The organism is Roseovarius sp., assembly GCF_030373445.1.
In the GTDB taxonomy this organism is placed as follows: Bacteria; Pseudomonadota; Alphaproteobacteria; order Rhodobacterales; family Rhodobacteraceae; genus Roseovarius.
The window spans coordinates 1-57671 of the sequence record NZ_JAUCYU010000017.1 but is presented as its reverse complement, the minus strand read 5'-3'; the positions used below and the strand labels follow the sequence as shown (position 1 = coordinate 57671).

Here is a 57671-nt window from a genome sequence, read left to right as displayed (position 1 = left end):
GTTCACGCTCAAGTGGTATGCCGAGCTGGCGGGGCAGGAGGCGCTTCTGCGCTCACTGCTGAACAGCGTGATCGTGGGCGGGGTGAGCGCGGTGCTGGCCACCTCGCTGGGCCTCTTCGCGGCGCGGGCTTACGTGCGGTATCGCTTTACCGGGCGCGAGATGTCGGAGGCACTGGTGATGTTGCCGCTGGTGGTGCCGGGCATCATCGTGGCGTCTTCCTTCCTCGTGCTGTTCCTGTCCGTGGGGCTGAAGCCGTCGCTGACCGCGGTGATCCTCGGGCATACGTTCCTGACCGTGCCCTTCGCCGTGGCGATCATGAAGTCGGCCTTCGACGAGTTCGACCCCTCGCTGGAAGAGGCGGCCTATGACCTGGGCGAGACGGTGATCGGCACCTTCCGCCGGGTGACCCTGCCCATCGTGGCACCGGGGATCGTGTCGAGCCTGCTGGTGACCTTCACGGTCTCGTTCGACGAGTTCATCCTCGCCTTCTTCCTGGCCGGGGATCAGCCCACGCTGCCGGTCTACATCTGGAGCCAGATCCGCTTCCCGGCGAAGCTGCCCAACACGCTGGCCCTGGGGTCGTGCCTGCTGGCGTTCTCCGTCTTGCTGCTCATCACCGCCGAATATTTCCGCCGCCGGTCGGCCAAGCGGACATGAGGGGAGATCAAACATGACCGACCAACCGATCATCGAGCTTTCCGGCGTCGAAAAGACCTTCGGAACCTTCAAGGCGGTGACCGACCTCGACCTCAGCCTGAAGCAGGGGGAGTTCTTTTCGCTGCTGGGGCCGTCGGGTTGCGGCAAGACCACCGCCTTGCGGATGATCGCGGGGTTCCAGGAGCCGACGGCGGGCACCGTGCGGATCGACGGGCAGGACATGGCGGATATCCCGGCCAACAAGCGCCCGACCAACATGGTGTTCCAGAGCTACGCCATCTTCCCGCACCTCAACGTGGGCGACAACGTGGGGTTCGGGCTGGTCAAGCAGGGCCTGTCACGCGCCGACCGCAAGGCACGGATCGCCGATGCGCTGGAGATGGTCGAGCTGGGCGGGCTGCAGGGCCGCAAGGCCGACCAGCTGTCGGGCGGACAGCGGCAGCGGGTGGCGCTGGCGCGGGCGCTGGTGATGCGGCCGAAGGTGCTGCTGCTGGACGAGCCGCTGTCGGCCCTCGACAAGAACCTGCGCGAGGCGATGCAGCTCGAGCTGCGGCGCCTGCAGCAATCCATCGGCATCACCTTCGTGATGGTCACGCACGACCAGTACGAGGCGATGACCATGTCAGACCGGATCGGGGTGATGTTCAACGGCCGGCTGGAGCAGGTGGATGCGCCCGCGACGCTGTATGCCAGGCCCGCCAATCGCGAGGTTGCGGCCTTTATCGGGGGGATGAATTTCCTGCCGGCGAAGAGTGCGGATCAATCCGGCGAATTGATCAGCGCCGATGTGCCGGGCTTTGGTAACCTCACCATCCAGCGCAACCCCAACGTCACGGGCCGGGGGCGCGACCTGATGCTGGGCATCCGGCCCGAGCAGCTCGAGATCGCGCGTGAGACGCCGGCGGGTTATGACGCCACGCTCAAGGCAGAGGTCGAGAATGTCGCCTTCTACGGCGAGAGCGTTCATTACCACGTTCGCGCGCCGGGCGTGGAGCGCACGCTCGCGGTCGCCGTACCCAACCATTTCCACACCGTCGATTTCGCCCGCGGCGACGCGGTTTTCATCGGTGTGCAAAATGCCTCGGTCATCGACCTTGGCAGCGACACCAACCCAGAAGCAAAATGATCCAGGGAGAATTTGACATGACATACAAGGCTCTTACCCTAACTGCCGCCGCCTGCCTTGTGGCAGGTATCGCCAACGCCGAAGGCTCGGACCTGACGGTATTCGACTGGTCGGGCTACGAAGACCCCGGCTTTTTCGGCGCCTATGTCGAAAAGCACGGCAGCGCGCCGACCTATTCCTATTTCGGCAGCCAGGAAGAGGCGTTCACCAAGCTGCAATCGGGGTTCGAGGCCGATCTCGCCCACCCCTGCACCGACGCCACGCGCAAATGGGCGGCGGCTGGCCTGATCCAGCCGATCGACACCTCGAAGCTCGACAACTGGGAGGCGATGCTGCCGACGATCAAGGAGGTCGACGGGATCACCTTTGACGGTGAGACATGGATGGTGCCGTTCGAATGGGGCAATACCGGCCTGATCTACCGCACCGACGAGGTGTCGGAGGACGAGATTTCGCTTCAGGCGCTGACCAAGCCGGAGTTCCAGGGCAAGGTGGCGATCCCCGATGCGGCCTCCTCGGCCTACGCGATGGCGGCGCTGGGCGCCGGAGTGGCCGACAACTACACCAACATGAGCGACGAGGAGTTCAAGAAGGCCTCGGATTACCTTCGCGCCGTGCATCCCAACGTGCGGTTCTATTGGTCCGACGCCGGCCAGCTTGACCAGGCGCTGGCTTCGGGCGAGGTTCTGGCAGGCTGGGCGTGGAACCAGACCGAGCTGAACCTGATCTGGAACGAGGTGCCGGCCCAGATGATGCGCGGCGAAGGCAAGGGCATCGCCACGTGGGTCTGCGGATACGTGCACCTGTCGAATGCCGACGCGCCGGAGGAGCAGGTGTATGACATGCTCAACGCGCTGACCCAGCCGGACAGCGGCAAGTACATCATCGAGAGCTGGGGCTATCCGCACTCCAACTCGGAAGCTTTCGAGATCTCGGACCAGGAGCTGATCAAGACCTACGGCTTTGATGATCCGAAGGCGCTGTTCGACAACAGCCTGTTCTTCGACGCGGTGGAGCCCGAGCTCGAGGCAAAGATGCTCCAGGAATTCGAGCGTATCAAATCGGGCTTCTGATCCTGTAGAAAGACGGGGGCGGCATGGCCGCCCCTCACGATACCCCTGGCAAGGAATGACGGCGCCCATGACCCCCCGCGCGACCCCTTATGACATTCTGTTCGAGCCGGTCCGCATCGGGCCGGTCACCGCGCGCAACCGGTTCTACCAGGTGCCGCATTGCAACGGCATGGGCTACCAAAGGCCCCGGGCCGAAGCGGCGATGCGTGGCATGAAGGCCGAGGGTGGCTGGGCCGTGGTGTGCAACCAGGAAACGGAGATCCATCCGACGTCCGACCTGTCGCCCTTTGCCGAGGGGCGGCTTTGGGATGACCGTGACATTCCAGGCCTGCGGCTGATGACAGATGCGATCCACGCGCACGGCTCGCTGGCCGGGATCGAACTGGCCCATAACGGCAGCCACGCGCCCAACCTGCTGAGCCGTGCCCCGGCGCTTGCGCCGAGCGATACGGTCATCGACGCGGGCTTCGCCCCACAGGCGCGGGCGATGGACAAGGAAGACATCCGGAACCTGCGCCGCTGGCACCGCGACGCGGCGCGCCGGGCGATGAAGGCGGGATTCGACATCATTTATGTCTATGCCGGCCATCACATGACGATCCCGCATCACTTCCTGTTGCCGCAGCATAATGACCGGATGGATGAATACGGCGGCAGTCTCGAGAACCGGGTGCGCCTGACGCGGGAACTGCTCGAGGACACGCTGGAACTGGCGGAGGGCAAGTGCGGCGTGGCCTTCCGGTTTGCCATCGACGAAATGCAGGGCCCCGACGGGATGCAGGCCGAGGAAGAGGGGCGTGGCGTGGTCGAACTGCTGGCCGAACTGCCGGACCTGTGGGACGTCAACGTCGCCGACTGGCCAAACGACTCGCAGACGACGCGGTTCCAGCCGGAAGATGGCTATCAGACGAAATATCTCGAGGCCGTGAAGCAGATCACCAGCAAGCCGGTGGTGGGCGTCGGTCGCTTCACATCGCCCGACATGATGGCGTCGCTGGTGCGCAAGGGCGTGCTCGACATGATCGGCGCGGCGCGCCCGTCGATCTCCGATCCATTCCTGCCGAAGAAGATCGAAGAGGGGCGGATCGACCAGATCAGGGAATGCATCGGCTGCAATATCTGTGTCTCTGCGGATTCGCAGGGCGTGCCGATCCGCTGCACGCAGAACCCGACGATGGGCGAGGAGTGGCGCCGCGGCTGGCACCCCGAGACAATCGGCGCGAAAGGCAGGGAAGAGGCGGCGCTGGTGGTGGGGGCGGGCCCGGCCGGGCTGGAATGCGCCATGCAGCTTGCCCGGCGCGGCTATCACGTGACGCTGGCCGAGGCCGGGAAGGAGCTGGGCGGCCGGGTGCGGCGCGAGGCCGGGCTGAACGGGCTGGCCGCATGGGGGCGGGTGATGGATTACCGCCTGGGTGACCTGCAACAGCGTGGCAATGTCGATATCTTCACCGACAGCCCGCTGGGCCGCGAAGAGGTGCTAGAGCTGGGTGTGCCGAACGTGTTCCTTGCCACCGGTGCCCGCTGGCGGCGGGACGGGCAGGGGCGCACGGCACGGTTCGGGATAGCCATCGCCGACAACGCCATGGTGATGACGCCGGATGACGTGATGGACGGTATCAGGCCCGGGCCGGGTCCGCTGGTGATCTACGACGATGACCATGGCTACCTCGCCGGGGTGCTGGCCACGCACTTGGCGGACCAGGGGCACGAGGTGACGTTCGTCACCACTGCCAACATGGTCTCGCCCTTCACCGGGCTGACGCTGGAGCAGGGCCGCGTGCAGAAAAGCCTGCTGGAGCGGGGAGTGACGATCCTGACGGCGCAGGCGCTGAACGGTGTCGAGGCATCCGCCTGCCGGCTGGCCTGTGTCTATACCGGACGGGAAACCGAAATCGCATGCGGCACGGCTCTGCTGGTGACGCGCCGGGATCGCGTGACCGGCCTTTACGACGAACTGCGTGGCCATTCCAACCTGTACCATGTCGAACTGATTGGAGACGCCGCCGCGCCGGGGCTGATCGCCGATGCCGTCTATTCCGGCCACCGCGCGGCCCGCAACTTTGAACGCCTGCCCGAAGAGGTCGAGCAGGAATATTTCCGTCGTGAAATCACAGCCATAGAAGGATGAGGTCAGCACCATGTTGCAGAATACCGATGAAATCGCCCGCCTGATCCACTCACACCGGGAAGGCTTTGCGCTGCCGCGCGAATTCTATACCTCGCGAGAGATATACGAACGCGACATCGACGCCTATTGGAACCGAAGCTGGCTCTGGGTCGGCCATGTCAGCCAGATCCCCGAGCCGGGCGACTATTTCCTGTTCGACTACGGCCCGGAATCGATCATCGTGGTCCGCGACCGCGACGGAGAGGTGCACGCCCATCTCAACGTCTGCCGACATCGCGGTTCGCGCGTCTGCGTCGAGCCGGAGGGCAAGGCGCGGCTTTTCGTGTGTCCCTACCACGCGTGGACGTTCGAGCTTTCCGGCAAACTTCGCTCCGGCCGGGCGATGGGGCAGGATTTCGACCCGGGCGACTACGGGCTGTTCCCCGCCCATGTCATCGTTTTCCAGGGCCTTATCCTTGTCTGTACGGCCGACGACCCGCCCCCGATCCAGGAAGGGCTGGAAAGGCTGGCGCCACTGAGCGCGCCGTTCGGACTGGAGAACCTGAAAATCGCGCACAAGACGGTTTACCCGGTGCCGGCCAACTGGAAGCTGGCGTTGGAGAATTACATGGAGTGCTACCATTGTGCGCCCTCGCATCAGGAATATGCCAAGTCGCACACGCTCAAGGCGCCGCAGGACATGGAAAAGCTGGTCGAGCCGCTCAAGAAGCGATCCGAGGGGATCGGTTTGCCCACGGTCATCCTCAGCGAGACCGGACCGGATGCAAAGGCGTTGGGGGCCGACGTGTACTACCGCCGCTATCCGCTTTACGAAGGCTACCAGACCGGCAGCCGCGACGGCACCCCGCTGGCGCCGCCTTTGGGTAGCCTGACCGGGTACGACGGGGGCGCGACAGATATCCAGATCGGCGCACTCAACAACTTCCTAGTCTACGCCGATCATGTCGTGGGGTACAGGTTCATCCCGCGCGGCCTGCAGGAAACCGATATCGAGGTGATCTGGCTGGTGCGTGGAGATGCGGAAGAGCCGAAGGATTACGCCACGCAAGACCTCACCTGGCTTTGGCATGTCACGTCGCTCGATGACGAGCGCATCATCCGGCACAATCAGGAAGGTGTGAATTCCTACCATTTCCGCCCGGGCCCGCTGGCCGACATGGAATGGGGCATTCGCGGGTTCTATAAAAGCTACCTGGAAATGATCCGCGTCTGACCCACCGCCAATGGCAGACATGAAAAGGCCGGGTCCAGCAGGACCCGGCCTTGTAATTCAGGCATAGGGGGCAGGCTTAGCCTTCCCAGCTCTCCATGCCTTCGAGCTCTTCGCTGGTGTAACCGGTGGTGGCGCGCAGGCCGCCGGTCATGCCTTCATCGTCGGAACGGCGCAGTTCGAGATCTTCGAACGGAAGCGCGACCGGCTTCTCGCCAATGCCGAGGAAGCCACCAACGTCAACGATCACCTCGGTGATCTTGCCGTCGTCGCTCAGGACGAGGTCCGAGATTTCGCCGAGGCGGTCTTCTTCGGTACCGTAGACGGAGACACCTTCCAGTTCTTCCGCGGTCAGTTGGCCGCGTTCGTCGGTGGAGAGTTGAGCCGTCTGCTCATCCATCTCCTGGGCGTCATCGGCGCCTTCGGCCTCCGACATCTGCTGCGACGTCAGGTCGGTTTCTTCGGGCTCAGCGGCGTCGGTCTCGGCCATCTGCTCGCTGTCCTGATCGTCGGTCATGTCCGTGCTTTCGCTTTCGGCCATGTCGCTTTCTTCGGTCTCGGCTGCTTCGTTGTTGGCCGTCTGCTCGGCGGTCAGATCGGTGTCAGTGGCCTCTTCGGTTTCAGTGGCCTCTGCGGTCTCTTCTTCGGCAGCCTCTTCCATGTCGGCTTCTGCGCTTTCCTCGGCGCCTTCGTTGAAGAAGCTGCTGCCCGAGTCGCGGACGGCCGCCTGGTCAAGCTGGTCGCGATCTTCCAGTGCCGTCTTGTCGCCGGTGAAGACCACGAAATACTCGCCTTCGGCACTTTCTTCGTCGGAACCGCTCGAGTCGCTGACGAACTTCAGCTCGTCCATCGCGGCGCTGATGTGCTTCTCGTTGATTCCGAGAAAGCCGCCGGCGTCCAGAGTGACGGACTCGATCTTGCCATCGCCCGAAATGATCACGTCACCGATCTCGCCGATGCGCTCCCAGTCGTCGGACGGTTCGCTTGCTTCTTCGGCAATCTCGGCGTCGGAAGCATCTTCGCCCAGGATATAGACCGATTTGCCGATCAGGTCGGACGCGCTGACCTTCATGCCTTCCATCTCGGCAACGACGTCGTTGCCGGTGGCGCTGGCGGTGTCTTGAGACATGTCGGTCGATTCAGTGACCTGGGCACTGGTGTCTTCGGTCGTTTCCGAGGCTGCCAGAACCGGCGACGCGGCAAGTGCCGCGATGGCGGTTGTCATGAGAAAACGTTTCATTATCTTCGCTCCTTCCAGTTGAACGGTTTTATGATGGGATTGGTCCCGTCATTGCATCCATCCAACCCCGCTGGGGCCGCTTTAGTTTCAATCCGAGGCAAAAATTTACTAGAAAAATTTGCGGAACTTTTCGGGTGATCAATGAGTTACTTCACGAACGTGCGCGCGTAGGGAACTGCATAGGCAGTCGCCCCGCGTTTGCGCCGGCAGGTATCTTCAGGAGGCGACATGCTGGAAATTTCCGGATTGGGCGGACTAATCCTTTTAATTCTCGATATATGGGCGATCGTGTCCATCGTCGGCTCTTCGGCGACGACAGGCCGGAAGGTCTTGTGGGTTCTGCTGGTTTTGATCCTGCCGTTGATCGGTTTCATCATCTGGCTCATCGCCGGCCCGCGCGCGGCGAAGGTCTAGGAGAGAGACGGACCTCATCTCGGGTCGGGTCCCCTTGGTCGTGGACACGCAAGGTGCCGATGACAATCACTCAACCTTGGATTGAATTCTCCGTCAGCGAAAAAAATCGTATCCAGCGTGGAACCATCGACAGAACAGCGCGTTTGGATACCAGTCATGGCGCAACCGCGCCCCTCTGACCAGGTCTCTCCCGTCCCCAAGCCGATAGACCTGGCCGACCCGTTGTCCCGCGGGTGACAGCCCCCGCCTGAAATATGGCGGGGGCGATTTTTCGGGTCAGGGGCAAGGCTTGTGGCTCGACAATTGAGGCTGGCGCAGCGAAGATTGGCATCGAGATGGACGCATCAGGCGAGGTGAATGAGGCCGTGACCCAAGTCCGCGAAAGCGACGGGACGATCGGCAATCTCGAAGTTCTCGTGACAGCCGGCGAGGCCTACCCTGCGTTCGAAAGGGCTTTTCTCAACGCGGAACACGAGATATCAGCCAGCTTCCGGCTGTTCGACCTTACGACCAAGCTTCATTCCGACGAAGCCCGGGAACTTGGCGATACGTGGTTCGACCTTATGCTCGCGACTCTCAACCGCGGGGTCGCCATACGCATCGTCGTGACGGATTTCGACCCCGTCGCCGCCCCCGAACTGCACCAGCTGGCATGGCAGACCAAGCGCCAGATGGTGGCCGTGCAGGAGCTGGCCAGGGACGACGCAAAGCTGGAATTCACCATAGCCCTGCATGATGCGCGCGCCGGGTTGATACCGAAACTGGTGTTCTACCCGTTCGTCCGGCAGAAGATGCGAGAACTCAACAGCTCCTGGCTGGAAATGAACGGTGATGAACGGGCGAGGTTCCGGTCCGAGACGCCGCGGCTGCGCCGCATTTGCTACGAAGGCGACAATGGCAGCCTCTGCTTCCCGGTTCAGCTGGTCGATCTTTACCCGGCGACCCACCACCAGAAAATGGCGGTGTTCGATCGTCGGCTGCTGTATATCGGTGGGCTCGACCTGAACGATCGTCGCTATGACACCCGGCGCCATAGCCGTGCGCCGGAACGGACATGGCATGACGTTCAGGTGATCGCGACAGGCTCGGTCGTCGAGGCGGCACAGAAGCATCTCGACACGTTCCTCGACACGGTGGCGGCGAAATCGCCCCCTCCGCCGTCAGCGCCCGGGTTCCTGCGGACCCTTTCCCGCCGTCGGCACAACGCGTCGCTGCGGGTCTCGCCGAAGACCGTGTTGCGCGAGATCGAGCAACGCCATCTCGAATGCATCCGCAAGGCCGAGCAGTTCGTCTATCTCGAGACACAGTTTCTGCGCCACAAGCCCTTGGCGCGGGCGCTGGCAAAGCGCGCGCGCCAATGCCCGAACCTCAAGCTGTTCGTGGTGCTTCCCGCCGCGCCGGAGGACGTCGCCTTCGACAGCAATCGGGGCCTCGACGCGCGGTTCGGCGAGGATCAGCAGATCAAGTGCCTGGCGCAGCTGACGAAGGCATTCGGGGACGACCGGCTTCTTGTCGCGTCACCGGTACAGACGCGCCGACAGCAAAGCGACGAACGCGATGTGCTGGAAGATGCGCCCCTGATCTATGTCCACTCGAAGGTTTCGATCTTCGACGAGTTCGGAGCGATCGTGTCCTCGGCCAATCTCAATGGTCGCAGCCTTCGGTGGGATAGCGAGACCGGGCTCTGGTTCGACCGCTCAGAGCATATCGAGCTGGTGCGGAAAAAGGTGATGGGCAACTGGCTGCCGACCGGCATGGGCGACGAGTTTCTCCATCCGGCCAAGGCGTTCGAGCATTGGAAGCGGCTTGTCGACGACAACACGCAACGGGAACCGGAAGACCGTCGCGGGTTCCTCGTGCATTACGATTCAGATGCCGCGCGTGAGATCGCCATGCCGGTGCCGGGGATGCCTGAAGAAATCGTCTGACAGGTCAGGTCGTCGAGGCTTCCGGAGCGGGCGTGGGTTCCGGCTCAGGGGGCGGGGGCCGCTTCCGGGCACGCCCTTGGCTGTCGAAGATGTCGAGCATCACCAGGACGATCACCAGCACCGGGATGGCCACGATCCCGCCAATCGGCCCCCACATCCAGAGCCACACCACGAGCGAGGCGAAGATCAGCAGCGGGTTGACCGAGATGTGCTTGCCCACCATGGCCGGCGTCACGAATTGCGACTCGATCATGTTGAGGCAGAGAAATATCGCAGCGGGCGCAAAGACCATCAGCCCTTCAAAGGCGATCAGCCCGGCCAGAAGCAGCCCGCCGATGACCATGATCGGCCCGAGGTAGAGAATGAAGTTGAGCGCTGCCGCCACGACGCCCCAGATCAGCGGGCCGGGCAGGCCGATGACGACCAGCAGGGCCCCGAGGCACGCACCAAGCCCGGCATTGATGATCGAGATGGTCAGGAAGTAACGCGCCACCAGCCGCTCGGCCGTCGTGAAACGTTGCTTGATGATGATCGTGTCCCGCCGGTCGCCGACCCAGGTCGAAATCCAGACGTAAATCCCCCGGCGCGTCAGGAGGAAGAAGAACAGCGTGCCCGCGAAGATAAGCACCTGAGCCAGTACCAGGGGGGCAAGAAGCAAGGTCGCGGTCGGATCGGGGATCGGCCCCTTGCCGTTTCCTTCACCATTGTTCGCTTCGGCGCCGAGCGCCTGGCCCACTTCCTCGTTCACCGCGTCGAGGCCGCGGATCACGCCGCGAAATTCTTCGATGATCGCGCGAAGCTCCCACTTGATGTCCGGCAGCTCGTCGATGACGCGCCACATAAGTGGTTCGAGCAACACGACCACGACGGCCACAGCGGATATCCCGAGGGCCAGCACGATCGCCGACGCCATGCCGGCGGGAATGCGCCAGCGTTCCAGCAAGTCGGTTATCGGCGCAAGGATGACGCCGGTTACGAGGCCAAGGACCATGGGCGCAAAGATATCTCCGGCGAGCTTGAGAACGCCGAAGCACATGATCACAGCGATGATGATGACGGCGAGCCGGAGGACCGGGTCAGCCGGGAATTTCAGACCAGCCATGAAGGGTGCAACGCGGCCATTGCGGGATTGTTCCCCGCTGATGAATCCATCGATGAAAATGTTCGAAACGTCATCTGAAAACCCTTCAGGCGTCGTTGAAGGAAATACCTGTCGCCCCGCCTTCGCCCGCAACTCGCTCTCGGGGCCACCAGTCCGGATGATGCTTGCGGATATAACCCAGCATGGCTTCGCGCAACTCCATTTCCGTCTCCCATCCCGAAGACGGATCGGGTGACATCACGTAGAAGCTCATTTCCTGGCCTTCCGAGGTCTGGCCGGACACGTAGGCGCAGAGTTTCTCGTGATCGATCACACCGTCGCGGTCCTTGGCGAACTCGATGAATTTCTCGCGCAGCTCTTCGATATCCGCCGAATGATCCAGGACGATCCGGATCGTGCTGTAGATCCTGGCGTCCTTGACCGACCAGTTCTCGAAGGGCTTCGAGACGAAGTACCTGACCGGCACCACGATGCGGCGCTCGTCCCAGGTGCGCAGCCGGATGAACGTGTAGTAGATGCTTTCGACATAGGCCCAGTTGCCCTCGAACAGGATGCTGTCACCGATCCGCACCGGCTTGGCCAGCGCGATCTGAAGCGAGGCGAGGATATTGCCGAGAATGGCCTGCCCCGCGATCCCCAGAAGAACGGTGAGGACACCCGCCGATGCCAGAAGCGTCATGCCGATCGACTCGAACAGGTTGAGCCGCAGCAGCACGTAGACGATGGCAAAGCCCACCATGAACAGCACGATGATCCGCCGCAGCGCGAAGATCGACGTGTAGAGTTCGCGCTTCTCCAGGCTTCTCGTGTCGTCGATGTCGCCCACCACGCGAAGGGTGACCCGGTCGAGGACCGCGTCGACCACGCGCAGCGCCGCGATGCCGAAGCCCGAGACCATGATGATGACCAGCGCTGGCCGGACGACGTTGGTCACCGGGCCCGAGAAGGAGACGGCGAGATTGAGGAACAGCTGGGCGACGAACGCCGTGACCATGAGCGCCAGCGGCATCGCGGCCCGGTCGATCGCCTGCCGCAGGAAGGCGCGCGGTGCCATCCCCGACAACATCATGACGGATCGGTTGGTGCCCCAAAGCAGGAGACCGAGCACGACGAGGTAAAGGGGCAGGGCGATCCATTCCCACGCCCGCAGAGGGCCTGCACGCGCCTTGAGGCTCTGGGGCAGGTACTGCTCGAACCGTCTTGGGCCGAATTCGGCGAAGAGGCCCGGAACGTCTTCGACGGTCTGCGGCGTGAACAGCCAGACCGCGTCGTCTTCCCCGGCCTTGTAGCGCGCGAGTCTTACCTCGTAGGCTTGGCCGTTGACCTCGACCAGCTCGATCCGGAGGTTCCGGCGGGTTTCGCCCGCCCGCGGGTGATTGCCCGTCTCGCTTTCGATCATGGCATCCGGCCGTGCCGACAGGCCGCTCCAGTTGATCCAGATCCGCCGCTCGATGACCGACGCGAGCATGGCGGCCAGTTCCGGGCCATCTTCCGCCTGTTCCCCGGGGGGAAGGTCCGACAGGTTCAACAGATGTGCCGCCCAGTCGAACCTTTCCGCGTTGGTCAGGTTGACGAAACTCCGCATGGCGGCACGCGGTGTCGACCGGTCGAGCCGTTGCGGTGCCGGGCCGAGGCCGCTGTTCAGTTCCTCCACCTCGTACCATGCCTCGCTGTCCTCCTGCGCGCCGGCGGCGGCTGCCAGAAGGCTGAAAAGACACAGAAGGAGGAGGCGAACGAACGGAATCATGGGAACCCATAGTGTCACGATTACCATGACCGGACCAGACGCTCGCGGCTGGAATTACGCAAGGGTCGCGCCGGGCGAAACGATGCGCCCGCATTGAAATGCACGTGCCTTGCCGGTACGGCTTGGACGGTCTTCATTGTTCGTCAAGGCGGCAGGGGCGTGATTCCCTGCAATTCAGGACTAGATGGTTTATCTGTGACAGTGCTCCATCAGATCGTGGAGGTGCGAGTGAGTGAACAGCAAACCGTCGGGGCGATCCCGTCGGATATCGGCGCGAACATGGGTTTCGGTGGTGAAGATGGCCACGTTGACGGCTTGGACGACCTGATCGCCTGCCCCTCGTGCGACCTCGTATATCGCGTGCCCGATGTCGCGTCCCATGAACGTGCGATCTGCGCGCGGTGTCATACCGTGCTGATCTCGCCGCGGCGCAAGGCGGGCAAGCAGCTTATCGCGCTCGCGTTGACGGTGCTTATCCTGATCGTTGCCGCCTGTGCCTTCCCTTTCCTGTCGATCGGGGCGGCCGGTCTGCACCACGATGCCTCGATCCTCCAGACCGCGTTGACGTTCTCGGGGAACCTCTCGCTCCTGTCGCTCGCGGTTCTGTTCTTCATCGTTGTCATTCCGGCCATCAGGCTGAGCCTGCTTATCTATGTCCTGGCACCTATTATCCGCGACAAGCCTCCGGCGCCGCTCGCCCGCGAGGCCTTCGCCGTTTCCGAAGCGCTGGTCCCGTGGTCGATGGCTGAAATCTTCGCCATCGGCTGTGCCGTCGCCCTCGTCAAGCTCAGTGACATGGCGGACGTCGTCTATGGGCCAGCGGCGTGGATTTTCGCAATTCTGGTTGTCCTTGTCGTCGCGACCGACCGGCTTATGTGCAGGTATTCGATATGGAAATCTCTGGAAACCTGAAAACAGCCCGCGAGATGGGCCTTGTCGCATGCACGGAATGCATGAGGGTCTCACCGCGTGGCACGGCAAGATGCCCGAGATGCGGCCACGCTCTGAGGTCGCGCGATCCCTATTCACTTCAGAAGGTCTGGGCATGGTGGCTGATGGGGTTGGCCTGCTACATTCCGGCGAACCTTTACCCGATGCTCGAGACACGGACCCTGATCAGCACCCAGAGTGACACGATCGTCGGCGGAGCGGTTGAGCTCGCGCATGGCGGAAACTGGGGGGTCGCCACCATCATCCTGATCGCCAGCGTGCTTATCCCGGTCGCCAAGTTCATCGTGCTGGCCGGGCTGGCCATCGGCGTATGGTTTGGCCCGCGCGCCACCGAGGGCCGGCGCCATTTTCTTTACGAGATCGTGGAATACATCGGCCGCTGGTCGATGATCGACGTCTTCGTCGTGGCGATCCTGTCATCGCTCGTCCAGCTACAGACGATCGCGTCTATCACGCCCGGGCGCGCCAGCCTGTTCTTCGCCCTCTCTGTGATCTTTACGATGCTATCGGCACAAAGTTTCGATAGCCGCTTGATATGGGATACAAGATCGGCCGGAATGGCCGGCGAGCGGCCCAGGCGCAAAACCGGCCGGAAGAGGATTCTCGCACGTGGCAACTGACGGCAGCACTCCACCGGACGCACCGGTCAAATCGGCCCGGCGCGGCGTCATGGATCGGATCTCGATTATCTGGATCGTGCCGCTGATCGCGCTGCTGGTTGTGCTGTTCATAGCGTGGCGCAGCTATTCCGACCGGGGGCCGGTTATTCAGATCAGCTTTGAAAACGCCGCCGGGGTGAAGGAGGGTTCGACGGAACTGCGCTATCGTGACGTCGCCATCGGCCTGGTCGAGGAAGTGGGTTTTACCCAGGGGCTGGACCGGGTGCTGGTGTCGGTCCGGATCGACAATGACGTGGCGCCGTTCATAGATGACGAAGCGCGGTTCTGGGTGGTGCGCCCGCAGGTTACGACGCAAGGTGTGACCGGTCTGAACACCGTGCTTTCCGGCGTTTACATCGAGGGCCTGTGGGATGATCAGCCGGGCGGATACGTGGGCCGGTTCGAGGGGCTGCCCGATGCCCCGCTCGAAAGGCACGGCCAGGAGGGACTGCGTCTGACGCTTCGCGCCTCGGGCCGTGCGTCGCTGATCGAAAGTACGCCGATCCTCTATCGCGGCGTAACCGTGGGACGGATCGGGAAACCCTCGATCACGGAGGACGGCTCTTCAGCCCAGGCCGAGGCGATGATCTTTGCCCCGCATGACAAGCTGGTCAGCTCTGCCACCCGGTTCTGGGACACGTCGGGCTTTTCCTTTTCGCTCGGGCCCGGGGGGGCCGCTCTGGAATTCAGTTCCGTGGCGTCGCTGGTCGCCGGGGGCGTGACCTTCGAGACGATGGTATCGGGCGGTGACCCGGTCGAACCGGACAGCACCTTCACCGTCTATCCCGAGGAATCGGCCGCGCGGACAAGCCTTTTTGCCGCCGACGAAGGCGAGGCGCTCTCGCTCTCGGTCGTGTTCTCGGAGAATATCGGCGGACTGACCGCAGATGCGCCTGTCGAGATGAACGGGTTGAAGATCGGCGAAGTGACGTCGCTCAACGGCATGATCGACGAGGAAGAATTCGGCGACAACCGGGTGCGCCTTGTCGTCTCTCTTTCGATCAAGGCGGGCCGGCTGGGTCTTGGCGAAGAAGCCGGATCGGGAGAGGCCCTCGAGTACTTCCGCGAGCGCGTGGAAGACGGGTTGCGGGCGCGGCTTGCGTCCGCCTCGATCCTGACGGGCGGGCTGAAGATCGAATTTGTCGACGACCCGGATGCCGAACCCGCCACGCTCGAGCAGAGCGAGCAGGGCACGTACTACCTGCCCACCGCGGAAAGCGACATCACCGATGTCTCCGCCACCGCCCAGGGCGTGTTCGAACGCATCAACGCCCTGCCGATCGAAGAGGTGATGGTCTCGGCGACCGAGCTGTTCCAGGAAGCCCGCGCGCTGCTGGCCAGCGAAGATGTGCGGGGCGTTCCCGAGAACCTGAACAACCTACTGGGCGACGCCCGCAAGGTCGTCGGCTCCGAGGAGGTGCAGGCGCTGCCGGGCCGGCTCGATGCCCTCATTGCCGAGCTGGACAAGACGGTTGCGCAGTTCAACGAGGCCGCGCTGGTGAACAAGCTGGCCACGGCGGTCGACAATGCCTCCGACGCGGCCGAGGGTGTTTCCTCGGCGGTCGAAGGCGTGCCGGAACTGGTCGAGCGGCTGAACGCCGTTGCCGCAAAGGCCGAGGCTGTCGAACTTCAGGAAATGGCCGATGAGCTTACGGATCTCATTCAGACGACCGACGCTCTTCTGGGCAGCGACCAGGCCAAGGCGTTGCCGGGCAAGCTTAACGGGGCGCTGACCGAACTGAGCGCGATCCTGACGGAACTGCGAGAGGGCGGCGTCGTCGAGAACGTATCGTCTGCCTTCGATTCCGCAAGCGAGGCCGCCGACACGGTCGCCCAGGCGGGGCGGGATCTGCCCGACCTCATCGCCGACGCGCGCGCGGTGCTGGCACAGGCCCGTGCGACGCTTGAAGGCTACCGTGCGGACAACGGTCTCGGCCGCGATGCGCGCGACGCGCTTTCCGAAATCCAGAAGGCCGCCAAGGCGGTCGCCTCGCTGGCCCGCGCCATCGAACGCAATCCCAATTCACTTCTGACAGGGCGTTAATCTCATGCCTAAGCGTATTCTTTCCCTTCTCCTTCTTTCCCTGCCGATACTTGCGGCCTGCGGTGGCCCGCCGCCGCAGCGCGTGGCCATCCCCAAGGCCGAGATTGCCGAGAAGATCGGGATTTCCTACCGCACCGTCGAACTGCGGGAGGTTTCGCTGCCAAGCTATGCCTCCGCCGAGGAGATCTACGTCGCCGACGAAGCCGGGCTTCTGAACAGCCGCGAGGGTCTGCTCTGGGCCGATGACCCCAGCCGGGCCATCACGCTGGAAATATCGCGCCAGCTGGCGCAGGTCACCGGTGCACAGGTGGCGTCGGAGCCGTGGCCGTTCGAGGAACCGGCGCAGGCGCGGGTTGAAGTGCGGGTCGAGGACATCCTCGCGCAAAGTAACGGCACGTTCCGGCTGGCAGGGCAGTATTTCGTTTCGACCGAAACGGGGCGTGACCGCGCCCGCCTGTTCGATCTGACGGTGCCGATCAACGGGATGGACACGGTTGCCGGCATCGCCCAGGCCCGCGGCCAGGCCGTGCGCCGACTGGTGGTCGAGATCGCCCGGTCGGGCCTGCGCTGAGGAGAGGCGCCCCGGTGGCGCCTACTCGACTTGCTGCCTGCCGCGGCGGAACAGCCGGGTGACAATCATGAAGAAGAGCGGCACGAACACCACCCCGAGAATCGTGGCCGACAGGGTGCCCGCGAGCACGCCGGAGCCGATGGCATTGCGCCCGCCCGAACCTGCGCCGGACGACAGCACCAGCGGCAGAACCCCCAGCGAGAAGGCCATCGAGGTCATGATGATCGGTCGGAACCGCTGACGCGCGGCGGTGACGACAGCGTCGATGACCCGCTCGCCCGCCTCGTATCTCTCCCTTGCGAACTCGACGATAAGGATGGCGTTCTTGCCGGTCAGGCCGATCACCGTCAGCAGGCCGACCTGGAAGAAGACGCCGTTCTCGAACCCGCCGAGCCAGGCGCCAACCAGCGCACCAAGGATACCGATCGGCATGGCCAGCATAACCGCGAAGGGGATCGACCAGCTTTCATACAGGGCGGCGAGCGAGAGGAACACCACGGCCAGCGAGAGTGCGTAAAGCAGTGGCGCCTGGCTGCCCGACTGGCGTTCTTCCAGCGAAAGGCCGGTCCACGCCGCGTCGTAACCGGAACCGAGATCGGCAACGAGGCGCTCCATTTCCGCCATGGCCTCGCCGGAGGTCACGCCCGGGGCGGGGGAGCCCTGGATCTGGATCGACGGGATGCCGTTGTAGCGGTAAAGTCCCTGTGCCCCGTAGGCCCACGCGCCTTCCGAGAAGTTCGAGAACGGCACCAGGCCGCCGCTGGCGTTGCGCACCCGCCACTTGTCGATATCCGAGGGGGTGGCCCGGGCGTCTGCCTCGCCCTGTACGTAGACGCGCTTGATCCGGCCCTGGTCGACGAAATCGTTGACGTAGGTTCCGGCCCAGGCAACCTGCAAAAGCTGGCCGACATCGGTCGGCGTCAGCCCCATCGCCCCGGCCTTGCGCCAGTCAATATCGAGGTTGAACTGCGATGCATCTTCCAATCCGCTGGGGCGGGCAGAGGCGATCAGCGGGCTTTGCGCGGCAGCGCCAAGCAGTTGGTTGCGTGCGGCGACAAGGTCGGCATGGCTCTGGCCCTCGCGGGCCTGAAGGTAGAAATCGAAACCCGAGACGTTGCCCAGTTCGATGACCGAAGGCGGCACGACCGGGAAAACCATCGCATCGCGGATCTGGCTGAAGGCGCCGAACGCCCGGCCAGCCAGCGCCTGAACGCTCTGCTGCGGCTCTTTGCGATCGTCCCAGTCTTCAAGCTGCACGAAGGCGATGCCCATGTTCTGCCCGCTGCCGCCGAAGCTGAACCCGACCACGCCGAACATGGATTTGACGACGCCCTCCTCCTGCGTGAGATAGTAGTTTTCCACCTGTTCCAGCACATCGAGCGTGCGTTCGGCCGAGGCGCCCGTGGGGGCCTGGATGAGGGTGAAGAGGATCCCCTGGTCTTCGTCCGGAAGGAACCCAGTCGGCGTGCGCAGGAACAGCAGCGCCATCGCCCCTGCCAGCGCGAGGTAGACAAGGCCGACCCGCAACGGGCGCCGGACCGACCAGCGCACCGTACCGGTATAGCCGTTGGTCAGACCGTTGAAACCCCGGTTGAACAGGCCGAAAAAGCCGCGCCGTTCGCCATGGCTCTTGGCCTTCAGCATCGAGGCACAAAGTGCCGGTGTCAGCGTCAGCGCGACCACCACCGAAAGTGCCATGGCCGAGACGATGGTGATGGCGAACTGCTGGTAGATCACCCCGGTCGAGCCGGGAAAGAAGGCCATCGGCACGAACACGGCCGACAGCACCATCGCGATCCCGATCAGCGCGCCGGTGATCTGCCCCATGGATTTGTGCGTGGCCTCTCGCGGAGAGAGCCCGTCTTCCTCCATGATACGTTCGACGTTCTCGACCACCACGATGGCGTCGTCGACCAGAAGGCCGATGGCCAGCACCATGGCGAGCATGGTCAGCGTGTTGATCGTGAAGCCTGCCGCAGCAAGTACGCCGAAGGTGCCGAGAAGCACGACCGGCACGGCCAGCGTGGGGATCAGCGTCGCGCGCAGGTTCTGCAGGAACAAGAGCATGACGAGGAAGACGAGGCCGATGGCCTCGAACAGGGTTTTCACCACTTCCTTGATCGAGATCTCGATGAAGGGCGTGGTGTCGTAGGGGATCACGTAATCGACGCCCTCGGGAAAGAAATTGGCGAATTCCGCCATCCGCGCCTTGACCGCCTCCGCCGTATCCAGCGCGTTCGCGCCGGGGGCCAGGCTGATCGCCATGCCCGAGGCCGGGTTGGCGTTGAACCGCGCGATCGTGGCGTAGTTTTCCGCGCCAATCTCGACCCGTGCGACATCGTCGAGCAGCACAAGCCCGCCATCCGTTTCCGCGCGCAGGACGATCTGGCGGAAATCTTCCGGTGTGCTGAGCAGGGATTGCGCCGTGATCGTCGCGTTCAACTGCTGCCCCTCGACCGTCGGACGCGACCCGAATGCGCCGGCCGAGATCTGGGCGTTTTGCGCCGAGACGGCGGACACCACGTCTGACGGCGTCAACTCGAACGCCGCCAGCTTGGCAGGGTCGAGCCAGATGCGCATCGCGTACTGACCGCCGAACACGTTGACCGAACCCACGCCCTGGATGCGGCTGAGCTCGTCGACCAGGTTGGTGACCATGTAGTCGGCAAGGTCGACCTGCTCGAGGCTGCCATCGGTCGAGATGAGCCCGACCACCATAAGGAAACCGGCCGAGGATTTCTCGACCGTCAGGCCCTGCCGCTGAACGATTTCAGGCAGGAGCGGTGTCGCCCGGCTGAGCTTGTTCTGAACCTGCACCTGCGCGATATCCACGTCGGTGCCGGTTTCGAATGTCAGGGTGATCTCGGCGCTGCCGGCGGACGTGGAACTCGAGGAGAAATACCGCAGCCCGTCCAGGCCGGTCATCTGCTGTTCGATCACCTGCGTCACCGTGTTGGCGACCGTGCTGGCAGAGGCGCCCGGGTAGGTCCCGCTGATGGTGACCGAGGGCGGGGCGATCTGCGGGTATTGCGCGATCGGCAGAAGCCGGATCGCGAGAATCCCGATCCCCATGATCAGGATAGAGATGACCCACGCGAAGACGGGGCGGTCGATGAAGAAACGTGCCATATCAAGCGCTCCCGTGTCCGACAGTCATTCCGACTGCGCCTGCGCCGAGTCCTCGGGGCGCTCTTCCGGCGTCACGGTTGCGCCAGGGGCGGCTTTTTGAAACCCCTCGACAACGATCCGGTCGCCGGCCGCGAGCCCGTCGCTCACGACCCAGTCGGCACTGCGGTCCTGCACGATCGTGAGGGGGCGCTCCTCGATCACGCCCTCGCCGTTCACGACCCATGCGCTGGGCCGGCCGCGCCGGTCGCGCACCACACCCTCCTGCGGGACGAGATAGACATTCTCGGCCACGTCGACGGGCATTTCGACCTGAACGTACATACCCGGCAGAAGCAGCAGTTGGGGGTTGTCGAACTGCAAGCGCAGCGTGACCACTCCGGTCTGCGGGTTCACATTGGGCTCGGCGGCCTGAAGGCGACCGGTATGCGGATACTCGGACCCGTCAGCGAGCCTCAGCCGCACGGTTCCATCGGCATCGGCAAGGTCCCTCTCGGTTTCCCCCCGGCGCCAGCGCAACAGGTCAGCGGCCGACTGGGTGACGTCGACATAGACGGTGTCGATCTTGCGAATTACCGCGAGGGGCTCGGCCTGGCTGGCGGTCACCAGCGCACCTTGGCTTGTCTGAGACAGCCCGATACGGCCGGAGAGCCGGGCGCGGATCGTGGTGTGCGAAAGCTCGATCTCGGCGGAGTTGAGTTGTGCCTTGGCCAGCTCGAGTGCGGCGGACGCGGCATCGCGCGTCGACAACGCATCATCCAGCGCCTGTTCCGAGGCGACGTTGCGGGCTTGCAGTTCCTGCAGCCGCTCCGCTTCCCGTTCGGCGGCGCCCAGCTGGGCCTCGGCCTGCGAGACACTGGCACGCGCCTGTTGCACGCTGGCTTCGTAGCTTGCCGCATCGATCCGGTAGAGGGGCGCGTCAAGCTCGACCTGCGCCCCTTCCTCGAAAAGCCGCTCGGTGATGATACCGTTCACCTGCGGTCGAACCTCTGCCTGGGCCGAGGCCGCCACGCGGCCCGGCAATGTCGAGGTCAGGGTCACGGTCTCTGGCTCGACCGTCACGACGGTTACGGTGGCAGGCGGGCGCTCTTGCGCCAGCGCCGGCGAGACCAGGAAGGAAAGCAAAGCGATTGCAACGACGGGGCGCCGGAAGAGCAGCGACATGGTGAACCTTTCTGTCCAGCGAAACGCACCGAAAAACCGGGTGCGGAGCTCGGAATACGGGCACTAAGATAGATTCAGACCCGGCTTTGCAAGTGTCGATCCCTGTCTCACCGCTCACATGGAGGAGAGGGCATGGGCACCTGGGCAAGGATCAGGCATCCGTAGAGCCTTTACCTGATGACGGGGCCACGGTGATGGCAATCGTGTCGTTTCCGACCGAAAGACCCGGCTTTTCAGGTACATCCCGACGTCTGCGTAACAAGGACGGTGCTTCCGGATGGGTCCGCGAACGTCCGTCGGGCCTCGAATTCGAAATGATTGACGACTGGCGAGCCGCGGCCCTGCGCAGAAAGACACAATGCTTGTCCATCAATGCACATGCGACGGCCCCGCTCGTGCCGCAGCGGTCCCTTTGCCAGATGAGAGATCAATAAACTTCGGAACTCAAGGTAGGACAGGGACTTGCTGTTGGAAGGGGCCAAGAAACCCGCGCCGGTTTCGCGGCGAGCATCCGGCCAGCCAATGCGGCGCGAGCATTGCGAGATGAAAAACTTTACGCCATGCTTATACAATGAGCGTTTTGAAAACACTTTCGGCAGCGTCATGCCTGCTGCTCTTGTGTGCGCCTGTCCATGCAGACACCGGCCTGGCTGACGATGCGACCGTCTGCGCCGGGCGACTGTCGGCGCATCTCGAACACCAGTGGCTGATGCAGAACCCGGCGGCGGACCGGACGGAAGCGGCCCGGGATGCGATGGTGGCCCTGCTCGAGGCCGTCGGCGATGTGGACGACGCGGCGACGCTCGCACTGAGAATCGAGGCGAAGCACGCGCACGCCGCCCTGCTTCAGCGGGCGACGTTCGGGCGGTTGCGCAATGGTGCAGAGGCCGGGCGGCGTGCCGACATGCGGATCTCTGCCTGCACGCGACTGGTTGCCGGATACCTGGACGCAAGGCGCGACATTCACCTGCCTGTGCCGGAACGCGCCACCCCCGTCAGTGCGAAGGTCAATGCCGCTTTGCACGAATAGCAGGCATTCCTCCTACACTTGACTAAAAATAATGCAGGCCGAGCCAAATTGCCGCCCCGGAACCCGAATGTCTGCTTGCCACGAACGGAAACACGTCAATCTGGCGGACGTGCCGGCATGACCCGTGCCGCACAGGGGACGTGCGATGGTGCTGGCGCTCACTCCAAGTCACCACCGCACTACGCAACGATAATTGCGTGGGGGACAACTTGGGTGCCGGGGCTGTTCTTGGCAAGGTTCACCGCGCGACATTCACGAAGGATATGGAAATGTCGACAAAGCTTTTGTCCGCGACGGCCGCCGCCGCGCTGTTCGCCGCAACTCTGCCCGCGGTGGCGGAAGTGGAATGCCCGATCAAGGTTGGGGTACTGCATTCCCTCTCTGGCACGATGGCCATCTCGGAGACGACCCTCAAGGACACGATGGAAATGCTGATCGAGCAGCAGAACGAAAAGGGCGGCGTGCTTGGCTGCGAGCTCGAGGCCGTTGTGGTCGACCCGGCCTCCGACTGGCCGCTTTTCGCCGAGAAGGCGCGCGAGCTGCTGACCGTGCACGAGGTCGACGTGATCTTCGGCAACTGGACCAGCGTCAGCCGCAAATCGGTTCTGCCGGTTATCGAGGAGCTGAACGGCCTGCTCTTCTACCCGGTTCAGTATGAAGGCGAGGAGAGCTCGAAAAACGTGTTCTACACCGGCGCCGCGCCGAACCAGCAGGCCATTCCGGCCACCGACTATTTCCTCGAGGAACTGGGCGTCGAGAAATTCGCGCTGCTGGGCACCGACTATGTCTACCCGCGGACGACCAACAACATCCTTGAAAGCTACCTGAAGTCGAAAGGCATCGCCGAGGATGACATCTTCGTCAACTACACGCCGTTCGGCCATTCCGACTGGTCGAAGATCGTCGCCGATGTCGTGGCGCTGGGGGCCGACGGCAAGAAGGTCGGCGTGATCTCGACGATCAACGGCGATGCCAACGTGGGCTTCTACAAGGAACTCGCGGCGGCAGGCATCTCTGCCGATGACATTCCCGTTGTCGCCTTCTCGGTCGGCGAGGAAGAGCTTTCCGGCCTCGACACCACCAACCTCGTCGGCCACCTCGCCGCGTGGAACTACTTCCAGTCCGCCGATACCGAGGCGAACGAGGAGTGGGTCGCGGCATGGAAGGCCCGCATGGGCGATGACCGGGTCACCAACGACCCGATGGAAGCCCACTATATCGGGTTCAACATGTGGGTGAACGCTGTCACCGCGGCCGAAAGCACCGAGGTCGATGACGTGCGTGCCGCCATGTACGGGCAGGAATTCCCGAACCTGACCGGTGGCACCGCCGTCATGCTGCCGAACCACCACCTGTCCAAGCCCGTTCTGATCGGCGAGATCCAGGAAGACGGCCAGTTCGACATCATCAGCCAGACCGAGGAAGTGCCGGGCGATGCCTGGACAGACTTCCTGCCGGAATCGGCTGTTCTCGTCTCGGACTGGAAGGAACTCGAATGCGGGATGTACAACACCTCGACCGAGACCTGCGTTCAGATCAAGTCGAACTACTGATCGCCTCCTGACCGACACCTGACATTACCGGGGGGCGATTTTGTGCCCCCCGGCCTTTCAAGGGATTTCCGGATGCTCAACTGGGTTCGTCTCTGCGTCGCGTTGATCTGTCTTGCCGCCCCTGCCAACGCGCAGAACGCCGAGGCGCCGATCCAGCAGGTTCTGCAGGAACATGCCGAGATCATCGCCAAAAGCTCGCGCCAAACGATCGGCCCGGCGATCGATGCGCTGGCGGCAAGCGGTCTGCCCGAGGCGCGGCTGGTTCTGGCCAAGTGGCAGAACAAGGAGATGTGGCAGAACGAGGAAACCGGCCTCTTCGTCTATGCCGAGGAGGTGGACCGCGACACGTTGCGCATCTTCGATTTCGCCGACAGTTCGGAAATCGGGGAAGTGCCCGATGACGATTACGACCAGCTCAAGCCCAATTCCGGTATCCGCGGCATGATCGGCGCCGCCCTGGTGCAGTTCCAGCTTACCGATCCCGATGCCAAGATGCGCCGACAGGCCCTGGCTGCCATCGAGCGCGACGCCGATGCCAGCCATCTTCCTGCCCTTCGCAAGGCCGCCGAGGCAGAAGAACACCCCGGCCTTGCCGCCCGGATGGACCGGCTCGAACGGCTGCTGACCATCCGGTTCGAGGAAGACGAGTCCACGCGCATCGCGGCCATCGAAAGCTTTCGCGGTGATCTCGGGGTTGACGTGCGCGCCACTCTGAACCCGTTGCTGGCCACCCGGCTGGAAACCGCATCAGAACTGCCCGACAGCGCCGACGTGGCCCGCGAGCTCGACCCGGGCAGCGACGCGCTCTCGCGCGAGGCGGCCTATGACCTCCTCGTTTCGGAAGGCATCAACCGCCCGCGCATAAGCCGGGCCGACAAGCGCGCGGCCCTCGTGGCGAATATCGAGGACGGATCGGTCGCGGGGGTGCAGGTGGCCACGCTGGACAGCGAATCCGCCCGCGACATGGCCTATGCCGCCCTCGCGGAAACCGGCGTCGTGCAACCCGTCGCCACGGAAGCGGAGGTCGATGCGGCTATCGACTCCCAGGTTTTCTTCGAACGCTATATCGGCGCACCGCCCGAAATCGCGCTGGCTGCCGCGGCCGTGCTGCAGAGCATCGAGAACAAGGTCACCGTGAACCAGGCCCTCGACCTAGGGCTCGACGCCCTTTCGCTGGCCTCGATCTATTTCCTCGCCGCCATCGGCCTTGCCATCACCTTCGGTGTCATGGGCGTGATCAACATGGCGCATGGCGAGTTCATCATGATGGGCGCCTATACCGGCTATGTCGTCCAGCAGATCGTACCGGACTACACGCTGTCGATCATCCTTGCCCTGCCGCTGGCGTTCGCCATCACCTTCGGCGCGGGGGTCGCGATGGAGCGGCTGGTGATCCGCTGGCTCTACCACCGCCCGCTCGAAACACTTCTGGCGACATTCGGCATTTCCATCGCGTTGCAGCAGATCGCCAAGAACATCTTCGGCACGCAGGCGCGGCCGCTGACCTCTCCGGACTGGCTCGACGGGTCGCTGGTGTTCAACGATATCGTCGCGATCAGTTACATCCGCATCGCGATCTTCGTGCTCGCCTTGCTGTTCCTCGCGATGTTCCTGCTGGTGATGAACCGCACCCGGCTGGGGCTCGAGGTGCGGGCGGTGACGCAGAACCCGCGCATGGCGGCGTCGATGGGGATCAACCCGGACCGGATCAACATGCTGACCTTCGGCTTCGGCTCCGGCATCGCCGGGATCGCCGGCGTGGCCATCGGGCTTTATGCCAAGGTGACCTCGGAAATGGGGGCAGACTATATCGTGCAGTCCTTCATGACCGTCGTCGTGGGCGGGGTCGGCAATATCTGGGGCACGCTTCTGGGCGCCACCTTGGTGGGCTCGGTGCAGAAGGGGATCGAGTGGCTGAACCCGTCGAACACGCTGGCGGCCCAAACCTACATGATCCTGTTCATCATCCTTTTCATCCAGTTCAGGCCGCGGGGCATCATCGCCCTCAAAGGCCGCGCGGCGGAGGCATAAGATGAGCGAGTCGACCCTGTCCGCCGGCCACGTTCGCACGCCGCTTGCCCTGAGATTCCCCTCGGTGCTGGTGTTCCTCGCGGTGCTGGGCCTCTTCACCCTTGGCGTCACCATCCTGTCGGAAGGGTTCGGCATCGGTGCGATATCCACCAGCTTCGTCAAGACGCTGGGCAAGACGCTCTGCCTTTGCCTCGTCGCGCTGGCGATGGACCTTGTCTGGGGCTATTGCGGAATCCTGTCGCTGGGGCACATGGCGTTCTTCGGGCTCGGGGGCTACGCGATCGGCATGTGGCTCATGTACGAGCGCACGCGCCTGATCGTGGTCGACAGCCTGGCCGCGTCGGAACTGCCGCCGACGGCGCAGGAAATCTCCGACGGCATCGCCACCCAGATCTTCGGCGTGGTCGGTGCGTCGGAGTTTCCCCCGGTCTGGGCCTTTGCCCATTCTCTTCCGATCCAGCTGGCCTTCGTGGTGCTGGTGCCCGGCCTTCTCGCGCTGGTTTTCGGCTGGCTGGCCTTCCGCAGCCGGGTGACGGGTGTCTACCTGTCGATCCTGACACAGGCGATGACGCTCGCCCTGTCGCTCTATCTTTTCCAGAACGATAGCGGGCTGCGCGGGAACAACGGACTTTCGGGCCTCCAGAATCTGCCGGGCCTCGACGCGGTACCGCAGGCGACGGTCTCGGTCTGGTTCTTCTGGGGGTCGGCCTTTGCCCTTGGGGCCGGTTACGTGCTTTGCGCCTGGATCGTGTCGGGCAAGTTCGGCTCGGTCATTCGCGCGATCCGGGATGACGAGGCGCGGGTGCGTTTCCTCGGCTATCCGGTCGAAGCCTTCAAACTCTTCGTCTTCACGCTGACCGCCATCATCGCGGGGATTGCCGGTGCGCTCTACTACCCGCAGGCCGGTATCATCAACCCGACCGAGATCGCGCCCATTGCCTCGATCTACCTGGCCGTCTGGGTCGCCATCGGCGGGCGGGGCAGGCTTTACGGCGCGGTTATCGGCGCCGCCTTCGTGTCGCTTCTGTCGACGTGGTTTACCGGCGGGCAGGCTCCGGATATCAACCTCGGTTTCTATCGCATCCAGTGGGTCGATTGGTGGACCGTGCTGCTGGGCCTCTCCTTCGTGCTGGTCACGCTTTTCGCGCCCAAGGGCATAGGCGGATTGGTCGACATCATCATCGATCGCACCACGCCGAACCGTCATGGCGCCGATCTCGGACCGGACCAGGGTGCGCTGCGCGAACGGGAGGCCGACAAATGAGCACGCTGTTAGAGGTTTCCGGCGTCTCCGTGTCCTTCGACGGTTTCAAGGCGATCAACAACCTTTCCTTCCAGATCGCCGAGCGGGAGCTGCGCGCGGTGATCGGCCCGAACGGGGCGGGCAAGACCACGTTCATGGACATCATCACCGGCAAGACCAAGCCGGACGAAGGCCGGGTCAACTATGGGGACAAGGGTGTTTCGCTCCTTTCGATGAGCGAAAGCCGCATTGCCCAGGCCGGGGTGGGGCGCAAGTTCCAGCGGCCCACGGTATTCGAGGATCAATCCGTTGCCGACAACCTGATGATGGCGCTGAAAAAGGCCCGCGGGCCCTTCAGCGTGTTGACGTTCCGGCCGGATGAAGACGATCACGCCAAGATCGTCGAACTCGCCGAAGAGATCGGCCTGTCCGGCGCGCTGCATCGAAAGTCGGGCGAACTCAGCCACGGGCAGAAGCAATGGCTGGAAATCGGCATGCTGCTGGCGCAGGAGCCCCGCCTGCTGCTGGTCGACGAACCGGCGGCGGGCATGACGCCAACCGAGCGCGAGCACACCACGGATATCCTGCGCGAGGCCGCCAGGACACGCGCCGTCGTGGTGGTCGAGCATGACATGGAATTTGTCCGCCGGTTGGATTGCAAGGTGACCGTCCTGCATGAAGGCTCGGTGCTGGCCGAGGGCTCCATCGACCATGTGACCCAGAATGAGAAGGTGATCGATGTCTATCTCGGGCGATGAAATCCTCAGGACGGAAGGGCTGACGCTGCATTACGGCGGCAGCCAGATCCTCAACGGAATCGACATGGTCGCCCGGCGCGGCGAAGTGACCTGCGTGATGGGCACGAACGGCGTGGGCAAGACCAGCCTGCTCAAGGCGATCTCCGGGACGCACGGCTTTTCCGGTGGCCACTACACGCTGGATGGCGAACCCGTGCAGCGTGCCACGGCGCATGCGCTGGCTCGCAAGGGCGTGGGCTACGTCCCGCAGGGCCGCGACATCTTTCCACTTCTCACGGTGCGCGAAAATCTCGAAACGGGTTTCGCATGTCTGCCCAGGTCGGAACACCGGATCCCGGACGAGGTGTTCGAACTCTTCCCGATCCTTAAGGATTTCCTCGGCCGACGCGGCGGCGACCTGTCCGGCGGGCAGCAACAGCAACTGGCCATCGCCCGTGCCATGATTGCGAAACCGAAGCTCCTTCTGCTCGACGAGCCGACCGAAGGCATCCAGCCGAACATCATTCAACAGATCGGCCGCGTCATCGCACACCTGCGGCAAAGGGCAGATATGGCCATCGTGCTGGTTGAACAGTATTTCAGCTTCGCCTATGACCTTGGCGATGCCTTCTACGTGCTAGAACGCGGTGCGGTTCGGCTGAGTGGCCGGAAGGATACGCTGGGTCGCGAAGACCTGCTGAAAAGCGTTTCGGTCTAGGCGCAGACCACCACCTTGGTGCCCCATTCCCGGCATTTCGTGACAAGCTTCGGGCTGATCGCGACATCGGTGAAGAACGTATCGATATCCCTGAGCGAGGCAATCAGCGCCGGTGCGTGACGCTGGAACTTGGAATGATCCGCCACCAGGAATGTTTTCCGGGCCTGCCGGATGATCGTCTGGCTGACCTTGACCTCCTGGAAGTCGAAATCGAGCAGGTCCCCGTCGCCATCGAGCGCGGAACACCCGATCACCGCGAAATCGAACTTGAACTGCTCGATCGTCGCCGTGGTCAGGTTGCCGACCAATCCCCCGTCTGACCGGCGCAAGACACCGCCGGCAACAATGATCTCGCAATCGGAATTGCCGGCCAGGATGTTGGCGACGTTCATGTTGTTGGTGATGGCCATGAGGTTGTGATGGTGCCGCAGCTCGCGTGCCACGGCCTCGGTCGACGTGCCGATGTTGAGGAAGACCGAAACGTTGTCCGGAATCTCTTTCGCGCAAACCTGGGCGATGCGCTGCTTGGCGTCCTCGTTCAACCCGCGCCGGTCTTCATACCCGATATTGGATACGCCCGAGGGCAGAACGGCGCCGCCGTGGACCCGCTCGAGCTTGCCCGCGTCGGCAAGCTCGGTCAGGTCCCGCCGGATCGTCTGTACGGTGACGCCGAACCGCTCGGCCAGATCCTCGACCACGACCTTTCCCTCTCGCCGGGCGATCTCGAGGATGTCCGGGTGCCGGAAGGTTTGAGACATGGGCCTGTCCTCCTGTGCCGCTCGGCCGACGGTCGGCGATGATGTGCGTATCCCTTTGGAACGAATGCTTAGCACCTGCGATTCCGAACATAAACGAAAATATAAATTGACATATCGCGCATCACTATGGTTCGTTCAGGTCGAATTCGGGGAGGAAACCGAAATTGGAATCAGGGCCGCACCATGCTGACGTGCGCGATCTTTTCGTCATAGGCGGGGGGATCAACGGATGCGGGATCGCACGGGATGCGGCCGGCCGGGGCCTGACGGTCACGCTGGCCGAGATGAACGACCTGGCTTCCGCAACCTCCTCTGCCTCGACCAAGCTTTTCCATGGCGGCCTGCGCTACCTTGAGTTCTTCGAGTTCCGGCTGGTGCGCGAGGCACTGGTCGAACGCGAAACCCTGTTGCGTGCGATGCCGCATATCAGCTGGCCATTGCGTTTCGTGCTGCCCTGGCACAAGGACATGCGGTTCGAAAGCGGCACACCGACCTCGAAAGTTCTCGAAACTTTCCTGCCGTGGATGAAGGGGCGCCGCCCCGCGTGGCTGATCCGGTTGGGCCTCTTCCTTTATGACACGATGGGCGGCCGGAAGATCCTGCCCGGCACGACACGGCTGAGCCTCGATGGCACGCCGGAGGGGGCGCCGCTCAAGCAGAAGTTCCGGCGTGCCTACGAGTATTCAGATTGCTGGGTCGAGGATTCCCGCCTTGTCGTTCTCAACGCGCGCGACGCGGCGAAGATGGGGGCGGAAATCCTGACGCGCACGAAGGTGGTCGAGGCCCGGCGCGAGGGCGAGTTCTGGGCCATCACGCTGGAAGACAGCGACAGCGGCGAGCGCGAGACACGCCATGCCCGCGCCCTCGTCAACGCCGGCGGGCCCTGGGTGGGGAAGGTCATACAGGAGGTCGCCACGGTCAACAGCACCGAAGGCGTGCGGCTGGTGCGCGGCAGCCATATCGTGACCCGCAAGCTATACGATCACGACAAGTGCTATTTCTTCCAGGGGAAGGACGGCCGGATCATTTTCGCCATCCCCTACGAGACCGACTTCACCCTGATCGGCACGACCGATGCCGACCATGGCGACCCCTCGGAAAAACCTGTCTGCACACCCGAGGAGCAGGACTATCTCTGCGCCTTCGCATCGGAGTATTTCGAACGCCCGGTGACCCGTGAGGATATCGTCTGGACCTATTCCGGCGTCCGCCCGCTGCACGATGACGGGGCGAAATCGGCCACCGCCGCCACGCGCGACTACGTGCTGAAGGTCGACGACAACGGGGCGCCCCTGCTCAACGTCTTCGGTGGAAAGATCACCACTTATCGTCGTCTCGCCGAAAGCGCGATGGAGCAGCTTGCGCCCTTCTTCCCTGCCCTGATCGGCCCCTGGACGGCCGGTGCCCCCTTGCCGGGCGGAGACTTCGAGGTGAGCGCAGTCGAACAGGTGGTGGCCGACCTGCGCGCGGCCTATCCTTTCCTGTCGGAGTTCTGGGCCCGCCGGCTGGTGCGCGCCTACGGCAAAGAGGCGGACGGCATCCTCGCTGACGCGACATCGCCCGAAGACCTCGGCCGCGATTTCGGTGCCACGCTCACCGAGCGGGAGGTGCGCTGGCTGATGGACAAGGAATATGCCCGCGAGGCCGAGGACGTTGTCTGGCGCCGGTCCAAGCTTGGCCTGCGCATGACGTCCGAGGAGGTGGCCACGCTCGACCGGTGGATGCGCGACGCCCGGCCCCAGACCAATGCTGCGAAAGCCGCGGAATGAAACACAAGGACGCCCGATGACCCTGGTTCTGGAAAACGTGTCGAAGCAAGTCGAGGGGCAGGTGCATATCCACCCCACCGACCTGACGCTCGAGAAGGGCACGATGAATGTCCTGCTCGGGCCGACACTGGCGGGCAAGACATCGTTGATGCGGCTGATGGCCGGGCTCGACGCACCGTGGACGGGCCGCATCCTGTGGGACGGCGAAGACGTGACCGGCAAGCGCGTGCAGGATCGTGGCGTTGCCATGGTCTACCAGCAGTTCATCAACTATCCCTCGATGTCCGTCTATGAAAACATCGCCTCTCCCATGCGGCTGAAGAAGATACCGGCCAGCGAGATCGATGCCGCGGTGCGCAAGACGGCAGACCTGATGAAGCTCGGCCCCTTTCTCGACCGCAAGCCGCTCGAGCTGTCGGGCGGTCAGCAACAGCGCTGTGCACTCGCGCGGGCGCTGGTCAAGAACGCGGGCCTCGTGCTGCTCGACGAGCCGTTGGCCAACCTCGATTACAAGCTGCGCGAGGAGTTGCGGCAGGAAATTCCCAAGATCTTCGAGGAATCCGGCTCGATCTTCGTCTACGCCACTACCGAACCCGAGGAGGCGCTGCTGCTTGGCGGCAATACCGCGACGTTGTGGGAAGGGCGCGTCACCCAGTTCGGGCCGACGCCGGAGGTCTACCGGCGGCCCGTCGACATGGAAACCGCGCGCGTCTTTTCCGACCCGCCGATGAATTTCCTTCAGATATCCAAGACCGGTAACCGGATCATGTTCGGCGAAGGGCAGTCGGCCAGCGCGACGGGCAAGCTGGCCCAACTGCAGGATGGCCGCTATATCGCCGGGTTCCGCCCCAATCACCTTGATATCCGTACAGAGGCCGCCGACGCGCTCGAATTCTCGACGCGCCTCGAGGTGACCGAGATCACCGGCTCGGAAACCTTCATCCACCTCGATCACCATGGCGAGCGCTGGGTCGGGCTGATCCACGGGGTGCACGACATCACGCTGGGCGAGGGACTGAAAGTCTATCTTGAGCCGCGGCACGTTTACGTTTTCAGCGAGGGCGGAGAGCTTGTCGCCCCCGCCGCCTATGCCCAGGCCGCGTGAGAGGAGAGAGACATGGCAAAGATCACGCTCGACAACCTCGCCCATTCCTACCTGCCCAACCCCGGCGGCCCGGACGATTACGCTCTGAAGGAGCTGAACCACGACTGGAACGATGGCGAGGCATACGCGCTGCTCGGCGCTTCGGGCTGTGGCAAGTCCACCCTGCTCAACATCATCTCGGGCCTGCTGGAGCCGAGCCAGGGGCGAATCCTGTTCGACGACAAGGACGTGACCCATGCGCCGACGGCCGAACGCAACATCGCTCAGGTGTTCCAGTTCCCCGTGGTCTACGACACCATGACCGTGCGCGAGAACCTTGCCTTCCCGCTGAAAAATCGCGGTGCCGAAGCCAGTTACGTGGCATCTCGCGTGCAGGAGATTGCCCGGATGATCGGCATGGAGGACACGCTCGACCGCAAGGCCCAAGGTCTCACGGCGGATGCCAAGCAGAAGATCAGCCTCGGCCGCGGCATGGTGCGGGAGGACGTCAATGCGCTCTTGTTCGATGAGCCGCTGACCGTGATCGACCCCCACATGAAATGGGAACTGCGCACCCAGCTCAAGCAACTGCACCGGCAGTTCGGACACACCATGATCTATGTCACCCACGACCAGACCGAGGCACTGACCTTCGCCGACAAGGTGGTGGTGATGCATGACGGACGGGTGATCCAGATCGGGACGCCGGAAGAACTGTTCGAGACGCCCGAGCACACATTCGTGGGCTATTTCATCGGTTCGCCGGGCATGAACGTGCTGCCGGCAAAGGTCGAGGGGAATCGGGCTTACGTCAACGGCACGGAGATCCAATTGGCAAACGCCTATGGTGCACCGTCGGGCCAGGTGGCGCTCGGCGTCCGGCCGGAATTCGTGCGCCTGTCCGACAGTGGCGGTCTGCCCGTCAAGATCCGCCGGGTCGAGGATGTTGGCCGCCACAAGATCGTGCGCGCCGAGTGTTTCGGTACCGAGATCAACATCATCGCCGGTGAAGGCACCGAGATCGGGCCGGACATGACCCGCATCGAGTTCGAGCCCCGGGGCGTCAACGTCTATGCCGATGACTGGCGCGTCGCGCCCGAGGGCAGCCAGGGAAGGGCCGCGTGATGCAGGAAAAGACCGTCAACCAGAAGGGATGGCTCTTCGTTCTGCCGGTGCTGGTTCTGGTGGCCTTCTCGGCGGTCATCCCGCTGATGACCGTGGTGAACTATGCCGTGCAGGACACGTTCGCGGGCGAGTTCTTCCCGCTCGACGACAAGCTGATGTGGTTCCGCGAACTGCTCGAAAGCGACCGGATGTGGGACGCGCTGCAGCGGCAACTCGTCTTCTCGGCCATCATCCTCGCCATCGAGGTGCCACTTGGCATCTTCGTAGCGCTCAACATGCCGCGCAAGGGCGTCTGGGTGTCCGTCTGCCTCGTGCTGATGTCACTTCCGCTGCTCATTCCGTGGAACGTGGTCGGCACGATCTGGCAGATCTTCGGCCGCGTCGATATCGGGTTGCTGGGCCATACGCTCGACCAGCTCGGGTTCAGCTACAACTACACGCAGGACATCTTCGATGCCTGGGCCACGGTCATCATCATGGATGTCTGGCACTGGACCTCTCTGGTGGCGCTGCTGGCCTATGCCGGGCTGGTCTCGATCCCCGACGCCTATTACCAGGCCGCCAAGATCGACCAGGCAAGCCGCTGGAAGGTGTTCCGCTATATCGAGCTGCCGAAGATGCGCGGGGTTCTGACCATCGCGATCCTGCTGCGCTTCATGGACAGCTTCAAGATCTATACCGAGCCCTTCGTGGTCACCGGCGGGGGGCCGGGCAACGCCACCACGTTCTTGTCGATCGACCTCGTGAAGATGGCGCTTGGCCAGTTCGACCTCGGCCCCGCCGCGGCCTTCTCGATCATGTATTTCCTCGTGATCCTGCTGATCAGCTGGGTGTTCTACACGGTCATGACGAATCTCGACAAGGAAGGGAGCTGAGCGATGGCCGATTCAACCGCCAACGCCCCGCAGGCCCCCGGCAAGACCCGTACCCGCAGTGGCGCCCGCGTGAACGGATCGGCCGTGGTGATGGTGCTTTACCTGCTGTTCCTGCTGCTGCCGATCTACTGGCTGGTGAACATGAGCCTGAAGACCAATGCCGAGATCCTCGGCACCTTCTCGCTCTGGCCCCGGAACATCACGCTTGAGAACTACGTGACCATCCTGACCGATGCGTCGTGGTACATGGGATACGTCAACTCGATGATCTACGTGGTGATGAACACGGTGATCTCGGTCACCGTGGCGCTGCCCGCGGCCTATGCCTTTTCGCGGTACCAGTTCATCGGAGACAAGCACCTGTTCTTCTGGCTGCTGACCAACCGGATGGCACCGCCCGCCGTGTTCGCACTGCCGTTCTTCCAGCTTTATTCCAGTGTTGGCCTGTTCGATACGCATATCGCCGTGGCGCTGGCGCATTGCCTGTTCAACGTGCCGCTGGCGGTCTGGATCCTGGAAGGGTTCATGCGCGGCGTGCCGAAGGAGATCGACGAGACCGCCTATATCGACGGCTATTCCTTCCCGCGGTTCTTCGTAAAGATCTTCATGCCGCTCATCGCCTCGGGCATCGGGGTGGCGGCGTTCTTCTGCTTCATGTTCTCGTGGGTGGAGCTGCTGTTGTCGCGCACGCTGACCAGCGTCGCGGCCAAGCCCATCGCCGCCACGATGACCCGCACGGTCAGCGCCAGCGGCCTCGACTGGGGCGTGCTGGCCGCCGCCGGGGTTTTGACGATCCTGCCGGGGGCCTTGGTGATCTATTTCGTCCGCAACTACATCGCCAAGGGCTTTGCCCTGGGCCGGGTATAAGGGAGACGTCGCATGACCTGGATGGCATGGACATGGCCGACCGCCGCCTTCTTCGGGATCATCGGACTGCTGCTGGTGGTCTTCACGATCCTCGCGGCGCGCTACCCCGAAACCCCGCGGCGTGGCGTGCTGCGGATCGAGACGACCCGCGGCGATCGGCTGTTCATCACGCTGCTCGGGTCGGCCTTCATCAACATCGCGTGGCTGGGCCTTATTGGCACCAACCAACCTTATGCGCTCATCGTTTGCCTTGCCTATGCCGCCGCGGTGTTCCGCTGGGTGTAGCTATGCGAAACCGGCGGGCCCGCGCAGAGGAGGCGGGGCCGCTTCAAGACGACCAAGTTCGACAACATGGGAGGAACACATGAACTTGACCTTACGAACGACCACCGCGCTGGCCACGGCGCTCTGCCTGACCGGCGGGGCGGCCATCGCCGGAATGGAGGAGGCGAACGAGTTTCTCGATTCCGAGATCGACGGCCTCTCCTCGCTCGACCGCGCGGCCCAGGAGGAGGAGATGCAATGGTTCATCGACGCCGCCGAGCCATTCAAGGGCATGGATATCAAGGTGGTCTCGGAAACCATTGCGACCCACGAGTATGAATCCAAGGTGCTTGCGCCTGCGTTCAGCGCGATCACCGGGATCAACGTCACCCACGACCTGATCGGCGAGGGCGACGTGGTCGAGAAGCTGCAGACACAGATGCAGTCGGGCCAGAACATCTACGATGCCTACATCAACGACAGCGACCTGATCGGCACCCATTGGCGGTATCAGCAGGCCCGCAACCTGACCGACTGGATGGCGGGCGAAGGGGCGGACGTGACCAACCCGAACCTCGACATCGACGACTTCATCGGCACGTCCTTCACCACCGGGCCGGACGACAAGCTTTACCAGCTTCCGGACCAGCAGTTCGCCAACCTCTACTGGTTCCGCTATGACTGGTTCCAGGACGAGAAGAACCGCGCCGACTTCAAGGAAGAGTACGGCTACGACCTAGGCGTTCCGGTCAACTGGACGGCCTACGAGGATATCGCCGAGTTCTTCACCGGACGCGACCTCAGCCATATGGGTGTCGACGAGGAAGTCTATGGCAACATGGACTACGGCAAGAAAGACCCCTCGCTTGGCTGGCGCTACACAGATGCGTGGATGTCGATGGCCGGCATGGGCGACAAGGGTGAACCCAACGGCCTGCCGGTCGACGAATGGGGCATCCGGGTGAACGAGAACAGCCAGCCCGTCGGCTCCTGTGTCGCGCGGGGCGGGGCCACCAACAGCCCGGCCGCCGTCTACGCCGTGACCAAGGCCATCGAATGGCTGGAGAAATACTCGCCGCCGGCGGCTGCGGGCATGACCTTCTCCGAGGCCGGGCCGGTGCCGGCGCAGGGGGCAGTGGCTCAGCAGATGTTCTGGTACACCGCCTTCACCGCCGCCATGGTGGGTGACGGGGCCGAGGCCGTGCTGAATGACGACGGCACGCCGAAGTGGCGCATGGCCCCCTCGCCGCACGGCGCCTACTGGGAAGACGGCATGAAGGTCGGCTACCAGGATGCGGGGTCGTGGACGCTGATGGAATCCACACCTGTCGACCGCGCCAAGGCGGCTTGGCTCTACGCCCAGTTCGTCACCTCCAAGACGGTGGACGTGAAGAAAAGCCATGTCGGCCTGACATTCATCCGCGAGTCGACCATCAACGACCAGAGCTTCACCGACCGCGCGCCCAAGCTGGGCGGCCTGGTGGAATTCTATCGGTCTCCCGCCCGCGTGCGCTGGTCGCCCACGGGCACCAACGTGCCGGATTATCCCAAGCTGGCACAGCTCTGGTGGCAGAATATCGGCGACGCGATGTCGGGGGCCAAGACGCCCAAGGAAGCGCTCGACAGCCTCTGCGCCGATCAGGAACGTGTGCTGGAGCGCCTGGAACGCGCCGGTGTGCAGGGTGACCTCGGTCCGAAGATGAACGAGGAGATGGACCCCGAGCACTGGCTGAGCCAGCCGGGCGCCCCGAAAGCGGCCCTCGAGAACGAGGAAGAAGAGCCGCAGACGGTCTCCTATGACGAGCTGATCAAGTCCTGGCAGGAATGAGCCGGGCAGCCGGGGCCCCCGGGCCCCGGCGCTTTCCCCTTGGCGATCCATCCGCTACCTTCAGAATTCACGAACGCGACAGAACGCCATGACCCATATCCTTGCCATCGACCAGGGTACCACCTCCAGCCGCGCGATCCTTTTCGACCGCGAGATGCGCATCCGCGCCACCGCGCAGGAGGAGTTTGAACAGCATTTCCCGGCCTCCGGCTGGGTCGAGCATGACCCTGCCGACCTGTGGGCGACGACCGCCGGAACCTGCCGCGAGGTGATCGAGCGCGCCGGCATCCGCACCGCCGACATTGCCGCCATCGGCATCACCAACCAGCGCGAAACGACGCTGGTCTGGGACCGCGAGACTGGCGAGCCGGTGCACCGCGCCATCGTCTGGCAGGACCGCCGCACCGCCGACACCTGCGAAAGGCTCCGCGAGGCGGGCCACGAAAACATGATCTCCGAGCGGACGGGGCTTCTGCTCGACCCTTATTTTTCGGGCACGAAACTGGCCTGGATCCTCGATAACGTCGACGGCGCAAGGGCGCGGGCAAAGAAGGGCGAACTGCTTTTCGGCACCGTGGATTGCTATCTCATCTGGAAGCTGACGGGCGGCGAGGTGCACGCGACCGACGCCACCAACGCTGCGCGGACGCTGCTCTATGACATTCGAAAGGGCCGGTGGAGTCAGTCGATCTGCGACCTGCTCGATATCCCGATGGACATGCTGCCCGAGGTCAGGGACAGCGCCGATGATTTCGGCAAGACCCGGTCCGACCTGTTCGGCCGCGAAATCCCCATTCTCGGCGTCGCAGGTGACCAGCAGGCGGCGACGGTGGGGCAGGCGTGCTTTTCGCCGGGCATGCTGAAATCGACCTACGGGACCGGGTGTTTCGCGTTGATGAACACAGGAGACGAGCCGGTGACGTCGAAGAACCGGCTTCTGACGACGATTGCCTACCAGCTCGATGGAAAGCCCACCTATGCGCTGGAAGGGTCGATCTTCATCGCGGGCGCGGTGGTGCAATGGCTGCGCGACGGGTTGAAGATAATTCGCGAGGCGTCGGAGACGCAGCCGCTGGCCGAGCGGGCCGATGATGGCCAGAATGTCGTTCTTGTTCCGGCCTTTACCGGGCTCGGCGCGCCTTACTGGAAGGCCGATTGCCGGGGGGCGATTTACGGTCTTTCGCGCAATTCCGGCCCGGCGGAGTTTGCCCGTGCGGCCCTCGAAAGCGTGGGCTTCCAGACCCGCGATCTTCTGGAAGCGATGGCCGCCGACTGGACAGAGGACCGCGCCGGCGAGGTGCTGCGCGTGGATGGCGGGATGAGTGCGTCGGACTGGGCGATGCAGTTCCTGGCCGACATCCTGGATGCGCCGGTGGACCGGCCGAAAGTGCTGGAAACGACGGCGTTGGGGGCGGCGTGGCTGGCCGGGATGAAAGCCGGGATCTACCCCGATCAGGAGGGGTTCGCCCGCGAATGGGCGCTCGACCGCCGGTTCGAGCCGCGGATGGAGGCGGAGACGCGCAAGGCCAAGTACGATAGCTGGAAGCGCGCCGTGGCGGCGACGATGACGGTTTGAGCGGACGAATTTCCTATTGATTGCGACTGTTTGGCGTGGTGCCGGCCTATTCCGAGATGAACCGGTTCCGCATCTCCACTTCCTGCTTGCGCATCAGGGTCCAGGCGGTTTGCATGTGGTCCGACATGATGGCGCGCGCCCTGTCGGCATCGCCGGCACGGAGGGCCTGCACCAGTTCGATTTGGTGGGCGCGGCCTTGCTTCCATAGCTCGAGGTTGGGCGGCGAGTAGAGCCGGCGATAGACGGTCAGGTCGGTCAGCAGGTTGACCATGAAGTCGATCACGAATCCCAGGAGCGGGTTGCCGGCCTGCTCGGCCAGGATGGCGTGAAAGCGGAGGGAGGCCACGTGCTGCTGGCGTTCCTCTTCCAGCGTGGCGGCCGGCTCTGCATAGTCTGCCAGGTGGGATTCGAGCTGTTGCAGCACCTCTTCGTCAAGGTTTCCGGCCAGCGAAGCCGAAAGCTCCGGCTCCAGCGCGAGGCGAAGCTGGTAGATGTCGCCGATGGTCAGATCCTTGAAATAAAAGTAGTTTCCCAGTAGCGCTTTTGCCCGCTGGAGGCTGACCTCGTGGATGAAGCTGCCGCCGCCGGGGCCGGTGCGTGTCTTGATGAGGCCCTGTGCCTCGAGGATGCGCATGGCTTCGCGGATGGTGCCCTTGGCCATGCCGAAACGCTCGATCAGCTCCGCCTCGGCGGGGAGGCGGTCGCCGGCCTGCAATCCCTGGTCCACGACCCAGTCCTTGATCGCCTCGGCGACCTGAACGGGGCGACTGGGCTTCGATTCAGCCCGGCTGCGCCTCGATGGGGTGGTGGCAGGCGGCAAGTTGGTCCTCTCCCATTGGTCTCAGGTCCGGCTCCTCTGACCGGCAGCGGTCGGTTGCCCGGGGGCAGCGGCCGGCGAAGGCGCAGCCCGGCGGCGGGTCGAGCGGGTCGGGCAATTCTGTGCCTTTCTGCTCGGGCGCGGTGAGGGCGCGGCCGACGACGGGGGCGCTGTCGGCCAGCAATTTTGTATAGGGATGACGGGGGTTTGCAAAGATTTTTTCCGCCTTCCCGACTTCGACGACCGAACCGAAGTAGAGCACGATGATCCGGTCGCTTACCGCTTCGACCACGGCGAGGTCGTGGGTGATGAAGAGGTAGGTGAGGCCGAACTCTTCCTTCAGGCGCGCCAGAAGGTTCAGCACCTGCGCCTGTACCGACACGTCGAGGGCCGAGACCGGTTCGTCGAGGATGATGATGCGCGGATTGGCGGCGAGGGCGCGGGCGATGCCGATGCGTTGGGCCTGGCCGCCGGAGAATTCGTGGGGGTAGCGTTCGAGGAACTCGTCGCGCAGGTTGACGGAGGCGAAGATCTCGCGGATGCGATTTTCGCGTTCCGATTTTGGCATATTATACAGGCGCTTAAGGGGGGCCTCCATGATCTGCTTGATGGATTTGCGGGGGTTGAGGCTGCTGTTGGGATCCTGGAAGACATATTGGATCAATTTGCCGAATTCGGCCGGGTCGGCGTTGTCGAGGGCCTTGCCTTCGATCTCGATCGTGCCCTCGGATGGCTCCAGCAGCCCCACCAGCATTCGCGCCAAGGTGGACTTGCCGCAGCCGGATTCGCCAACGACTCCAAGGGTTTCGCCGGGTTCGACGGAGAAGCTCATGGGCCTCACGGCGCGGACGCCGTCCTTGGCGGGGGAGAAGAGCGAGCCCTTCAGCGGGAAGGTCTTGGCGAGGTTTTCGACTTTCAGGGCGGTCATGCGAAACCCTCCGGAAGGCAGTGAAACCCAACGTCGGTATCACGTCGGTATTTTGTCGGTATCACGTCGGTGCGTTTTCCCGTCATAGCGTTTCCTCGGGGTAGAGGCAGCGGACCGCGCGGGCGCCGGAGCGGTCGAGGGTGATGTCGCCCTGCCGGCACTCGTCGCGGGCCTTTTCGCAGCGGGGCGCGAAGGCGCAGCCCGGGGGAAGGTCGTCGACCACCGGCGGCAGGCCGGGGATGGCGGCCAGTTCGCGGCGGCCTTCGCCAAGTTCCGGCACGCAGGCGATCAGGCGCCGCGTGTAGGGGTGGAGCGGGTGCGAGAGCACGCTGTTCGTCGGCCCCTCTTCGACGATGCGGCCGGCATACATCACCGCCATTCGGTCGCAGAGTTGGGCCACCACGCCGAAATCGTGGGTGATGAAGATGATGGCGAGCCCCCGTTCGCGGCGCAGGTCGTCGAGCAACGACAGGATTTGCGCCTGCACGGTGACGTCGAGCGCGGTGGTGGGCTCGTCGGCGATGATCACGTCCGGCTCGTTGGCCAGCGACATGGCGATGCCGACGCGCTGGCGCATCCCGCCCGACATTTCGTGCGGGTAGTTGTCCACCCTGCTTTCGGCGTTGGGGATGCGCACGTCCTTCAGAAGCTGGATGGCGCGGGTGCGGGCCTCGGAGTTCGAGACCTTGTGGTGCGACTGGATCGCCTCGGCCAGCTGCTGGCCCACCTTGTAGAGGGGGTGCAGGGTCGAGAGCGGGTCCTGGAAGATGTAGGCGACGCGGTCACCGCGTTTCTGCCGCAGCTTCTCGTAGGGCGCACCGACAAGATCTTCGCCCTGGAAGCGCACCGCGCCGCCCGTGATCACCCCGGGAGGAGAGGCGACCAGACCCATGACCGACAGCGCCGTGACCGACTTGCCCGAGCCGGATTCGCCGATGACGCCGAGGCATTCGCCCGGTTTCACGGCGAGGGAGACGCCGCCTACGGCCTTGTAGATGCGCTTGCCCACGTGGAACTGGGTTTCCAGCTCCTGGATGGCGAGGAGGTCGTCGGTCGGCTGCGGGATATTGCCCTTGCGGTTGACCAGCGTCGTGGGCAGCGGGCGCGACAGGGCGCCCGAGCGCAGGCGCGGGTCGAGCGCGTCGCGCACCCCGTCGCCGAGGAGGTTGATGGACATGACGATCAGGAAGATCATGATCCCCGGCACGACGGAGGTGTGGGGATGGGAGATGAGGGCCGAGCGCGCCTCGCCCAGCATGGAGCCGAGATCGGCCTGCGGGGGCTGGGAGCCCAGGCCGAGGAAGGAGAGGCCGGCGGTTTCGAGGATCATCCAGCCCACGGTGGTGGACATGGCGATGATGATGACCGGCAGGACATTGGGCAGAAGCTCGGTCAGGATGATGCGGGTGTGGCCCATGCCGGCAAGGCGCGCCGCGTCGATGAATTCGCGGCCCGCAAGGCCCACGGTGATGCCGCGGATGTTGCGGGCGAAGAAGGGCACGTTGACGGCGGCCACGGCGATCAGCGCGTTCATGAGGCCGGGGCCGAGGGCCGCGACGATGGCCAGCGCCAGCAGGATGTAGGGAAAGGCCATCAGCATGTCGACGCCGCGCATGAAGATGTTGTCGACCTTGCCGCCGAAATACCCGGCGGTGATGCCGATGGCCGAGCCGAAGAAAGCGGCGAGCACGGCGGCCGCCACGCCCACGGCGAGGGAAAGCCTCGTGCCCCAGAGCAGGCGGCTGAGGAGGTCGCGGCCGAGATGGTCGGTGCCCAGCAGGTGGCCATCGGTGAAGGGCCGCTTGAAGCGGTCGGCGGTGGCGGTGATGTCGGGGTTCTGCAGCGGCAGGATGGGGGTGAGGAGCACCAGCACCACGATGATGGCCAGCACGACCGCGCCCATCGCCGCCAGCCGATTGCGGAAGAGCAGCTTGAGGAAGGCCATCATGTCTTGATCCTCGGGTCGAGCAGGCTTTGCGCGACATCGACCGCGATGTTGAAGAGCACGTAGCAGGCGGCGACGAAGACCACGCCGCCCTGCACCAGCAGCAGGTCTCGGGTGAGGATCGCGTCCACCAGCATCCGGCCGACGCCCGGCCACTGGAAGACGATCTCGATATAGACCGCGCCCGAGAGGACGAAGCCCGCCTGGATGCCGAGCACGGGAATGATCGAGACCATGGCGGCGCGGAGCGCGTGGCCCATGATGACCTTGCGCTCGCGCACGCCCTTGGCGCGGGCGGTGCGGATGAAATCCTGCCGCAGCACTTCCAGCATGGCCGAGCGCGAGAGGCGGGCGATGACGCCGGTCGCGACGGCCGAGAGGGCGAGGGCGGGCATGATCAGGTGTCGGATGAGGTCGGGCAGGTCGCCGCCGCCATAGATGGCGTACATGCCCGAGACCGGCAGCCATTTCAGGTTCACCGCGAAGAGCAGGATCATCATCATCCCAAGGAAGAAGGAGGGCACCGAGATGCCGATCAGCACGGTGAAGGTGATCGCCTTGTCGGCGAAGCCGTATTGCCGGGCGGCCGACACGACGCCGGCGAGGATGCCGAGGATCGAGCAGAGCACGAAGCTTGTGCCGGCAAGGACGAGCGTGGCGTTGAAGCGTTCGAGCACCTCGTCGAGGACCGGGCGATTGAGCGAGAAGGAGCGGCCGAAATCGCCCTGCAGCATGTTGCCGAGCCAGATGAAGTATCGCTGCACCATCGGCTTGTCGAGGCCGAGGTCGCGGTTGATCTTTTCCACGTTCTCGGGGGTCGCGTAGGAGCCGAGGATCGCGGTGGCCGGGTCGCCGGGGATCATCGACATGATCAGGAAGACGATGACCGTGATGCCCAGCAGGACCGGGATGGCCGAGACCAGTCGCTTGAGGATGTAGCTGCCCATCTTCGCCCCTTCATCTTTCCAAAAATACTCCGGGGGGAGCGTTGAAATCCCCGGATTTCAACGCGGGGGGCTGGCCCCCCCGCCGGTCGCACCGGGCTTGCCCGGTGCGACACTGCTCTTATTCCTTCGTCACGCTCTGCAGATGCAGAAGGAAGGAGGGTTGAAGCTGGAAGTCCGCCACGCCCGCGCTGGTCACCGCGTTCTGTTTCCAGTTGGCGATGAAGACCCAGGGCGCCTCTTCCTGCACGATGGCCTGCATCTCGCGGTAGAGTTCCGCGCGCTCGTCCTGATCGGTCGCCGTGCGGGCGTTCTCGAGCAGTTCATCGACCTTCTCGTTGGCGTAGTAGCCCGAGTTGAAGCCGCCCTGGTCGGGCCAGGCCTCGGACCGCAGCGCGAGGTAGGGCAGGGTGTCGGGGTCGTTGGTCATCCATGCCATCTCGGCCATGTCGGCCTTGCCTTCGAGGCCCGGGTTCACTTCGCCCAGGAAGGTGTTCCACTCGTAGGTTTCGATGGTGACGTCGAAGCCCACGGCCTCGAGATCGGCCTGGATGGCGGTGCCCATCGGCACTGGGTCGAGCATGCCGGAGCCGCCTTCGGTGACGTAGAAGGTAAGCTCGGCGCCCTCGGCCCCGGCCTCGGCGATGAGGGCCTTGGCTTTTTCGGGGTCGTAGGGGTAGGGGTCGAGCTCCTCGTTATAGGCCCAGGCGAAGGCGGGGGGCGTGGGGCCGGCCGCGACCGTGGCGGTGCCTTCGAGCACGTCGTTGACGATGGCTTCCTTGTTGATCGCGTAGTTGGCGGCCTGGCGGACTTTCACGTCGGCAAAGGGGCCTTCCTTGGCGTTGAGGATCAGGAACCAGACGTGGGGGCCGGCCTGTTCGTGGACGGTGTAGTCGTCGCCCTCGAACTGGCCCATGGAGGTGGGGGGCACCTCGACCATCATGTCGATGCCGCCGGCGAGCATTTCGGCGACGCGGGTGTTGGCGTCGGTGATCGGGCGGAAGACCACGGCCTGGAGGCCGGCAGTGTCGCCCCAGTAGTCTTCATAGCGGCCGACGACGACGCGTTCGTTGGATTGCCATTCGACGAACTTGAAGGGGCCGGTGCCAACGGGGTTGCGGCCGAAATCGGCGCCGCCGGCCTTGACCGCCTCGGGCGAGACGATGAGGCCGGTGGGGTAGGCGAGGTTCGACAGGAAGGGGGCGTAGGGGGCGTTGAGGGTGAATTTCACCGTCATGTCGTCGAGCACTTCGGTGGTTTCCACAGCGCTGAAGAAGAAGGCCAGCGGGAAGGGGCCGGTGTCGTGGTAGGGGTGATTCTCGTCGAGCATCCGGTCGAAGTTGAACTTGACCGCCTCGGCGTTGAACGGCGTGCCGTCGTGGAAGGTGACGCCCTCGCGCAGGGTGAAGGTGTAGACGGTGCCGTCTTCCGAGATTTCCCAGTCGGTGGCGAGCGCCGGTTCGGGCTCGAGCGTGCCGTCCTTGTAGCGGGTCAAGCCCTCGTAAAGGTTCACGAGAATCCGGAAATCGTTGACTGCCGTCACCGCCGCCGGGTCGAGTGATTTGGGCTCGGCGATCTGGCCGACGATGAGCACGTCGGGGGGCGTCTGGGCGGTGGCGGAAAGGGGGGCGGAGCCGAGGGCGAGAGTGGCGCCGGCAGCCGCCGCCATGAGGCCCCGCCGGGTCCAGGTGATGAATGTCATGGTGGTCTCCCTGTCTGGTTTTATGGGAGATAATTTATCATGATAAATTGCATCGGTCAATTTTTCATGATAAATAGGACAACATAATGACTATAAGTGCCTCATGACCTTTTCGATCCTTGCCCATGACCCCGAGACGGGCGCCATCGGCGGGGCTGCCGCGACGGGCAGCCTGTGCGTGGGCGGCTGGGTGCTACGCGGGCACCTGTCGGCGGGGATGAGCGCGAGCCAGGGCCCCTCGCCCTCGACCTTGTGGGGCGAGGAGGTGCTGGCGGAGATGCGGGACGGCAAGGAGGCCGCCGCCGCCGTGCAGAGCGTGACCGGCGCCGATGGCGGCAAGGGCTATCGGCAACTGGCCGCGCTGGACCTCGAGGGCCGAACGGGCGCCTTTACCGGCGACCTGAACACGCCGGAGATGGGCAGCGCCGCTTTCGGCACCGGCGTGGTGTCGGGCAACATGCTGGCCGGGCTCGATGTGCTGGACGGGATGGTGCAGGCCTTCGAGGGCGCGACGGGCGGGCTGGACCTTCGGTTGCTGGCGGCGCTGCGCGCGGCGGAGGGCGCGGGAGGCGACAGCCGGGGCCTGCTGTCGGCCGCGCTGCTGGTGCTGCACCCGGATCATGCGCCGCTGACCTTGCGGGTGGATCATCATGCCGACGACCCGATCGGCGCGCTGACCGACCTGCACGCGCGGGCGACAACGGGGGAGTATGCCTATTGGGCAGAGAAAGTGCCGGTGAAGAATGACCGTGAGCGGGGCCTTGACTGACTGGGGCGCCTGCGCGGCGGACCTGCTCGACGATCTTGCGAGCCTGAGCGTGCCGGGCTCGGGCGTGACGCGGCTGCCTTTCACGCCCGAGCATCGCGCGGCGGTGGACTTCCTGTCGGCACGGATGAAGCGGGCCGGGCTTGCGGTGTGGCTGGACGATGCCGGCACGCTGGTCGGGCGGCTGGAGGGGCCCGCGGGGCGGGGCACGCTGCTGATGGGCTCGCACCAGGATTCGGTGCGTCACGGCGGGGCCTTTGACGGGATCATGGGCGTGGTGCTGCCGCTGGTTGCGCTGGAGAAGCTGCGGGCCGAGGGGCGGGAGCCGCCCTGCTCGGTGGAGGTGCTGGGATTTGCCGACGAGGAGGGCGTGCGGTTTCCGACGGCGCTGGTGGGATCGAGGGCGCTGGCGGGGACGGTGGACCCGGGCGTTCTGGACATGGAAGATGCCGAGGGCATGACGCTGCGCACGGCGATGGCGGGGTTCGGGCTGTCGCCCGAGCGGATCGGCACGCTGAAGCGAGACCCGGGCGACGTGATCGGGTTCGTCGAGACGCATATCGAGCAGGGGCCGGTGCTGGAGCGGGCGGGCGAGGCGCTGGGCGTGGTGTCGGCCATCTGCGGGATCGAGCGGCATTCGATCGGGATCGTTGGCGAGACCGGCCATGCCGGGACCCTGCCGATGGAGGGACGAAAGGACGCGCTGGTGGCGGCGTCGGCGATCGTGACGGAGGTGAACCGGCTGGCGCTTGAAACCGAGGGGCTGCACGGCACCGTGGGCGCGATGACGATCGGGCCGAACGTGGTGAACGCGGTGCCGAGGGTGGCGCGGCTGACGGCGGAGTTCCGGTCGCCCGATGACACGGTCAGGGCGGCGGCGGGAGAGGCGCTGCACGAGTTTGCCGAAGCGCTTTGCGAGCGGATGGACCTGGGGCTGAGCTGCGGGCTGACCTACCAACAGCCGGCGCAACCCTGTGCGGCAGGGCTGTCGGACCGGCTGGTAAAGGCCGTGAAGGCGGCGGGCGGGCAGGGGCTGGTGCTGCCCTCGGGGGCGACGCACGATGCCTCGGCCATGGCCGACTTGTGCCCGGTGGCGATGCTGTTCGTGCGCTGCCGGGGCGGGGTGAGCCACAGGCCCGAGGAATATGCCGCGCCAGAGGATATGGGGCAGGCGGTGGCGGTGCTGGCCGAGCTGCTGATGTCGCTGGACTAAGGGCCTATTCGGCCACTTCCCGGAGGCCGGCGACGAGGTGGTGAAACTTCTCGCCCTGCACGGCCACGTGCTTGCGGATGGCGGCGGAGGCGCGCTCTGCATCGCCTTCGGTCAGCGCATTCACGACCTCTTCATGTTCCTGCATCGACTGCCCCATGCGGCCGCGCACGCGAAGCTGCGAGCGGCGGAAGGGTTTCAGGCGGCGATGCAGGCGCAGGCATTCCTGTTCGAGAAACCCGTTGCCGGCTTGCCGGTAGAGGATGTGGTGGAAGGTCTCGTTTTCCTTGTAGTAGGCGACCGGGTCCTTGGCGTTCACCGCCGCCTTGCAGCGGGCGTTGGCGGCGCGCATCTCGTCGAGGGCAGCATCGGTGATGCGCATGGCGGCGAGGCGCGCGCAGGAGGCTTCCAGTTCCGCCATCACCTCGAACATCTCGATGAGTTCCACGGGCCCCGGCTGGCGGACGAAGACACCGCGGCGGGGGAGCTGTTCGACAAGGCCGGAGAGCGCCAGTTTCTGGCAGGCCTCGCGGATCGGTGTGCGGGAGACGCCGAAGCGGGCGGCGAGCTGCACCTCGTCGAGCCGTTCGCCATTGCCGATGGTGCCGTCGAAGATCATCCCTTCGATTTCCTCGGCAATGATATCGGCGCGTTTCCGTTGCATGGGGCATTCTTAGCAGCGTTTTGAAAATGCAGGAAGGGAATTTTTGTATACAAGATCATTGACTGAATATACAGGCCAATGGCACAAACGCGGTGATCCGGTCGAGAATCGGACGCGTTATGGGAGGAAATCATGAAAAAGATTCTAGCAACGACCGTTGCCGCCGGGGCCCTGCTGGCCAGCGTGGCCGTGGCGGGCGCCACCGAGCTGCGGCTGTCGCACCAGTGGTCGAACAAGGACGTGCGGCACAAGGTGGCGCAGATCGTCGCCGACGAGGTGAAGGCGGCGGGTGTCGACCTCGAGATCAAGATCTTCGGCTCGAAATCGCTGTTCAAGCCGCGCGAGCAGTACAAGCCGCTGAGCCGCGGGCAGCTCGACATGTCGGTTCTGCCGCTGAGCTATGCGGGCGGGCAGCAGCCGGCCTATAACCTGACGCTGATGCCGGGGCTGGTGAAGAACCACGACCACGCCGCGCGCCTGTCGGACAGCGATTTCATGGCCGCGCTGGAAGAGAAGATGGCCGAGGATGACGTGATGGTGCTGGTGCATGGCTACCTGGCCGGCGGTTTCGTCGGCAAGGACAAGTGCATCACCGCGCCCGAGAACGTGGACGGCTTGCAGATGCGGGCCGCGGGCAAGGCGTTCGAGCAGATGCTGGCCGGTGCCGGGGCGTCGATCGCCTCGATGGCGTCGTCGGAGATCTACAACGCGATGCAGACCGGCGTTCTGGATGCGGCGAACACCTCGTCGTCGTCCTTCGTGTCGTACCGGATCTACGAGCAGGCGGCGTGCTATACGCCGGCGGGCGACGTGGCGCTGTGGTTCATGTACCAGCCGCTTCTGATGAACAAGACCACCTTCGAGGGGCTGACCGAGGAGCAGCAGCAGGCGTTGCTGGATGCCTCGGAGAAGGCCGAGGCGTTCTATCTGGAAGAGGCGAAGAAGCAGGATGCGGCCTCGGTCGAGGTGTACAAGGAAGCCGGCGTCGAGATCGCCGAGATGAGCCAGGAGGAATTCGAGGCGTGGCGCGAGCTGGCCAAGGAGACCTCGTACAAGGCGTTCGTCGAAGAAGTGCCGGACGGGCAGGAGCTGCTCGACATGGCGCTGGCCGTCGAGTGATGTGACGGGCGGGGGCGGCCGGTGCGCCGCCCCTTTGCCTCAAGGCTGTTTTCACACCCAATGACAGGAGCAGGCCATGTCGGGCCCGAGCTCGGCTGCCCCCGCGCATGCCGGTAACAACCCCTTCCTTCGCGCCGTGGCGGTGATTTCGACGCTGGCCGGATGGTGTGCCGCGGCGATGATCGTGGCGGCGGTGGCGATCACCTGCCAGATGATCTTCATCCGGGCGGTGCTGAACGGATCGACCATCTGGCAGACCGAGGCGGTGATCTACCTGATGGTGGCCGCGACGCTGATCGGGCTGCCTTACGTGCAGCGGCTGAGGGGGCACGTGAACGTGGACCTGGTGCCCATCGCACTGCCCAAGGGGGCGCGGTTCGGGCTGTGCATGGTGACGCTGGGGGTGTCGATCGTGATCGTGGCGGTGATGCTGTGGTACGGCTACGATTACTGGCATTTCGCGTATGAGCGGAACTGGAAGTCGGACACGGTGTGGGGCGTGCGGTTGTGGATACCGTACCTGTCGATTCCCATCGGCTTCGCACTGCTGTTGTTGCAGCTGATTGCCGATCTCGTTGCCGTGCTTCTGGGCGTAGACAAACCTTTCGGGCTGGAGGATCACTGATGGATCCGCTGCTTCTTGGCGCGCTGGTCGCCATTGCCACTATCCTTGTCCTGTTTTCCGGCGTGTCGGTGGCCATCGGGCTGCTGATCGTGTCGGCGGGGTTCCTGATCGTCTTCGACGGGCTGCGCTCGCTTGAGCTGATGCCGGAGATCTTGTTCGGGAAGCTCAACAACTTCGCGCTGCTGTCCATTCCGATGTTCATCATCATGGGGGCGTCTATTGCCTCGACGAGGGCGGGGGCGGACCTTTACGAGGCGCTGGAGCGCTGGCTGACGCGGGTGCCCGGCGGGCTGGTGGTGTCGAACCTCGGCGCCTGTGCGCTGTTCGCGGCGATGTCAGGCTCGTCGCCCGCGACCTGTGCGGCCATCGGCAAGATGGGTATCCCGGAGATGCGCAAGCGGGGCTACCCGGACGGCGTGGCCGCGGGCTCGATTGCCGCCGGTGGCACGTTGGGCATTCTCATTCCGCCCTCTGTCACCATGATCGTCTATGGCATCGCGACCGAGACATCGATCGGGCGGCTGTTCCTTGCGGGGGTCTTTCCCGGGCTGCTGCTGGTGGGCCTCTTCATGGCGTGGTCGCTTTACTCGACATGGCGGTCGGGGCAGGCGGGCGTGCTGGGCGCGGGCAACTACACGTGGCGAGAGAAATTCGAGATCCTGCCGCGGGTTCTGCCCTTCCTGCTGATCATCCTCGGCGTGCTTTACGCCATGTATGGCGGTGTCGCCACGCCGTCGGAGACGGCGGCGGTGGGCGCGCTTCTGTGCCTTGTCATCGCGATGATGATCTACCGGCTGTGGGACCCGCGCGCGCTGTGGGTGGTGCTGCGGGATTCGACGCGGGAAAGCGTGATGATCCTGTTCATCATCGCCGCGGCGGGGGTGTTCAGCTACATGCTGTCGTCGCTGTTCATCACCCAGTCGATCGCCGAGTGGATCGGCACGCTGGAGGTGAACCGCTGGGTGCTGATGGGGGCGATCAACATCTTCCTGCTGATCGCGGGCTTCTTCCTGCCGCCGGTGGCGGTGATCCTGATGGCGGCGCCGATCCTGCTGCCGATCATCGAGACGGCGGGGTTCGACCCGATCTGGTTTGCCGTGGTGCTGACGATCAACATGGAAATCGGGTTGATTTCGCCGCCCGTGGGCCTGAACCTGTACGTGATCAACGGGATCGCGCCGGATATTTCGCTGAAGACGATCCTGACCGGTTCGCTGCCTTTCGTGGCGTGCATGGTGATCGCGATCATATTGCTTTGCCTCTTTCCGGGTCTGGCCACGTGGCTTCCGGATGCTGTTATGGGAACGGGGATTTGACCTTGCTTGCCGATTTGCTGTCGACCGTCTTCGAAAGGCGGTTCCGGAATGCGCCCGCGGGCGACGATAAACGCTCGATCGAGGAGATGTCGGATGCGCTGGTGGGGGCCACGGGCGAGATTTCCGGCCTGACGCTGGCGCGGAACATCCTCGAACGGTATCGCCAGTCGGAGGACGAGGCGCGGCTGGCTTTCTTCAAGTACCTGGCGACGGGGATGAATATCGACCCCGGCAAGGTACGCGAGGCGCTGGCCGCCTACGAGGCCGGGCCGAGCAAGGAGAGCTATCGCGCCTTCCTCGAGGCGGCCGAGCCGCCGCGGCAGGAACTGATCCGCCGGCTGAACCAGGTGCCGGGGGCGACGGGGCAGTTGGTGTCGATGCGGACCGACCTGATCCGGATGGGGTCGGACGACCCGGAGCTTCGGGCGCTGGACCTCGATTTCCGGCACCTGTTCTCGAGCTGGTTCAACCGGGGCTTTCTTGTGCTGCGGCCGATCAACTGGGAGAGCCCGGCGCATATTCTTGAAAAGATCATCGCCTACGAAGCGGTTCATGCCATCGACAGCTGGGACGACTTGCGGCGGCGGCTGGAGCCGAGCGACCGGCGGTGTTTCGCGTTCTTCCACCCGGCAATGCCGGACGAGCCGCTGATCTTCGTCGAGGTGGCGCTGACCAAGGGGGTGGCGAACTCGGTGCAGGACCTGCTGGCCGGGGATCGCGAGGAACTGGCCTCGGACGAGGCGGATACGGCGGTGTTCTATTCGATCTCGAACTGCCAGGCGGGGCTGGCCAGCATTTCCTTCGGCAACTCGCTGATCAAGCAGGTGGCGGCGGATCTTTCGGCGGAGCTGCCGGGGCTGAAGACCTTCGTGACGCTGTCGCCCATTCCGGGGCTGATGAAATGGCTGGGCGCCAATGACATGCAGCCGCCGCTGGAGGATGACGAGGCCCTGCGGCAATTGGCGGCCTCGTACCTGCTGGGGGCGAAGCGGCCCGACGGCCTGCCGCTTGACCCGGTGGCGCGGTTCCACCTTGGCAACGGGGCGCAGGTGCACGCCATCCATGCCGGGGCCGATACGTCGGAGAAGGGGTTGCGGCAATCTGCCGGGGCGATGGTGAATTACCTTTACGACCTCGACAAAGTCACCCAGAACCACGAACGGTTCGCCGCCTCGCATGATATCGCGGCCTCGTCGGAGGTGAGCAATCTGGCGGCGGCCGCCGAGAAATCCGCCGCATAAGGAAGAGTGTGATGGCCAACCCCTTGTATGATGCGCTTTTCGGGAAATATGCCGGGCAGGAGACGCCGTTCCTGTACCTGGCCGACGGGACGGTGATCAGCCATGCCGGATTCCTCGAGACGGCGGCGCGGGTTGCCGGGGTGATCACGGAGGCCGGGTTGCAGCCCGGCGACCGGCTGGCCGCGCAGGTAGAGAAATCGGCGGAGGCGCTGGCGCTGTACGCGGCCTGCGTGCAGGCGGGGGTGATCTTCCTGCCACTGAACACGGCCTATACGGCGGATGAGCTGACCTATTTCATCGACAACAGCGGGGCGGCGATGATCGTCTGCGATCCGGGCAAGCTGGAGACGCTGGCGCCGATTGCCGAGCGGCTGGGCTGCCGGGTGGAGACGCTGGCGGCGGATGGTGCCGGGAGCCTGATGGAGACGGCCTCGGGGATGCCGGGGGAGTTTGCCACGGTGGACCGGGAGGGCGGCGACCTGGCGGCGTTCCTGTACACGTCGGGGACGACGGGGCGGTCGAAGGGGGCGATGCTGACGCAGGACAACCTGTTGTCGAATGCCCGGACCCTGACGGAGTGCTGGCGGTTCTCGGACAAGGACGTGCTGCTTCATGCGTTGCCGATCTTTCACACGCACGGGCTATTCGTGGCGACGAATATCGTTCTGTTGTCGGGCGGGGCAATGATCTTCCTGCCGAAGCTGGATATCGACCGGATGATCGAGTGGATGCCGAAGGCGACGTCGATGATGGGGGTGCCGACCTTCTACACGCGGCTGCTGGATGACGAGCGGTTCACGCGAGACCTGGCCGAGCATATGCGGCTGTTCTTGTCCGGCAGTGCGCCCCTGCTGGCGGAGACGCATGAGCGGTTCGAGAAGCGCACCGGGCACCGGATCCTGGAACGCTACGGGATGACCGAGACGAACATGAACACCTCGAACCCCTATGAGGGCGAGCGGCGGGCGGGGACGGTGGGGTTTCCGCTGCCGGGGGTGGAGCTGAAGGTATGCGACCCCGAGAGCGGCGAAGAGGTGCCGCAGGGCGAGGTCGGCATGGTCGAGGTGCGGGGGCCGAATGTCTTCAAGGGCTATTGGCAGATGCCGGAGAAGACGGCGGCGGAACTGCGCGAGGACGGGTTCTTCATCACCGGTGACCTCGGCCGGATCGACGAGGACGGGTACGTGCATATCGTCGGGCGGGACAAGGACCTGATCATCTCGGGCGGGTACAACATATACCCCAAGGAGATCGAGCTGCTGCTGGATGAGCAGCCGGGCGTGCTGGAAAGCGCCGTCATTGGCGTGCCGCATCCGGATTTCGGCGAGACGGTGGTGGGCGTGCTGGTGGCCGAGCCGGGGGAGAGCCCAGACCTGGAGGCCATCGAGGCGGCGGCGCAGCAGTCGCTGGCAAGGTTCAAGCATCCGCGCAAGCTGGTGGTGGTGGAGAGCCTGCCGCGCAACACCATGGGCAAGGTGCAGAAGAACGTGCTTCGGGAGGAGTACAAGGGCCTGTTCGCCTGACGGCCGGGCGCCGGTTGCCAGTGACGGGCGGATCGGCGTAACGTCCTGCCGGCGCCGGGGTGGCGTCGGAGGGGTTGCGTTGACCAAGGACTTGCAGAATTTCCCGCTGGCGCGGTTCGACCTTGTGACCTTGCGGATCTTCCTGACGGTGATCGACACGGGAAGCATCCGGTCGGCGTCGGAAAGCCTGAACCTGTCGCCCTCGGCGATCAGCCGGCGGCTGGCGGAGCTGGAGGAGAATTTCGGCCAGCCGTTCTTTGCACGGCATTCGCGGGGCGTGGAGATTTCCGATGCCGGGCACGTGATGGCCGCGAAGGCGCGGGAGATCTTCGCGTCGATCGACAGCGCGCATTCGGAGCTGAGGCGGCTGAGCAGCGGGGAGGCGGGGAGCCTGTTGCTGAGCGCCAATGGCTCGGCCTTCGTCAACGGGCTGGCCGAGGACATGAAGCATTTCTCGGATGCCTACCCCTATATCGGGATCGAGCTGTTCGAGCAGATCAGCCCGAACGTGGTGGCCTCGGTCGTGAGCGGGCGGACGGAGCTGGGGCTGATTTCAAGGACGTTCCGGCTGCCGCCCGAAATTGTCTGTACGCGGTATTGCACCGACCGGCTGGTGCTGGCGGTGCCGGAGGGGCATGACCTGGCCCAATTGCCGGCGGTGCGGTTGTCGGACATGTCGTCCTATCCCAGCATCGGGGTGATCGAGGGCAGTTCGATGACCCGGCTGATCCGGCGGGTGTCGGTGCTGGGCAACAGCGAGTTCAAGTATCGCTACATGGCGAACACAAACGAGGTGGCGCGGACGCTGGTGGCGCACGGGCACGGCATTGCCATCCTGCCGGAACAGTTCGTGCGGCCGCATGAGCGGATCATGCCGATCCGGGCGGTGCCGATCCACGAAAGCTGGGCCGAGCGGGAGATCAGCCTCGTGCAGCACGCCGAGGCGACGCTGTCGAACACCGCATCGATCTTCCGGGAGTTCCTTCTGGAACGGGCGGGCGAGCGCGACCGGGCGCATTGAGATGCGGCGTTGCGTTTTGCGTGACGCAAGAGCCCGGATTCAGCACTTGCTGCGCCAAGGGGTGGCTTTTATCCTCGCGGCCATGGCCTTGATCGCGTGTGCGAAGGGGCCGATGGGAGGAGATTTGCAGGACGTTCAGGAACGTCGGCGGTGCGGCTGAGGGCCGGTCGCCGATCTGACCTTTTCGACGCCTGCCTTCATCCTTCTGCAAGACTTCCGGGCGACGCCGCCGCCTTTCCGGGCGGCCCGCCGGCCGGTGAAATGGAATGGGAGGAACCAGATGGCACTTTCGCAACTCGTCCGCAAGGCAACGCTTGCGGCGGCGGTCACGGTCGGGCTGGGCGCGCTGCCCGCGGCGGCCGAGACGATTGAAATTCACAACACGATGAGCACCGGCGGGTCGGAGGAAGCCGCCCTGCAGAAGTTCCAGGAGCTGATCGGCGAGAAGCTGGGCGACGATTTCGAGGTGAACATCTACCTCAACAGCCAGCTTGGCAGCGAGGCCGAGGTTCTGGAACTGCTCAATATCGGCCAGACGCAGATGGCGCTGACCGGGGGCGCGTTCATGGGCCAGTACGCGCCCGAGTACAACGCCGTGTCGGTGCCCTTCGTGCTGCCCAACTGGGGCGCGGTCGAGCATTACATCATGGAGACGGAATCCGGCAAGAAGATGCAGGAGGTCGCCCGCGAGAAGGGGAACCTCGTCTATCTCGGGCCGCAGAAGCGGGCCTTCCGGCACATGACCGCGAACAAGCCGATCAACACGCCCGACGACCTCGAGGGGCTGCCGATGCGGATGCCGAAGATCCCGGTCTGGATCGACGTCTGGGAAGAGCTTGGCATCCAGGCGGTGGTGATCCCGTCGTCGGATATCTACCTTGCGATGCGCACGGGCCAGGTCGAGGCGCACGAGAACAGCCTGGCTTCGCCCTATACCCGCCAGATGTGGGAGGTGCAGGATTACATCATCGAGACCTCGCACCTGTCCTTCCCGTGGCACTGGGTTGCCTCGGCGCAGTGGTGGGACGGCCTGACCGAGGAGCAGCGCACGGCGATTGCCGAGGCCGCCGAGGAGGCCCGCCAGCACGGCACGCAGGTCGAGAACGAGAAGGATGACTTCTATCGCGAGGCCCTGATCGAGAAGGGCATGGAGTTCATCGAGGTCGACCAGGCGCCGTTCCGCGAGAAGGCCGCGCCGGCCATCGAACGGGCAATGTCGGGCATGGCCGACACCGTGCAGCCCGATATCGAGGCCAGCATCGAGGCCGCGTCGGAATGAGTGACGCCGACGGGCACCGGCGCCCGTCCCTCGTGATGCGGGGGGCGGGCATACTCGAGAGCGTCGCCATGGTGCTCATGGTGGCGCTGGTGCTGTCGATCTTCTACTCGGTCGTGGCGCGGGAGGTGTTCAAGCTGTCCGTGCCATGGGCCGAGGAGGTGGCGGCGGGGCTTCTGGCGTGGAGTGTCATGCTGGGGGCCGCGGCGGCCTGGGGCCAGCGGCGGCATATCGTGATCGACGTGCTGTTGCGGCGGATCGCGCTGGGGGCACGGGTGTGGATCTCGGTCGTGATCGAGTGCGGCGCGCTGCTGTTGTTCTACGTGATCGCGCGGGGCGCCTGGTTGATGATGTTCGCCAGCGCCAACAACACCACGACCGCGCTGGGCATCTCCTTCACCTGGCTTTACCTGGCACTGCTGATCGGAACGGTGGCGATGATCCTGTTCAGCCTTGTCTACCTTGTCAGCCTGATCCGCAACGGAAAGGCCGTGATCGGCCAAACGGAAACGAAGAGCGAATGGACTACCTCCTGATATTCCTCGGTGTGATGATCTTCCTGTTCGCCGTGGGCGTTCCGGTTGCGATCTCCATCGGGCTGACATGCCTTGTCGTGCTGGTCGTGCAGGGCGGGATCGAGAAGATCCCCGAAGAGCTGTTCGCGATGCAGATGCTGAGCGGGATGAACAATTTCCCGATCATCGCGGTGCCGTTCTTCATCCTGGCCGCGTCGCTGATGAATACCGGGTCGAGCAACGCGCGTCTGTTCAATTTCGCGACCGCGCTGGTGGGCCCGATCCGGGGCGGGCTGGGGCATGTGAACGTGCTGGCCAGCGTGATCTTTGCCGGGATGTCGGCCACGGCGGTGGCGGACGTGGCCGGGATCGGGCAGCTCGAGCTGAAGGCGATGAAGGAGCGGGGCTATCCGCAACGGTTCTCGGTGGGGATCACCGGGGCCGCGTCGATCATCAGCCCGGTCATTCCGCCCTCGGTGGCGCTGGTGGTCTATGGGTGGCTGTCGGGCACGTCGATCGCGGCGCTGTTCATGGCGGGGGTGATCCCCGGCATCATCCTTGCCGTGGGTCTGTCGCTGACGGTGTTGGTGACCTCCTACTGGCTGGACCTGCCGGGCACGCAGCGGGTGCCGGGGGGCGAGGTGTTCGGGCTGTTCCTGCAGGCGATCCCGCCGCTGATGACGCCGTTCATCATCATCGGCGGCATCTGGAGCGGGATCTTCACGCCGACGGAGGCGGGGGCGGTGGCCTGCATGTACGCCTTCCTGCTCGGCGCGGTGGTGTATCGCGACGTGACGCTGGCAGAGTTCATGGAGGCGCTCAGGCGGACGGTGCGGTTCACCTCGGTGATCCTGTTCATCATCGCGATCGCCACCTTCTATGGCTGGCTGCTGGTCCGGGTGCGCATTCCGCAGGAGCTGGCGATGGCGTTGCTGGACCTGAACCTTGGCGAGACGCAGGCGATCCTGCTGATCCTGCTGTTCTTCCTGGTGATCGGCTGTTTCATGAGCGTGGTGGAGGCGGTGCTGATCTTCACGCCGATCTTCATGCTGACGATCCAGTCGCTGGGGATCGACCCGGTGTGGTTCGGGGTGCTGATGGTGATGACCCTGTCGGTGGGGGTGATCACGCCGCCCTTCGGCAACGTGCTGTTCGTGCTGACGGAATTGACGGGGATGCCGTTCGAGAAGGTGGTGGTGGCGATCCTGCCGTTCCTGGTGCCGATCCTGCTGACGCTGCTGCTGCTGGTGTTCGTGCCGTCGCTGGTGACGTTCCTGCCGGACGTGATGCACTAGGGCAGACCCGAGAACAGGAGAGCAAGATGAGCGTACATTCTGGAACGAGGAAGCTGACGGCGATGTCGCTGGCGGGGCGTCGGGGGGAGAGGCCGATCGTTGGGCTGACCGCCTATACCGCGCCGATCGCGGCGGCGATGGACGAGGTGGTGGATTTCATCCTCG

The 57671-nt window shown here is 64.3% G+C and carries 48 protein-coding genes (1 of these 48 running past the window's edge); 36 read left to right on the top strand and 12 right to left on the bottom strand.

From position 1 onward, the window contains the following. From QUV18_RS23105 to QUV18_RS23085, 5 genes are all read left to right on the top strand, one after another. Nucleotides 1–658: the 3' portion of an ABC transporter permease gene (locus QUV18_RS23105; RefSeq protein ID WP_300896526.1), read on the top strand. Its footprint begins 137 nt before the window's first position; 658 of the gene's 795 nt are visible here — the last part of the coding sequence; its start codon lies beyond the left edge, outside the window; the stop codon is at nucleotides 656–658. A gap of 13 nt (nucleotides 659–671) precedes the next feature. Beyond that, complete coding sequence (locus QUV18_RS23100) at nucleotides 672–1784, top strand: ABC transporter ATP-binding protein (protein ID WP_300896525.1); 1113 nt, start codon at nucleotides 672–674, stop codon at nucleotides 1782–1784. A 17-nt stretch (nucleotides 1785–1801) separates the two neighbouring features. Further along, nucleotides 1802–2857, top strand: a complete 1056-nt coding sequence (locus QUV18_RS23095) for an extracellular solute-binding protein (protein WP_300896524.1) — start codon at nucleotides 1802–1804, stop codon at nucleotides 2855–2857. A 67-nt stretch (nucleotides 2858–2924) separates the two neighbouring features. Next, nucleotides 2925–4985, top strand: coding sequence for an FAD-dependent oxidoreductase (locus tag QUV18_RS23090; RefSeq protein WP_300896523.1), 2061 nt, complete (start codon nucleotides 2925–2927; stop codon nucleotides 4983–4985). 10 nt (nucleotides 4986–4995) lie between these two features. Beyond that, entirely contained in the window at nucleotides 4996–6198 is a 1203-nt protein-coding gene (locus tag QUV18_RS23085; protein WP_300896522.1) for an aromatic ring-hydroxylating dioxygenase subunit alpha, read from the top strand. A gap of 76 nt (nucleotides 6199–6274) precedes the next feature. Here QUV18_RS23085 and QUV18_RS23080 read toward each other — a convergent pair whose 3' ends face one another. Further along, complete coding sequence (locus QUV18_RS23080) at nucleotides 6275–7435, bottom strand: PRC-barrel domain-containing protein (protein ID WP_300896521.1); 1161 nt, start codon at nucleotides 7433–7435, stop codon at nucleotides 6275–6277. 228 nt (nucleotides 7436–7663) lie between these two features. Here QUV18_RS23080 and QUV18_RS23075 point away from each other — a divergent pair, with 228 nt between their 5' ends. Both QUV18_RS23075 and QUV18_RS23070 read left to right on the top strand, forming a co-directional pair. Continuing rightward, nucleotides 7664–7849: a PLDc N-terminal domain-containing protein gene (locus QUV18_RS23075; RefSeq protein WP_300896520.1), complete on the top strand. Its 186-nt coding sequence runs from the start codon at nucleotides 7664–7666 to the stop codon at nucleotides 7847–7849. A gap of 335 nt (nucleotides 7850–8184) precedes the next feature. After that, on the top strand, nucleotides 8185–9777 hold the full coding sequence (locus tag QUV18_RS23070; RefSeq protein ID WP_300896519.1) for a phospholipase D-like domain-containing protein: 1593 nt from the start codon (nucleotides 8185–8187) through the stop codon (nucleotides 9775–9777). 4 nt (nucleotides 9778–9781) lie between these two features. On the opposite strand, the gene QUV18_RS23065 is transcribed toward QUV18_RS23070, so the two are convergent. After that, nucleotides 9782–10879, bottom strand: coding sequence for an AI-2E family transporter (locus QUV18_RS23065; protein ID WP_300896518.1), 1098 nt, complete (start codon nucleotides 10877–10879; stop codon nucleotides 9782–9784). An 85-nt stretch (nucleotides 10880–10964) separates the two neighbouring features. Then, complete coding sequence (locus QUV18_RS23060) at nucleotides 10965–12626, bottom strand: mechanosensitive ion channel domain-containing protein (RefSeq protein WP_300896517.1); 1662 nt, start codon at nucleotides 12624–12626, stop codon at nucleotides 10965–10967. Between the two features lie 279 nt (nucleotides 12627–12905). Between QUV18_RS23060 and QUV18_RS23055 the strand changes: the two genes are divergently transcribed. Genes QUV18_RS23055 through QUV18_RS23040 form a run of 4 tightly spaced genes read left to right on the top strand, consistent with a single transcriptional unit; the run spans nucleotide 12906 to nucleotide 16851 of the window. Continuing rightward, nucleotides 12906–13538 (top strand): paraquat-inducible protein A, encoded by a 633-nt coding sequence (locus tag QUV18_RS23055; RefSeq protein WP_300896571.1) that lies wholly within the window; start codon nucleotides 12906–12908, stop codon nucleotides 13536–13538. A 14-nt stretch (nucleotides 13539–13552) separates the two neighbouring features. After that, nucleotides 13553–14197, top strand: coding sequence for a paraquat-inducible protein A (locus QUV18_RS23050; RefSeq protein WP_300896516.1), 645 nt, complete (start codon nucleotides 13553–13555; stop codon nucleotides 14195–14197). Nucleotides 14198–14246: 49 nt separating this feature from the next. Next, on the top strand, nucleotides 14247–16280 hold the full coding sequence (locus QUV18_RS23045; RefSeq protein WP_300896515.1) for an MlaD family protein: 2034 nt from the start codon (nucleotides 14247–14249) through the stop codon (nucleotides 16278–16280). Nucleotides 16281–16284: 4 nt separating this feature from the next. Next, nucleotides 16285–16851: an ABC-type transport auxiliary lipoprotein family protein gene (locus QUV18_RS23040; protein ID WP_300896514.1), complete on the top strand. Its 567-nt coding sequence runs from the start codon at nucleotides 16285–16287 to the stop codon at nucleotides 16849–16851. 21 nt (nucleotides 16852–16872) lie between these two features. On the opposite strand, the gene QUV18_RS23035 is transcribed toward QUV18_RS23040, so the two are convergent. After that, nucleotides 16873–19980, bottom strand: a complete 3108-nt coding sequence (locus QUV18_RS23035) for an efflux RND transporter permease subunit (RefSeq protein ID WP_300896513.1) — start codon at nucleotides 19978–19980, stop codon at nucleotides 16873–16875. Nucleotides 19981–20004: 24 nt separating this feature from the next. Further along, nucleotides 20005–21141, bottom strand: a complete 1137-nt coding sequence (locus QUV18_RS23030) for an efflux RND transporter periplasmic adaptor subunit (RefSeq protein ID WP_300896512.1) — start codon at nucleotides 21139–21141, stop codon at nucleotides 20005–20007. Between the two features lie 571 nt (nucleotides 21142–21712). Between QUV18_RS23030 and QUV18_RS23025 the strand changes: the two genes are divergently transcribed. The 6 genes from QUV18_RS23025 to urtE all read left to right on the top strand — a co-directional run bounded on the left by QUV18_RS23025 (nucleotide 21713) and on the right by urtE (nucleotide 28453). Beyond that, entirely contained in the window at nucleotides 21713–22171 is a 459-nt protein-coding gene (locus tag QUV18_RS23025; protein ID WP_300896511.1) for a hypothetical protein, read from the top strand. 263 nt (nucleotides 22172–22434) lie between these two features. Beyond that, nucleotides 22435–23724, top strand: coding sequence for an urea ABC transporter substrate-binding protein (gene urtA, locus QUV18_RS23020; protein ID WP_300896510.1), 1290 nt, complete (start codon nucleotides 22435–22437; stop codon nucleotides 23722–23724). A 72-nt stretch (nucleotides 23725–23796) separates the two neighbouring features. Then, nucleotides 23797–25755 carry an urea ABC transporter permease subunit UrtB gene (urtB, locus tag QUV18_RS23015; protein ID WP_300896509.1) on the top strand — a complete coding sequence of 653 codons (1959 nt, stop codon included), beginning with the start codon at nucleotides 23797–23799 and terminating at the stop codon, nucleotides 25753–25755. Nucleotide 25756: 1 nt separating this feature from the next. After that, nucleotides 25757–27019, top strand: a complete 1263-nt coding sequence (gene urtC, locus QUV18_RS23010; RefSeq protein WP_300896508.1) for an urea ABC transporter permease subunit UrtC — start codon at nucleotides 25757–25759, stop codon at nucleotides 27017–27019. Continuing rightward, complete coding sequence (gene urtD, locus QUV18_RS23005) at nucleotides 27016–27756, top strand: urea ABC transporter ATP-binding protein UrtD (RefSeq protein WP_300896507.1); 741 nt, start codon at nucleotides 27016–27018, stop codon at nucleotides 27754–27756. Before urtC ends, urtD begins: the two co-directional genes overlap by 4 nt. Next, on the top strand, nucleotides 27737–28453 hold the full coding sequence (gene urtE, locus QUV18_RS23000) for an urea ABC transporter ATP-binding subunit UrtE (RefSeq protein WP_300896506.1): 717 nt from the start codon (nucleotides 27737–27739) through the stop codon (nucleotides 28451–28453). Before urtD ends, urtE begins: the two co-directional genes overlap by 20 nt. Here urtE and QUV18_RS22995 read toward each other — a convergent pair. Next, nucleotides 28450–29211, bottom strand: coding sequence for a DeoR/GlpR family DNA-binding transcription regulator (locus QUV18_RS22995; protein ID WP_300896505.1), 762 nt, complete (start codon nucleotides 29209–29211; stop codon nucleotides 28450–28452). The two genes, urtE and QUV18_RS22995, sit on opposite strands and share 4 nt — an antisense overlap. 191 nt (nucleotides 29212–29402) lie before the next feature. Here QUV18_RS22995 and glpD point away from each other — a divergent pair, with 191 nt between their 5' ends. The 8 genes from glpD (at nucleotide 29403) to glpK (ending at nucleotide 38599) form a co-directional block, all read left to right on the top strand. After that, nucleotides 29403–30980 (top strand): glycerol-3-phosphate dehydrogenase, encoded by a 1578-nt coding sequence (glpD, locus tag QUV18_RS22990; RefSeq protein ID WP_300896504.1) that lies wholly within the window; start codon nucleotides 29403–29405, stop codon nucleotides 30978–30980. Nucleotides 30981–30996: 16 nt separating this feature from the next. Next, nucleotides 30997–32085 (top strand): ABC transporter ATP-binding protein, encoded by a 1089-nt coding sequence (locus tag QUV18_RS22985; RefSeq protein WP_300896503.1) that lies wholly within the window; start codon nucleotides 30997–30999, stop codon nucleotides 32083–32085. A gap of 12 nt (nucleotides 32086–32097) precedes the next feature. Beyond that, on the top strand, nucleotides 32098–33189 hold the full coding sequence (locus QUV18_RS22980; protein WP_300896502.1) for an ABC transporter ATP-binding protein: 1092 nt from the start codon (nucleotides 32098–32100) through the stop codon (nucleotides 33187–33189). After that, nucleotides 33189–34064 carry a sugar ABC transporter permease gene (locus tag QUV18_RS22975; RefSeq protein WP_300896501.1) on the top strand — a complete coding sequence of 292 codons (876 nt, stop codon included), beginning with the start codon at nucleotides 33189–33191 and terminating at the stop codon, nucleotides 34062–34064. The genes QUV18_RS22980 and QUV18_RS22975 overlap by 1 nt, the downstream gene beginning before the upstream one ends. 3 nt (nucleotides 34065–34067) lie before the next feature. Next, nucleotides 34068–34931 (top strand): carbohydrate ABC transporter permease, encoded by an 864-nt coding sequence (locus QUV18_RS22970; RefSeq protein ID WP_300896500.1) that lies wholly within the window; start codon nucleotides 34068–34070, stop codon nucleotides 34929–34931. 12 nt (nucleotides 34932–34943) lie between these two features. Beyond that, entirely contained in the window at nucleotides 34944–35216 is a 273-nt protein-coding gene (locus QUV18_RS22965; protein WP_300896499.1) for a DUF2160 domain-containing protein, read from the top strand. A gap of 79 nt (nucleotides 35217–35295) precedes the next feature. Further along, nucleotides 35296–37023: an ABC transporter substrate-binding protein gene (locus QUV18_RS22960; RefSeq protein WP_300896498.1), complete on the top strand. Its 1728-nt coding sequence runs from the start codon at nucleotides 35296–35298 to the stop codon at nucleotides 37021–37023. Between the two features lie 88 nt (nucleotides 37024–37111). Further along, complete coding sequence (gene glpK, locus QUV18_RS22955) at nucleotides 37112–38599, top strand: glycerol kinase GlpK (RefSeq protein ID WP_300896497.1); 1488 nt, start codon at nucleotides 37112–37114, stop codon at nucleotides 38597–38599. Nucleotides 38600–38645: 46 nt separating this feature from the next. Here glpK and QUV18_RS22950 read toward each other — a convergent pair whose 3' ends face one another. The 5 genes from QUV18_RS22950 to QUV18_RS22930 all read right to left on the bottom strand — a co-directional run bounded on the left by QUV18_RS22950 (nucleotide 38646) and on the right by QUV18_RS22930 (nucleotide 44935). Continuing rightward, nucleotides 38646–39419, bottom strand: coding sequence for an FCD domain-containing protein (locus QUV18_RS22950; RefSeq protein WP_300896496.1), 774 nt, complete (start codon nucleotides 39417–39419; stop codon nucleotides 38646–38648). After that, a complete protein-coding gene (locus tag QUV18_RS22945; protein WP_300896495.1) occupies nucleotides 39379–40344 on the bottom strand; it encodes an oligopeptide/dipeptide ABC transporter ATP-binding protein in 966 nt (321 codons plus the stop codon). The genes QUV18_RS22950 and QUV18_RS22945 overlap by 41 nt, the downstream gene beginning before the upstream one ends. Before the next feature lie 82 nt (nucleotides 40345–40426). After that, nucleotides 40427–42289 (bottom strand): dipeptide/oligopeptide/nickel ABC transporter permease/ATP-binding protein, encoded by a 1863-nt coding sequence (locus QUV18_RS22940; RefSeq protein WP_300896570.1) that lies wholly within the window; start codon nucleotides 42287–42289, stop codon nucleotides 40427–40429. Next, a complete protein-coding gene (locus QUV18_RS22935) occupies nucleotides 42289–43236 on the bottom strand; it encodes an ABC transporter permease (RefSeq protein WP_300896494.1) in 948 nt (315 codons plus the stop codon). The genes QUV18_RS22940 and QUV18_RS22935 overlap by 1 nt, the downstream gene beginning before the upstream one ends. Nucleotides 43237–43354: 118 nt before the next feature. After that, nucleotides 43355–44935: an ABC transporter substrate-binding protein gene (locus QUV18_RS22930; protein WP_300896493.1), complete on the bottom strand. Its 1581-nt coding sequence runs from the start codon at nucleotides 44933–44935 to the stop codon at nucleotides 43355–43357. Nucleotides 44936–45038: 103 nt separating this feature from the next. Between QUV18_RS22930 and QUV18_RS22925 the strand changes: the two genes are divergently transcribed. Continuing rightward, on the top strand, nucleotides 45039–45704 hold the full coding sequence (locus QUV18_RS22925) for a DUF1028 domain-containing protein (RefSeq protein ID WP_300896492.1): 666 nt from the start codon (nucleotides 45039–45041) through the stop codon (nucleotides 45702–45704). Then, nucleotides 45697–46914 carry a M20 family metallo-hydrolase gene (locus QUV18_RS22920; protein ID WP_300896491.1) on the top strand — a complete coding sequence of 406 codons (1218 nt, stop codon included), beginning with the start codon at nucleotides 45697–45699 and terminating at the stop codon, nucleotides 46912–46914. Before QUV18_RS22925 ends, QUV18_RS22920 begins: the two co-directional genes overlap by 8 nt. A gap of 4 nt (nucleotides 46915–46918) precedes the next feature. Here QUV18_RS22920 and QUV18_RS22915 read toward each other — a convergent pair whose 3' ends face one another. Continuing rightward, a complete protein-coding gene (locus QUV18_RS22915; RefSeq protein WP_300896490.1) occupies nucleotides 46919–47575 on the bottom strand; it encodes a GntR family transcriptional regulator in 657 nt (218 codons plus the stop codon). A gap of 132 nt (nucleotides 47576–47707) precedes the next feature. Here QUV18_RS22915 and dctP point away from each other — a divergent pair, with 132 nt between their 5' ends. The 9 genes from dctP to QUV18_RS22870 all read left to right on the top strand — a co-directional run bounded on the left by dctP (nucleotide 47708) and on the right by QUV18_RS22870 (nucleotide 57506). Continuing rightward, on the top strand, nucleotides 47708–48694 hold the full coding sequence (dctP, locus tag QUV18_RS22910) for a TRAP transporter substrate-binding protein DctP (protein WP_300896489.1): 987 nt from the start codon (nucleotides 47708–47710) through the stop codon (nucleotides 48692–48694). A gap of 76 nt (nucleotides 48695–48770) precedes the next feature. Beyond that, nucleotides 48771–49319, top strand: coding sequence for a TRAP transporter small permease (locus QUV18_RS22905; RefSeq protein ID WP_300896488.1), 549 nt, complete (start codon nucleotides 48771–48773; stop codon nucleotides 49317–49319). Further along, on the top strand, nucleotides 49319–50635 hold the full coding sequence (locus tag QUV18_RS22900; RefSeq protein WP_300896487.1) for a TRAP transporter large permease: 1317 nt from the start codon (nucleotides 49319–49321) through the stop codon (nucleotides 50633–50635). The genes QUV18_RS22905 and QUV18_RS22900 overlap by 1 nt, the downstream gene beginning before the upstream one ends. After that, the gene (locus tag QUV18_RS22895; protein ID WP_300896486.1) at nucleotides 50632–51876 is read left to right on the top strand and encodes a malonyl-CoA decarboxylase; all 1245 of its coding nucleotides are present in this window, start codon (nucleotides 50632–50634) and stop codon (nucleotides 51874–51876) included. The genes QUV18_RS22900 and QUV18_RS22895 overlap by 4 nt, the downstream gene beginning before the upstream one ends. A gap of 11 nt (nucleotides 51877–51887) precedes the next feature. Next, on the top strand, nucleotides 51888–53399 hold the full coding sequence (locus QUV18_RS22890) for a malonyl-CoA synthase (protein ID WP_300896485.1): 1512 nt from the start codon (nucleotides 51888–51890) through the stop codon (nucleotides 53397–53399). Nucleotides 53400–53478: 79 nt separating this feature from the next. Next, nucleotides 53479–54420, top strand: coding sequence for a LysR family transcriptional regulator (locus tag QUV18_RS22885; RefSeq protein ID WP_300896484.1), 942 nt, complete (start codon nucleotides 53479–53481; stop codon nucleotides 54418–54420). A gap of 280 nt (nucleotides 54421–54700) precedes the next feature. Further along, a complete protein-coding gene (locus QUV18_RS22880) occupies nucleotides 54701–55699 on the top strand; it encodes a TRAP transporter substrate-binding protein (RefSeq protein ID WP_300896483.1) in 999 nt (332 codons plus the stop codon). After that, on the top strand, nucleotides 55696–56232 hold the full coding sequence (locus tag QUV18_RS22875) for a TRAP transporter small permease (RefSeq protein ID WP_300896482.1): 537 nt from the start codon (nucleotides 55696–55698) through the stop codon (nucleotides 56230–56232). The genes QUV18_RS22880 and QUV18_RS22875 overlap by 4 nt, the downstream gene beginning before the upstream one ends. After that, nucleotides 56217–57506, top strand: a complete 1290-nt coding sequence (locus tag QUV18_RS22870; protein ID WP_300896481.1) for a TRAP transporter large permease — start codon at nucleotides 56217–56219, stop codon at nucleotides 57504–57506. The genes QUV18_RS22875 and QUV18_RS22870 overlap by 16 nt, the downstream gene beginning before the upstream one ends. The last annotated feature ends 165 nt before the right edge of the window (nucleotides 57507–57671 follow it).

Coding starts and splice junctions, on each gene's coding strand:
- QUV18_RS23100 (WP_300896525.1), top strand. CDS start 672: ATGACCGACCAACCGATCATCGAGCTTTCCGGCGTCGAAAAGACCTTC.
- QUV18_RS23095 (WP_300896524.1), top strand. CDS start 1,802: ATGACATACAAGGCTCTTACCCTAACTGCCGCCGCCTGCCTTGTGGCA.
- QUV18_RS23090 (WP_300896523.1), top strand. CDS start 2,925: ATGACCCCCCGCGCGACCCCTTATGACATTCTGTTCGAGCCGGTCCGC.
- QUV18_RS23085 (WP_300896522.1), top strand. CDS start 4,996: ATGTTGCAGAATACCGATGAAATCGCCCGCCTGATCCACTCACACCGG.
- QUV18_RS23080 (WP_300896521.1), bottom strand. CDS start 7,435: ATGAAACGTTTTCTCATGACAACCGCCATCGCGGCACTTGCCGCGTCG.
- QUV18_RS23075 (WP_300896520.1), top strand. CDS start 7,664: ATGCTGGAAATTTCCGGATTGGGCGGACTAATCCTTTTAATTCTCGAT.
- QUV18_RS23070 (WP_300896519.1), top strand. CDS start 8,185: ATGGACGCATCAGGCGAGGTGAATGAGGCCGTGACCCAAGTCCGCGAA.
- QUV18_RS23065 (WP_300896518.1), bottom strand. CDS start 10,879: ATGGCTGGTCTGAAATTCCCGGCTGACCCGGTCCTCCGGCTCGCCGTC.
- QUV18_RS23060 (WP_300896517.1), bottom strand. CDS start 12,626: ATGATTCCGTTCGTTCGCCTCCTCCTTCTGTGTCTTTTCAGCCTTCTG.
- QUV18_RS23055 (WP_300896571.1), top strand. CDS start 12,906: ATGGGTTTCGGTGGTGAAGATGGCCACGTTGACGGCTTGGACGACCTG.
- QUV18_RS23050 (WP_300896516.1), top strand. CDS start 13,553: ATGGGCCTTGTCGCATGCACGGAATGCATGAGGGTCTCACCGCGTGGC.
- QUV18_RS23045 (WP_300896515.1), top strand. CDS start 14,247: ATGGATCGGATCTCGATTATCTGGATCGTGCCGCTGATCGCGCTGCTG.
- QUV18_RS23040 (WP_300896514.1), top strand. CDS start 16,285: ATGCCTAAGCGTATTCTTTCCCTTCTCCTTCTTTCCCTGCCGATACTT.
- QUV18_RS23035 (WP_300896513.1), bottom strand. CDS start 19,980: ATGGCACGTTTCTTCATCGACCGCCCCGTCTTCGCGTGGGTCATCTCT.
- QUV18_RS23030 (WP_300896512.1), bottom strand. CDS start 21,141: ATGTCGCTGCTCTTCCGGCGCCCCGTCGTTGCAATCGCTTTGCTTTCC.
- QUV18_RS23025 (WP_300896511.1), top strand. CDS start 21,713: ATGAGCGTTTTGAAAACACTTTCGGCAGCGTCATGCCTGCTGCTCTTG.
- urtA (WP_300896510.1), top strand. CDS start 22,435: ATGGAAATGTCGACAAAGCTTTTGTCCGCGACGGCCGCCGCCGCGCTG.
- urtB (WP_300896509.1), top strand. CDS start 23,797: ATGCTCAACTGGGTTCGTCTCTGCGTCGCGTTGATCTGTCTTGCCGCC.
- urtC (WP_300896508.1), top strand. CDS start 25,757: ATGAGCGAGTCGACCCTGTCCGCCGGCCACGTTCGCACGCCGCTTGCC.
- urtD (WP_300896507.1), top strand. CDS start 27,016: ATGAGCACGCTGTTAGAGGTTTCCGGCGTCTCCGTGTCCTTCGACGGT.
- urtE (WP_300896506.1), top strand. CDS start 27,737: ATGTCTATCTCGGGCGATGAAATCCTCAGGACGGAAGGGCTGACGCTG.
- QUV18_RS22995 (WP_300896505.1), bottom strand. CDS start 29,211: ATGTCTCAAACCTTCCGGCACCCGGACATCCTCGAGATCGCCCGGCGA.
- QUV18_RS22985 (WP_300896503.1), top strand. CDS start 30,997: ATGACCCTGGTTCTGGAAAACGTGTCGAAGCAAGTCGAGGGGCAGGTG.
- QUV18_RS22980 (WP_300896502.1), top strand. CDS start 32,098: ATGGCAAAGATCACGCTCGACAACCTCGCCCATTCCTACCTGCCCAAC.
- QUV18_RS22975 (WP_300896501.1), top strand. CDS start 33,189: ATGCAGGAAAAGACCGTCAACCAGAAGGGATGGCTCTTCGTTCTGCCG.
- QUV18_RS22970 (WP_300896500.1), top strand. CDS start 34,068: ATGGCCGATTCAACCGCCAACGCCCCGCAGGCCCCCGGCAAGACCCGT.
- QUV18_RS22965 (WP_300896499.1), top strand. CDS start 34,944: ATGACCTGGATGGCATGGACATGGCCGACCGCCGCCTTCTTCGGGATC.
- QUV18_RS22960 (WP_300896498.1), top strand. CDS start 35,296: ATGAACTTGACCTTACGAACGACCACCGCGCTGGCCACGGCGCTCTGC.
- glpK (WP_300896497.1), top strand. CDS start 37,112: ATGACCCATATCCTTGCCATCGACCAGGGTACCACCTCCAGCCGCGCG.
- QUV18_RS22945 (WP_300896495.1), bottom strand. CDS start 40,344: ATGACCGCCCTGAAAGTCGAAAACCTCGCCAAGACCTTCCCGCTGAAG.
- QUV18_RS22940 (WP_300896570.1), bottom strand. CDS start 42,289: ATGGCCTTCCTCAAGCTGCTCTTCCGCAATCGGCTGGCGGCGATGGGC.
- QUV18_RS22935 (WP_300896494.1), bottom strand. CDS start 43,236: ATGGGCAGCTACATCCTCAAGCGACTGGTCTCGGCCATCCCGGTCCTG.
- QUV18_RS22930 (WP_300896493.1), bottom strand. CDS start 44,935: ATGACATTCATCACCTGGACCCGGCGGGGCCTCATGGCGGCGGCTGCC.
- QUV18_RS22925 (WP_300896492.1), top strand. CDS start 45,039: ATGACCTTTTCGATCCTTGCCCATGACCCCGAGACGGGCGCCATCGGC.
- QUV18_RS22915 (WP_300896490.1), bottom strand. CDS start 47,575: ATGCAACGGAAACGCGCCGATATCATTGCCGAGGAAATCGAAGGGATG.
- dctP (WP_300896489.1), top strand. CDS start 47,708: ATGAAAAAGATTCTAGCAACGACCGTTGCCGCCGGGGCCCTGCTGGCC.
- QUV18_RS22905 (WP_300896488.1), top strand. CDS start 48,771: ATGTCGGGCCCGAGCTCGGCTGCCCCCGCGCATGCCGGTAACAACCCC.
- QUV18_RS22900 (WP_300896487.1), top strand. CDS start 49,319: ATGGATCCGCTGCTTCTTGGCGCGCTGGTCGCCATTGCCACTATCCTT.
- QUV18_RS22890 (WP_300896485.1), top strand. CDS start 51,888: ATGGCCAACCCCTTGTATGATGCGCTTTTCGGGAAATATGCCGGGCAG.
- QUV18_RS22880 (WP_300896483.1), top strand. CDS start 54,701: ATGGCACTTTCGCAACTCGTCCGCAAGGCAACGCTTGCGGCGGCGGTC.
- QUV18_RS22875 (WP_300896482.1), top strand. CDS start 55,696: ATGAGTGACGCCGACGGGCACCGGCGCCCGTCCCTCGTGATGCGGGGG.
- QUV18_RS22870 (WP_300896481.1), top strand. CDS start 56,217: ATGGACTACCTCCTGATATTCCTCGGTGTGATGATCTTCCTGTTCGCC.